General features: G+C 49.8%; 32 protein-coding genes and 1 tRNA gene (2 of these 33 cut by a window edge). 19 read left to right on the top strand and 14 right to left on the bottom strand.

Annotated features, from left to right (window positions below):
* Nucleotides 1-1,216, bottom strand: the 5' portion of a protein-coding gene (locus B7989_RS07710; protein WP_369829053.1) for a sugar porter family MFS transporter. 206 nt of this gene lie to the left of the window's left edge; 1,216 of the gene's 1,422 nt are visible here — the first part of the coding sequence; it begins with the start codon at nucleotides 1,214-1,216; the stop codon falls past the left edge of the window.
* A 148-nt stretch (nucleotides 1,217-1,364) separates the two neighbouring features.
* Here B7989_RS07710 and B7989_RS07705 point away from each other — a divergent pair, with 148 nt between their 5' ends.
* Both B7989_RS07705 and ileS read left to right on the top strand, forming a co-directional pair.
* Nucleotides 1,365-1,856: a hypothetical protein gene (locus B7989_RS07705; RefSeq protein WP_088627955.1), complete on the top strand. Its 492-nt coding sequence runs from the start codon at nucleotides 1,365-1,367 to the stop codon at nucleotides 1,854-1,856.
* A 102-nt stretch (nucleotides 1,857-1,958) separates the two neighbouring features.
* Nucleotides 1,959-5,144: an isoleucine--tRNA ligase gene (gene ileS / locus B7989_RS07700; RefSeq protein WP_088627954.1), complete on the top strand. Its 3,186-nt coding sequence runs from the start codon at nucleotides 1,959-1,961 to the stop codon at nucleotides 5,142-5,144.
* A gap of 103 nt (nucleotides 5,145-5,247) precedes the next feature.
* On the opposite strand, the gene B7989_RS07695 is transcribed toward ileS, so the two are convergent.
* Nucleotides 5,248-7,038, bottom strand: a complete 1,791-nt coding sequence (locus B7989_RS07695; protein ID WP_088627953.1) for a glycoside hydrolase family 44 protein — start codon at nucleotides 7,036-7,038, stop codon at nucleotides 5,248-5,250.
* A 94-nt stretch (nucleotides 7,039-7,132) separates the two neighbouring features.
* Here B7989_RS07695 and B7989_RS07690 point away from each other — a divergent pair, with 94 nt between their 5' ends.
* The 5 genes from B7989_RS07690 to B7989_RS07670 all read left to right on the top strand — a co-directional run bounded on the left by B7989_RS07690 (nucleotide 7,133) and on the right by B7989_RS07670 (nucleotide 18,277).
* A complete protein-coding gene (locus B7989_RS07690) occupies nucleotides 7,133-8,002 on the top strand; it encodes a hypothetical protein (RefSeq protein ID WP_144264993.1) in 870 nt (289 codons plus the stop codon).
* A gap of 227 nt (nucleotides 8,003-8,229) precedes the next feature.
* On the top strand, nucleotides 8,230-8,811 hold the full coding sequence (locus tag B7989_RS07685; RefSeq protein WP_088627951.1) for a prepilin-type N-terminal cleavage/methylation domain-containing protein: 582 nt from the start codon (nucleotides 8,230-8,232) through the stop codon (nucleotides 8,809-8,811).
* Between the two features lie 8 nt (nucleotides 8,812-8,819).
* The gene (locus B7989_RS07680; RefSeq protein WP_088627950.1) at nucleotides 8,820-9,350 is read left to right on the top strand and encodes a hypothetical protein; all 531 of its coding nucleotides are present in this window, start codon (nucleotides 8,820-8,822) and stop codon (nucleotides 9,348-9,350) included.
* Nucleotides 9,347-10,804 (top strand): type II secretion system protein, encoded by a 1,458-nt coding sequence (locus tag B7989_RS07675; RefSeq protein WP_088627949.1) that lies wholly within the window; start codon nucleotides 9,347-9,349, stop codon nucleotides 10,802-10,804. The genes B7989_RS07680 and B7989_RS07675 overlap by 4 nt, the downstream gene beginning before the upstream one ends.
* A 9-nt stretch (nucleotides 10,805-10,813) precedes the next feature.
* Nucleotides 10,814-18,277 carry a pilus assembly PilX N-terminal domain-containing protein gene (locus tag B7989_RS07670; protein WP_088627948.1) on the top strand — a complete coding sequence of 2,488 codons (7,464 nt, stop codon included), beginning with the start codon at nucleotides 10,814-10,816 and terminating at the stop codon, nucleotides 18,275-18,277.
* Nucleotides 18,278-18,450: 173 nt separating this feature from the next.
* Here the strand turns inward: B7989_RS07670 and B7989_RS07665 are convergent, their stop codons facing one another.
* From B7989_RS07665 to B7989_RS07655, 3 genes are all read right to left on the bottom strand, one after another.
* A complete protein-coding gene (locus B7989_RS07665) occupies nucleotides 18,451-19,107 on the bottom strand; it encodes a PD-(D/E)XK nuclease family transposase (RefSeq protein ID WP_088627947.1) in 657 nt (218 codons plus the stop codon).
* Nucleotides 19,108-19,410: 303 nt separating this feature from the next.
* On the bottom strand, nucleotides 19,411-20,004 hold the full coding sequence (locus tag B7989_RS07660) for a porin family protein (RefSeq protein WP_088627946.1): 594 nt from the start codon (nucleotides 20,002-20,004) through the stop codon (nucleotides 19,411-19,413).
* A gap of 20 nt (nucleotides 20,005-20,024) precedes the next feature.
* Complete coding sequence (locus tag B7989_RS07655; RefSeq protein ID WP_088627945.1) at nucleotides 20,025-21,062, bottom strand: NAD-dependent epimerase/dehydratase family protein; 1,038 nt, start codon at nucleotides 21,060-21,062, stop codon at nucleotides 20,025-20,027.
* Between the two features lie 108 nt (nucleotides 21,063-21,170).
* Here B7989_RS07655 and B7989_RS07650 point away from each other — a divergent pair, with 108 nt between their 5' ends.
* Genes B7989_RS07650 through B7989_RS07640 form a run of 3 tightly spaced genes read left to right on the top strand, consistent with a single transcriptional unit; the run spans nucleotide 21,171 to nucleotide 24,437 of the window.
* Complete coding sequence (locus B7989_RS07650; RefSeq protein WP_088627944.1) at nucleotides 21,171-21,722, top strand: pseudouridine synthase; 552 nt, start codon at nucleotides 21,171-21,173, stop codon at nucleotides 21,720-21,722.
* A 36-nt stretch (nucleotides 21,723-21,758) separates the two neighbouring features.
* Nucleotides 21,759-22,589, top strand: a complete 831-nt coding sequence (locus tag B7989_RS07645; protein WP_088627943.1) for a hypothetical protein — start codon at nucleotides 21,759-21,761, stop codon at nucleotides 22,587-22,589.
* A 33-nt stretch (nucleotides 22,590-22,622) separates the two neighbouring features.
* The gene (locus B7989_RS07640) at nucleotides 22,623-24,437 is read left to right on the top strand and encodes an extracellular solute-binding protein (RefSeq protein WP_233144308.1); all 1,815 of its coding nucleotides are present in this window, start codon (nucleotides 22,623-22,625) and stop codon (nucleotides 24,435-24,437) included.
* 136 nt (nucleotides 24,438-24,573) lie between these two features.
* Here B7989_RS07640 and B7989_RS07635 read toward each other — a convergent pair whose 3' ends face one another.
* Nucleotides 24,574-25,389 carry a hypothetical protein gene (locus tag B7989_RS07635; protein WP_088627942.1) on the bottom strand — a complete coding sequence of 272 codons (816 nt, stop codon included), beginning with the start codon at nucleotides 25,387-25,389 and terminating at the stop codon, nucleotides 24,574-24,576.
* A 118-nt stretch (nucleotides 25,390-25,507) separates the two neighbouring features.
* Nucleotides 25,508-26,281 carry a transporter gene (locus tag B7989_RS07630; RefSeq protein ID WP_088627941.1) on the bottom strand — a complete coding sequence of 258 codons (774 nt, stop codon included), beginning with the start codon at nucleotides 26,279-26,281 and terminating at the stop codon, nucleotides 25,508-25,510.
* Between the two features lie 281 nt (nucleotides 26,282-26,562).
* On the opposite strand from B7989_RS07630, the gene B7989_RS07625 reads away from it, so the two are divergent.
* From B7989_RS07625 to B7989_RS07615, 3 genes are all read left to right on the top strand, one after another.
* Nucleotides 26,563-31,506 carry an InlB B-repeat-containing protein gene (locus tag B7989_RS07625; RefSeq protein WP_088627940.1) on the top strand — a complete coding sequence of 1,648 codons (4,944 nt, stop codon included), beginning with the start codon at nucleotides 26,563-26,565 and terminating at the stop codon, nucleotides 31,504-31,506.
* A gap of 498 nt (nucleotides 31,507-32,004) precedes the next feature.
* Nucleotides 32,005-37,725, top strand: a complete 5,721-nt coding sequence (locus B7989_RS07620; protein WP_088627939.1) for a hypothetical protein — start codon at nucleotides 32,005-32,007, stop codon at nucleotides 37,723-37,725.
* A gap of 44 nt (nucleotides 37,726-37,769) precedes the next feature.
* Nucleotides 37,770-39,434 (top strand): DASS family sodium-coupled anion symporter, encoded by a 1,665-nt coding sequence (locus B7989_RS07615; protein ID WP_088627938.1) that lies wholly within the window; start codon nucleotides 37,770-37,772, stop codon nucleotides 39,432-39,434.
* A gap of 285 nt (nucleotides 39,435-39,719) precedes the next feature.
* Here the strand turns inward: B7989_RS07615 and B7989_RS07610 are convergent.
* Together B7989_RS07610 and B7989_RS07605 are read right to left on the bottom strand one after the other, a co-directional pair.
* Nucleotides 39,720-39,793 (bottom strand) — tRNA-Val (locus B7989_RS07610).
* 48 nt (nucleotides 39,794-39,841) lie between these two features.
* Entirely contained in the window at nucleotides 39,842-40,390 is a 549-nt protein-coding gene (locus B7989_RS07605) for a hypothetical protein (protein ID WP_088627937.1), read from the bottom strand.
* 38 nt (nucleotides 40,391-40,428) lie between these two features.
* On the opposite strand from B7989_RS07605, the gene B7989_RS07600 reads away from it, so the two are divergent.
* Complete coding sequence (locus B7989_RS07600; protein WP_088627936.1) at nucleotides 40,429-41,034, top strand: 4'-phosphopantetheinyl transferase superfamily protein; 606 nt, start codon at nucleotides 40,429-40,431, stop codon at nucleotides 41,032-41,034.
* A 29-nt stretch (nucleotides 41,035-41,063) separates the two neighbouring features.
* On the opposite strand, the gene B7989_RS07595 is transcribed toward B7989_RS07600, so the two are convergent.
* Together B7989_RS07595 and B7989_RS07590 are read right to left on the bottom strand one after the other, a co-directional pair.
* Entirely contained in the window at nucleotides 41,064-41,522 is a 459-nt protein-coding gene (locus B7989_RS07595) for a hypothetical protein (RefSeq protein WP_233144307.1), read from the bottom strand.
* Nucleotides 41,522-46,846: a PKD domain-containing protein gene (locus tag B7989_RS07590; protein ID WP_144264992.1), complete on the bottom strand. Its 5,325-nt coding sequence runs from the start codon at nucleotides 46,844-46,846 to the stop codon at nucleotides 41,522-41,524. The genes B7989_RS07595 and B7989_RS07590 overlap by 1 nt, the downstream gene beginning before the upstream one ends.
* A 100-nt stretch (nucleotides 46,847-46,946) precedes the next feature.
* Between B7989_RS07590 and B7989_RS07585 the strand changes: the two genes are divergently transcribed.
* Nucleotides 46,947-47,843 (top strand): A24 family peptidase, encoded by an 897-nt coding sequence (locus tag B7989_RS07585; RefSeq protein ID WP_088627934.1) that lies wholly within the window; start codon nucleotides 46,947-46,949, stop codon nucleotides 47,841-47,843.
* 64 nt (nucleotides 47,844-47,907) lie between these two features.
* Here the strand turns inward: B7989_RS07585 and B7989_RS07580 are convergent, their stop codons facing one another.
* Together B7989_RS07580 and B7989_RS07575 are read right to left on the bottom strand one after the other, a co-directional pair.
* On the bottom strand, nucleotides 47,908-49,452 hold the full coding sequence (locus tag B7989_RS07580; protein ID WP_088627933.1) for a hypothetical protein: 1,545 nt from the start codon (nucleotides 49,450-49,452) through the stop codon (nucleotides 47,908-47,910).
* A 22-nt stretch (nucleotides 49,453-49,474) separates the two neighbouring features.
* Nucleotides 49,475-50,299, bottom strand: coding sequence for a TIGR02147 family protein (locus B7989_RS07575; protein WP_088627932.1), 825 nt, complete (start codon nucleotides 50,297-50,299; stop codon nucleotides 49,475-49,477).
* Between the two features lie 236 nt (nucleotides 50,300-50,535).
* Between B7989_RS07575 and B7989_RS07570 the strand changes: the two genes are divergently transcribed.
* The gene (locus tag B7989_RS07570) at nucleotides 50,536-52,677 is read left to right on the top strand and encodes an immune inhibitor A domain-containing protein (protein WP_088627931.1); all 2,142 of its coding nucleotides are present in this window, start codon (nucleotides 50,536-50,538) and stop codon (nucleotides 52,675-52,677) included.
* Nucleotides 52,678-52,716: 39 nt separating this feature from the next.
* Here the strand turns inward: B7989_RS07570 and B7989_RS07565 are convergent, their stop codons facing one another.
* Complete coding sequence (locus B7989_RS07565) at nucleotides 52,717-53,577, bottom strand: TIGR02147 family protein (protein WP_088627930.1); 861 nt, start codon at nucleotides 53,575-53,577, stop codon at nucleotides 52,717-52,719.
* 129 nt (nucleotides 53,578-53,706) lie between these two features.
* Between B7989_RS07565 and B7989_RS07560 the strand changes: the two genes are divergently transcribed.
* From B7989_RS07560 to B7989_RS07550, 3 genes are all read left to right on the top strand, one after another.
* Nucleotides 53,707-55,335 (top strand): LamG-like jellyroll fold domain-containing protein, encoded by a 1,629-nt coding sequence (locus tag B7989_RS07560; protein WP_088627929.1) that lies wholly within the window; start codon nucleotides 53,707-53,709, stop codon nucleotides 55,333-55,335.
* 171 nt (nucleotides 55,336-55,506) lie between these two features.
* Nucleotides 55,507-56,892 (top strand): right-handed parallel beta-helix repeat-containing protein, encoded by a 1,386-nt coding sequence (locus B7989_RS07555; protein ID WP_198959548.1) that lies wholly within the window; start codon nucleotides 55,507-55,509, stop codon nucleotides 56,890-56,892.
* A 15-nt stretch (nucleotides 56,893-56,907) separates the two neighbouring features.
* A protein-coding gene (locus B7989_RS07550) for a polysaccharide lyase family 1 protein (protein WP_088627928.1) crosses the window boundary here: on the top strand, nucleotides 56,908-57,671 show its 5' portion. 748 nt of this gene lie beyond the right edge of the window; only the first 764 of its 1,512 coding nucleotides appear in the window; its start codon is at nucleotides 56,908-56,910; its stop codon lies off the right edge, out of view.

The raw sequence follows: 57,671 nt of genomic DNA, 5'->3' as shown, positions 1-57,671 counted from the left end.
TGCGGTTGTTGAACATTTCGCCAAGCATCACCCACATGACCGGACCCCACGTTGCCGCGAAGAAGGTAATGTAGAGGTTTGCAGCAATCAAGGCGATAATGGCGGCCGTTCCCGGGAGCGTGCCGTCGGCACCTGCGCTCATAAAGCATACGGTAAGTGTGCTCAAGGTAATCGCCATGCCAATGCTACCGATCAACAGGAGTGGCTTACGGCCAATCTTATCGATAAGCAAAATGGCAACCACGGTCATCACCAAGTTCACACCGCTCGAAATCACGCTCGTAAGGAAGGCGTCGCTTTCGCCGAAGCCGACACTCTGCCAGAGCATGGTACCATAATAGAAGATGACATTAATACCCACCAGTTGCTGCAAAATGGCGAGTCCGAGGCCAGCCCACAGAATCGGCGAAATGCGCTCCTTGCCGTCAATAATCTTGATCAGGTCAATAAACTTGGGCTGTTTCTTGTTCTTGAAAGAAGACTGGATGGTTTCCACTTCTTTATCGACGCCTTCAGGGTTGATTTGTGCTAGTACTTTTTGGGCTTGCTCGATAAATCCCTTGTGGATCAGGTAACGCGGCGATTCGGGGAGTTTCCAGGCGGCGTATCCGTAAAGGATTGCCGGAATGATTTCGACCCAGAACATCACCTGCCAAGCCTTGACATGGCCAATCATCGGGTTGTTGGCAGAGCCTGCGATACGCACAATCAGGTAGTTCGAAAGAAGCGCCACGAAAATGCCTATCACGATGGCGAACTGCTGCATCGAACCTAGTCGTCCACGCAAGTGGGCAGGTGCTGTTTCGGCGATGTAAATCGGGGCGATGATGCTTGCCATGCCGATGCCGAAACCGCCTATCACGCGCCACAAGATAAAGTCAGAAATACCAAAAGGAATACCGGAACCGATTGCGCTTAACAGGAACAGGTCCGAGGCGAAAAGCATGCATTTTACGCGTCCGAAGGCGTCTGCAATTCGACCTGCAAAAAATGCACCGACAGCCGCGCTAATCAGTGCAAGTGAAACAGCCCAGGCGAGTTCATAATCAGTCGCATGGAAGTGTGCTTTAAGGGCTCCGTTCGCCCCGTTAATCACGGACGAGTCGAAACCGAATAGGAATCCGCCGATCGCGGCAGATAGTGTTATGAGAACGATATGTCTCATATTTGACCTTGCATTGGACATTAAAGCCCCCTTTTTGGTTGAAGGATTTATAGACAATATAAGTGCTGAGTGCTCCAAAAAGCAAGTTTTGGCGGCTTTTTTTATGATAAATTATATTCCAAGTTGGAATATTCGTGGTAAAAATCGGTGCTCAAATTTGTATTTTTGTATTACTTTTTTCGGATAGTTGGATTACGCAATGTCGGAACAAACATTAACAAGAGAATCGTTGGTGGAGTTCTTCGGCGAAGAAGAATTCAAAAAGTTGTGTAACCATGAGGCGGGTCACGCGCTTATTGCCTTTCTGTTTAAACGTCCCCTCGAATACGTCAAAATGGACAAGTCCAAGGAGCGCCCCGGCATTACCCACATCGCCGGAAGCGAACTCGAAGGCGATGCCCACATTGCCATGGCGGGCCATTTGGCTGAATTCCTGATGCGTAAGGATTTTGCCTGCGATCTGGATACGGTCATGAAGGATCTCCCTGCGGAACTCTACAAGAGCGATCCGGACTACCAGCGTTTTCAGGCGGCCTGCTACTATTTTCAATTGTCCGAGGCGAACGTGGTCGAGCAGCTTTTCAACATTCTGATGGCTTGCCGCAAGTCGCTATGCGAAATTGCCGCCGCCCTGAACGCAAGAGCCTACCTCAGCCGCGCCGATATCGAAGAAATCCTGAAGAAAGGGTAGCCTAAAGCGGTAAGCCGCTTTGCCATAGTTCCCGCTAATTTCTATCTTTACGCCCGAAAATTTAATGCCCGTGGCGCGGTGCCGCGGGGTTTGAGGTAACCCATGTTTCGTGAAGTAAAGAAAGAAGAGACCTTCCCGCAGATCGAAGAGCGCGTGCTCGGATTGTGGGACAAGGACGAAAGCTTCAAGAAGTCGCTTGACAGCCGTCCGGAAACCGAACCGTACACTTTCTACGATGGCCCTCCGTTTGCAACGGGCCTTCCGCACTACGGTCACTTGCTTGCCGGTACCATCAAGGACATCGTTCCGCGTTACTGGACCATGAAGGGCAAGAAGGTTCCGCGCGGTTTCGGTTGGGACTGCCACGGTCTTCCGATTGAATCTCTCGTGCAGAACGAACTCGGTCTCGCTGGCGTTGCCGAAATCCAGAAGCTCGGTGTCGATAAGTTCAACGAAACTTGCCGCGGCAAGGTGCTCAAGTACACCAGCGAATGGAAGAAGACGGTGCGCCGCATGGGCCGCTGGGTCGACTTCGACAAGGGCTACAAGACCATGGACAAGAACTTCATGGAATCTGTGTGGTGGGTGTTCAAGCAGTGCTTCGACAAGGGCCTCATCTACCAGGGCTACCGCATCCAGCCGTACAGCCCGGCGCTTGCCACCCCGCTTTCGAACTTCGAAACGAACCAGGGCTATAAGGACCGTCAGGACCCGTCCCTCACGCTGATTTTCCCGATTAACTCGAACGAGCCCAAGTTCAAGGACACGAGCATCCTCGTGTGGACGACGACCCCGTGGACGCTTTACTCCAACTTCTGCATCGTTGTGGGTCCGGACATGGACTACAACCTGGTGGAACAGGACGGCAAGAAGTACTGGATTGCCGCTAGCCGTACCGCCGCCTACTTCAAGAACCCGAACATCGTTGATACTTGCAAGGGCTCTGAACTTGTGGGCAAGGACTACGAACCGCTCTCCCGTATTTCCGATGCATTCGTGACGCCGGACCAGTTGTCCCGCCACTACAAGATTTACCCCGCCGATTACGTGAGTACCGAAGACGGTACTGGCGCCGTGCATACCGCTCCTTCCTTTGGTGAAGAAGACTTTCAGAAGGGCGCAGAACTCGACCTCGGCCTTTTCGACCCGCTCGATACCGAAGGCAAGTTCACGGACAAGGTCCCGATGTGGAAGGGCATGGGCGCCAAGGAAGCCGACAAGGAAATAATCCGCTTCTTCAAGGAACAGGGCCGCGTGTTCAAGCAGGACGTGATTGTCCATAGCTACCCGCACTGCTGGCGTACCGGCGTTCCTCTGATTTACCGTGCCCTCAAGACGTGGTTCCTGAAGATCGACGCGCCTGTCACGAGCAAGGACGGCGTGACCAAGACCCTGAAGGAATGGATGGTCGAAAACAACCAGACGGTGAACTGGGTGCCGGACCACATCAAGAATGGACGCTTTGGCAAGTGGCTCGAAGGTGCCCGCGACTGGAACCTTTCCCGTAACCGCTTCTGGGGTACACCGATTCCGGTGTGGCTCTCTGACGACGGCGACATGATTGCTGTCGGTTCTATCGAAGAACTGCAGCAGCTCACCGGCGTGAAGCTCGACGACTTGCACAAGCACTTCGTGGACAAGCTCACCATCGAAAAGAACGGCAAGGTCTACCGCCGTACGCCGGAAGTTTTCGACTGCTGGTTTGAATCCGGTTCCATGCCGTATGCCAGCCGCCATTACCCGTTCGAAAACAAGGAACTCGTGGAACGCAGCTTCCCGGCTGACTTCATTGCCGAAGGCCTCGACCAGACCCGTGGTTGGTTCTACACGTTGACCGTGCTTTCTAATGCTCTGTTCCAGAAGCCGGCATTCAAGAACGTGATTGTGAACGGTATTATCTTGGCCGAAGATGGTTCCAAGATGAGTAAGTCCAAGCGCAACTACCCGGACCCGAACGACCTCATCGAACGCACGGGTGCCGACGCCATTCGCTTGTTCATGATCAACTCCGCCGCTTTGAAGGCCGAAGACCTGCGCTTCAGCGAAGAAGGCGTGAAGGGCATCGTGAAACAGGTGATGCTGCCGCTTTGGAACGCTGTGGCATTCTTTGTCTCTAACCACAACGCCGACGCCGCCAAGGGCCAGTTGAACTGGAAGCCCGGTCAGGAAGTCAAGAGCGACAACGAACTTGACCGCTGGATGCTTGCAACGCTGCAGGATTTGGCCGCCAAGGTCGAGGTGGAAATGAAGGCCTACCGCTTGTACAACGTGGTGCCCGCCGTGATTGCCGCGGTGGATGACCTCACGAACTGGTACGTGCGCCGCAGCCGCCGCCGTTTCTGGAAGAGCGAAAACGATGGCGACAAGAACGCTGCCTACGCCACCATGTACAAGGTGCTGGTGGACTTCTCCAAGATCCTCGCTCCGTTCCTCCCGCTTCTCGCCGAAGAAATCTACCAGATTCTCGTCCGCGAAGTGGATGCCAACGCCCCGGTGAGCGTGCACCTCTGCGAATTCCCGAGCGCCGACAAGTCCCTCATGGACGAAAAGCTCGTGGAACGCATCGCCATGGTGCGTGGCATGGTCGAAATGGGTCGTGTGATTCGTGCTACGAACAACGTAAAGAACCGTATGCCGATTGCCAGCATGACGGTGGTTGCTCACGGCACCGAAGAAAAGAACGTCGCTGAGACCATGAAGGACTTGATCCTCGAAGAACTCAACGTTCGCGAAATGAAGTTCCTCGAAGACGAAACCAAGCTCGTGCAGCTCTCCGCCAAGCCGAACTTCCTCGCTATCAAGGCGAAGGGCCCGGATTACGCGAAGAACATGAAGGTGATTTCTGCCAAGCTGAATTCGCTGAGTGTTGATGAAATCAAGGCTCTCCAGGCTGGCGAAACCATTAAGTTCGACTTCGGTGAAGTCGGTGCCGATTGCTTGATGCTCAACCGCATCGTGGCCGACGGCATGGCCGTGGAAGCCAACCAGCACTTCACCGTGGCTCTGGACCTCAAGATCACGGACGAACTCCGCCGCGCCTGCGTGGCCCGCGAACTCGTGAACCGCATCCAGAACCGCCGTAAGGACCAGAACTACGCTATCTCCGACAAGATCGAAGTGACGCTGTTCTCTGCAAGCGAAGTCTTCAAGCAAGCTGTCGCGGAGAATGAAGCCTATATTGCCGGTGAGACCCAAGCGGTCGCTATCAAGTGGGCTGCCGCAGCCGATGGCTTGGAAGCGAATGATGCCGACGGGGAAGCCTTCGCCTTCACGACGGTTCGCGCATAAGAGCCCGAAGCAATCTCAAAAAGACTCTAAAAACGCTCTTTCTTTGCGGAAGGGCGTTTTCTTTATTATACGGAAAATCCCGCTTTAAGGTGGAAACTATTTATTATCGCAGAATGTAGAACCCGGGGCTTGTGCGGGTGTGCGTGACATTTCGGCCCTTGGTGTCGAAGCGGCTCGTGTTTCCGTATTGGGGCGCGGGACGAATCGTGGCTTTTGGCCTGATGGCGTCAACGACGGTCGGGCTGTTAGAAGTGAGTAGCACTGCGGTAATCGATTTGGCGGGGAGCGTCATCCTGAAACTGTTAATGCTGTAGCTTGTCGCAGTGGTCGTTCCGCCCTGCGCATTTGCCTCAACTGCGTTTTCTTTCAAGGCATTGCTTGTGTGCGAAACGAATGTTTCGCCTTGGAGATTTTGCAAGGTGAGCGTTTTGACCTTTCCGTCGGAGGCGAAGTTCGCAAGATCGAGGTTGATTTCTTGTGCGTCCTTTTCGGCGCGGTTCACGAAGATGACTGTGAGCGAGTCGCCCTTGTTGCTGATGGAACTGTAGGCAGACACTAGCGAGTCGTTGCTGGAGGTGGACTGCACGCGGTTCGGGTGGCCGTAGCGGCTGAACAGGTGCACCGTTTCGTACATGCCGTCGCCCCATGTCCACGGGGTGAAAATCTCGACACCGTTGTCCTGCATGGTTCCGAGGAAAGACGCATAGATGAGCGCTGTCACCATAGGATCAGAATCGTTCAGGTCGGTTTCGGTAATGCCGAGCGTAATGCCGTGATCCTTGCCGAAATATTTTTCGAGCCAGTCGTTGATACGCTTGAAGATGTATTCCTTTTGGTTGTCGTTGTCCCAGCCGCCGTTCACCATCTTGATCCCGTTTGCTCCGGGATAGTTATAGGTGGTGTCGAATAGAACTCGATGCCAGTTCACGCGCGATTCGTAATCTTTTTCGCTCGGGTACCAGTGAATGTCGAAAACATCGAGCAGGCGAACGCCGGATTTTTTCTGCTCTTCGGCGATTTTCATGATAAAGTATTCTAGCCAGCAGTAATCGCGATCGGGGCCTTTGGGTCTATCCTGTTTGTTGTACGAGGACACGGAGCACCAGAACCATTCGTTTGCGACCACCGGGCCGGTGAGCTTGATGTCGCCCCAGGCGGCGCGGGCCTTCTTGGCGACATCGATGTAGCGTTCAACGAGAAAGTCTCCCGTGACAGGCAAATCCAGGTCGGAATGCGTGCCGCGCCAGATTTCTATCTCGTTGTCCATGCTCCAGTATTTAAAACGGCTCATGTCATACTGGAGTTCGTCTTTCCAGTGCGGAATAATCGCGACGGTCGAGTCGGCGGGCCATTCCATGTTGTAGAGCGAGGCATCGCCTGCCTTGATGAGTGTTTCGCCATCGTCGGAAACTTCGCCGCCGCCCGCGAGGTCGAATGTCTGCGACGGATAAGAGCCGTGCTCCTGTTTCCAGTTCCAGTCGGGGAAATTGTATTCGGTGCTGCTGGCTGCATAGCCCGTGAGCTGGAAGGCGTACATCGCGTCGACCCCCGGCATGTTGTCGAGAACCTTTTGCGCGGTAATCGCCCAATCGTGCGAGTAGACGTTGTTGAACCAGTCCGGGTGAACCGTCATTTTGTGGCGCCAGTTGTAGCGCGTGGCGTTGTTGCCGTTGTTCGCGCGTAAAAAGTGAATGCCCGCATCGAGCATTTGGGCGATAAAAGCCTCTTCGTCTGCGTCGCTTTCAACCTTGGTGTCACTCACCTTGTCGATGTTTCGCCCGTAAAGGTACGGCGAAATTTTCTTGATGCCCTTTTGTGCGTCGACGGAAATGTCGATGGCGGCGGTGGACAATGTTGCAGCACTTGCGATGATTGCGGCTAGAATACGTTTCATAAAACAACCCTTTTAAAAACAACCATTCTTTAAAATAATCTCTTTTTTAAAAAAAAGGTTCCTTTCTTAAAAACGAATATATATTTAATGTTGTATGAAACATTTATGCGCCCTTCTGTTAGGTTCTATCCTTCTCGTTGGCTGCGGCTATACGAGCCATTACGCCCACGTAGAAAAATTTGAAATGGAAACTCCTGCTGCTCCCGAAATCCGCGGTGCGGGTAATTATAAAGAACCCAATACCGCTAACGTTCGCTTGTCTGCAAACGTACACGCGGGTCCACAAGATAAAGAACAGCTTCACGGCCTCAGAAACTCCATGGACGGCTGTGGCGATCTTACCAGGTGCAGGGGCTATAAACCCGAAGAAGTTAAAGAAAAAGTAGACGGCACCTACAAAATAATGTACCCGTATGTAGAGGCCTCTTTAGATTACATCAGCAAAAAAGATCTCTTCCTTTGGGGCTTTACTTTTGCTCTCGATAAAGGGCTGTACAGCAGTCTTATTTTAGGTATAAACACCAAGTATTTCGAAGTGGGTGGCTCGCTAGGTATGTGGATGTATTTCCGCAAATTCAATTATTCGGGAACAACATACGATTGCGACACCTTCCTAAGCTCGGATCGTTTAGACAAATATCCGTTTGAGTCGTCCAATGGCATGGGAACGGTCATTACCTATGGCGGGTACGCCAGCACCTATTATGGCCCTTACTCGCTGAATTTCTCGGTAAACATTTATCGGCCTGACCCCTCGTATCCTGGAGACGATGACGACAATGTTTCCAGATCGAGTGGCACTATATCTGAATTTGACTTCCCGCTCGTCGTGACAGGATACCTTACTGCCGGCTACCGCATCAATGAGAATTGGGAAGTCCGTTTGGGCGCCTCCAATATCGTTGGCGAGCTCCCTGGCTGGCATTGGGGCGCAACGGGCGGCTTTAGCTACTATACCAAATAATCTTACAAAAAACTTGCAATTTTAAAGGGTGTGCGGAAAAACACCCTTTTTACTAGAAAATTTACAAAAAAGTGGCGAATTTTTGAATATTTCGCCATTTTTGTAAAAATTTTGAGCGTTTTGTAAAAAAATAAGTTATTTTAGAAAAAGGCTGCCGAAAACCCCTGGGTTTAGACGCCAACAATACTTTGTTCTATTTTTGACTTGAAGTTGTGTAAGGTAGGTATATGGTGTTTGCAAAGCGAACAGCTTGTTGTACTAAGGCGGGTTACACCCTAGTCGAAGTCCTTGTGGTTGTATCCATTATGGGCATTCTCTCGGCTATGGGAGTAGCGGGGCTGCAAGGTGCTGTTGCAAATGCCCGCATTAAGGATGCTGCCATTAATACCGCAGCCTTTGTCGAAAGGGTGGCGAATGAGTCCAATAAACTTTCGGCTGTGTTGTGTATGAAGGTTCCCTCCGGAAACCATCAAAAGATTTATGTGGTGCGTGATGACCAAAAAAAGGATTGTACCACTCCGAGTGACGGAATAATAGACTCTTTAGTTCTAGATCCACCAAGTCAGTTCGTGGGCATGGCTAAATGTGGCCCGGTTACCCAGGATTGGTTTACTGCATATGGCGTTTTTAAACCTCGCTTAGGTATTGCTGCCACTCCTCCTGAAGGTGGGGCTTGCGTACAGTATGGTGATAAGGATGTCTATGGCGCTGTTCGTAAGGATAAGAAAAAAAATTGGGTGATTCCGATGTGGAAGGTGAACCACGACGGCACTAAAGACAGTGATTGGAGCAACTGGGTTGAACTGTAGGTGGTGTTATGGTGAAGGTGAGTGGACATTTGCAGGGTAAAAAATGCCCGTGCAGCAAGCAAGGCTTCGGCATTGTCGAAGTGCTAATAGCAGCTGCTGTGCTCGGTTTTTTATACGTAGCTTTGCTCAATTTACAGGGCGGCAATCGTGAAGCGTTGCTGCGTATTCGTGGCCGTGATGGGGCTACTGAAGTTGCTCAAAATATTATAGATTCGCTTGGTGCTTTAGGAATTGCAAACCTTACCGATGAAAAGTTGAAGAATGGCGCAGGTGTGATTCAACCCATTATTATTGATCCTATTAAACGTACCTGGGAAGGACAACCCGGTGTGTTGAGCCATAAAATGACTGTTGATTATAGGGCTGAAGTTACTGTGTCGCCGGACGCGGAATATACTGCTAATACGGGGTCATTGCTTTTGTCTGCTATGAGTTCTAGCAGTTATTCTCATGTGTATGCCAAAAGGCTAGATGTTAAAGTGAGTTGGCATTTTAAAAATTCGGTTCAGTCTATTACGGTTTCAGGGGTAATTCGATGAGTTGCAAACGTCATTGCGAGCGCAGCGCGGCAATCCATAAGCAGGGCTTTACGCTTATGGAGTTGCTTGTCTACATGGCTATTGTAGGCATTATTGTCGTTGTTGCTGGAGAAGCGTTTAGTAATTCTACCAAGTTCCGCATTCGTACGGATAATATGATTAAAGCGAATCAGGTTGCTGAAAATGTGGGAATGCTCTTGAAGGATGACTTGGCTCAAATGGGGGCCAAGAGCTCATTGGAATCTGTAGGGGCCTCTTCTAGTGATTATTTTGATGTCTCTCATATTTCTGATATATACATGGATCCGAATAACGCAATCGACGTTAAGAAGGATTCCTCGTCATTTAGGATTGTGAACAATGCCACGACGGGAAATACGGATAGTCTTATTTTTAGGCGTTTACGTTATGATACCCTTGGCCATTATGAAGCTATAGAAGAGGTTGCTTGGTTTTTAACGACTGCAAATAATTCCACGACTTTAAAACGTCAGTGTGTTATTTTGGATAAGAAGAGTACTTCGGTTAATGATTATCCTTGTGCGCCCAAAGGCACAGATGGTGCTGCAATGGAAGAATACATAACAGAAATGGCTACGGAAATTAAGGATTTTATTGTCCAGCCGGGTATTCCGTTGATTCGTAGTGATGTTGGCAATTTGGATTACAGACAAGAGCAAATTTTCCCGCCAGGAGGTGGAAATGCATTTAAATTGTATCCTCGGTATGGTGAAACAAATTTGGAACCTCTTTTGGTAAGTGAGGGAGGGCAATCTGTAACGCTGAGTGGATTTTCGACAAATTACAATATGTCAGAAGGACTGCCTGTTACCGATGGTCAGTTGAAACATCAGGTTATTGTCCTTCAGAATACGGGTGAGTCTGATTCTTGGGCAGCTCTTTGTAACGAAGAAGGCAATAATTTTACATTTGCGCCAAATGAAGAATATGAAATCTCATTTAAGGTTCCGTACCCGAATTCGGGGTCGGGGACTTCGGACAATATGCAGATGTTCGTTCCTGGTCGAGATCATATGTCAGTTGGCTTTGTTCATTTGAATGGGACGAAACCGACAAAATTAAATGACTTTATGTTTTATCCACCATCTAGTAGTGATGGCTCTAATGTGGAACGTGTGATGCGTTTTACGGTGCCAGATTCTATAAAAAAAGTGTGTATGATGTTTACCTTTGCCATATACTCACCTGTAGTGGCTAAGGGGTCTTTGACGATAAAAGATCTTCGTCTTAAACGACGTACTTCGGAAAACTATACTTTTGGTAAAGACAAATTTGGCAGTGTAGTCACTACTATCAAAGAAAATGACAAACAGAATGTAAAGGCATTCAAATTAACCTTATCCATTAAGCGAGGTGCCAAAGCTGGTGGCAATGGAGAAACCGGCGAAGTCACCTTGGTAGTCCCTGCGCCTAGTAACGGCCCAAGAGACTAGGAGGGCATTATGTCAAGTGGAATCGGAATGAACAAAAAGAAATTTATGTTTGAACGCTCGATGTGCTTAAAATCGGGTGTTTCTCTAATAGTTGTTCTTCTCTTTATGTTGATTGCAACCATTGCTGCAACGGCAACATATAAATGGATTACCTCTGAATCAAGGTCGTCGGGAGCAAGAATGATTCAGCGTGAAGCTTTCCAGTCTGCAGAAGCGGGTATTGAGGCGACTCGTGCGTGGATGACTCATCATGGAAATGATGTTGGTGCTCTCATCAAGAAATATATAGATGGAGGAAATCATCCTATAAAAATTGATGGACAAATGGCTGAATTTAAGAGGGGTGGACAAAGTTACGATGTTTGGCTTACCGGTGTCAATACAGAATCATCACCATATAAATTGAAAATTTTATCTAAAGGAAAATCTCGTAATGGCGTGGCATCGTATACCGAGGCGGCCATTTTAAAAGTGGATGGCTTATATAGGGTTACTATTCCTGCTAAGAAAACGACTTCGAACTTTTTCTTTAATTACAATTATTTTGGTGGATCCATGGAAAACCATGGTAACATGAATTCAACCTCGATTCTTGTGAATGGAGATTGGTATGGAAACCCGAATACAGTTTCAACGGTGTTTGTTGTGACAGGAAACGCTGAACTTACGGGTAATAATTTGCATATTGGTGAGACGGCGTGTATTGGTGGAAATTTGAGCGCAAACAATGGCTTCACTGGCCGCGATTTGTATGTGGAAAAGGATGCAAAAAGCTTTACGGCGAGACTTCAAGGAAATGTGTATTTCAATGGTTCCGTTGAAATGGGTTCACAGGCTGATCCTGGATTCAATGTAGACAGTAATGTCTATTTGAAAGGAACGATGGTGACGAATCAGGGGGCTCTTTCTCCCGTTATTCATGGAAATTTTTGCCTAGACGAGAATGCTCTTCTGTTGTCGTCCGGAAATAATCATGACTTTGTTGTTAAGCAAAGTGTATGGATGCCGGGCCCCTTTAATGTCGCTTTCGGTGAAGTTTCCGATGGTCAATATGTTGTGAATGACAATTCTGGAATTGACTCGCGTTATGGACGCATTGTTTTTGCTGAAAGTTCTGGAACGGCGTATATTAAATATGGTAAGGAGTCGGAACATTATAGTGCTTTGCACAATAAATCATTTAAAGAAGACAAAAAAAATGCGAAAACTTGTGATAAAGTGACAGCCAATTATTATCAAGCTGTTTGTGCTCAATTGGAAGGTTTTGGATTTACATGGGCCGATCAGTGGAGCTATTGGGAAGATGACAATACTTATCATCCTTATGCGTGGGAGCGCACTGCGGCTACGGATAAGTATTACATCTATTATACTGAACCTGGGCCGGGCAAAAAAGATGTGGAATTTAAGAAATACAATCGTAAAGATTTGCGCCAGGTACGTACCGGACATGCTGCAGGTCCAGGTCCCATGGGTATGCAGCCATTTAAAGATTCCGAAATGGGAGCTTATTATGTAGGTGGGGAATATTTCTACTATCAGGATTTGGTTACCACAGGTGGTGGCTGGATGGCGCCGATTAGCTATTCATTGACTCCGCATTATAGAGGGTATCATTTTGATTGTTTGCATAATGATAAAAATAATAGTTGCGAAGATGGCTCCATTGTTGGCTCGCCTTATTGCAAGAAGATTTCTACAGAAGGATTCAGACCTTTCTGCTCCGTTCCGTCTTGGTTTAGCGTAAAGGGATCTTTCAGTGCGACGGATCCGACTGATTTAGACTGTGGCGAATCTATTAAAACTACTTGCGATTCTATTTGGCATAAAGGTGGCGGTTGTTTTGGCGCAGACTATAAAGTGGATGACATGCTAAAGAATTCCTATGATGTATTTAAGGAATACGCAACTAAGGGATGTGCCGCAAATATTAAAGAGTGGACGGATGATATTGTTGACAAATTGAATAATTGCTATGCACAACAATCAACGGACAATCTTTTCAATGGATATCTTGTTGTTAGTATTCGTAGTACGGGAATGAAAAATCCTTCAGGAACGCTTACTCACAAGTATATTATTGTCTTTGAAAACGACCCTGGGCAAAATGCGTTCCCTCCGACAGCAAAGGATGCGTATGTCTTCTTGTATTTGCGTCAAGGAGCCTCGTCATCTTTGCAACCGAAAGATCCGGGGACGTATAATTACTTCATCTTTACCGATAAAGATGTGGCTAATTTCCTGTTTAACAATGATGCTGTTTTGAGTGGTTCCATCTATGCCAAAGCGGAAAATTGTGCTCGCGTAAAGGATATGACCATCAATAAAATGGAAATGAACCAGGATTTGATAAATGACTTGGTAATGAATGGAGTGTTGTGCCCGTATGAAAATACAGATTGTGGCGAAAAGCTGACAACCCTAGGCTCTTCTAGCTCTGCAACTTCTGAAACGTCGGTTTCTACGGAGGTGTTTGGAGGTTCTGACGCTTATTACATTGCTAGTGCCCCGCAGCTGAGAATCTCGGTGGAGTCGCAATATAAGAATGCTGAGTCTGAATCTGCTTTGGCTAATGCTCAAAATTTGGGAGGCTCCTTTATTGTTCTCCCAAGAGTTGTGTATATATCCAAAGATCCTAAGGGTTCTTTAGATGACTATTATGGAGCTGTTCCGCTCAATAGTAAATCTCCGGTGACGAATAAAACTGTTACTTGTACTGGAGGTATTCCGACAACGGGAAAATTGTATACTACTGAGACGGGATATCTTTCGGAAGGTTATTTTACATGTACGGTGAAGGCGAAAGTCGATGATGTTGAAAGTCAGGTACCGTTCTATGTTGTTGTTAAGGGCACTTTGAGCGGAACGCCAGAGGCGAATTTTGAGTTAACCTCGGTTGAATTGGCGAAGAATGCGACAACAACACCTACAATTGTGCTAGATGGACAGTCTTCCGAGCAATATGTGGTTAAGGTTTCAATACCGACAAATTATGATGAAAATGCATGGGAAATTACTGAGTACGATGCTAGTACGACGTGCAGTAATGGCTTCTGTACTGTAACTATTCCGAGTGGAACGACGTCAAAAGAAATTCTTAATGTGAAGAACAAAAATGCTTCCTCAGGAGGAATAAATCTTACTATTGTTGATTGTGAAGGCTGTCGCCCAGGTTTAAAAAGATTGGAATCAATATATGTCGCAGCGTCGGCGAATGTTGAATTAAAAAGTTTGCATGATTATTGCGCGACCTATCCAGATGAATGCCCAGAAGGCAGTGTTTTGAAACGGCAGGCAAATACTGCGGAATGGCCTGATTGTCCGGAAATTGGCACATGGGTGAATGTGTCTGCTAATGGTGGCGACGGATGTAGGACGTTGACTGCTAATCATGATTGGGTCTGTGATATTGCGTCAAATATTAGTTTGACTCAAGGAACTGTGCCGAGTGGTTGCCAAGTTGTAATTCCTTCTGAATATAATTCTTATTCTGCTCAGTTGACGCCGAATGGGCTGTATTATATGTATGCAGGGTTGAAAGCGTCAACTTTGACGTTTAAAACTGGTTTTGGGGGAGATGCTGTTGGATCTCAGCAGACGGTACATGTTGATGTTGTTGATAATAACGGCAATACCCGAGAAATGGATTGTTCTTATGCAAGTTTTAGTGCTAATCATGATAATTGCGCAATTGATGTGTATAGAGGTTCAAAGGTGACCCTTTCTTTGCCGGGTAGTCCTAGTGATTTTAATCGCTGGAAGTGTGAATCTGGCTCTGATTGCGAGGGCTTGTCGAATTTGAATCAGCGGATAGTTTCGTTCTATGTAAGCGAAGATGATGTAGTTTATGCGCATTTTAATGAGAAAGACAAACACTGTTTCTTTGATGAATTTAGACAACAGGGTCTTTCTTGTACCTCACAAAATTCAACAAGTACTGATGAAAAAGTAACAAGTGAATATTGTATTACGCCTTGCACCTCAACAAATCATGTTTGCAAAAATAATGCAAAGTGGCTTTTGGTTGAGGGCTCTTTAGACGATTTGCAATTGGATACTTATGATAAAAAAATCAAATTAAAAGAATCTGTTACGCGGCATAAAAAAGAATCTCAAATGCCGAAGGTTACTATTCTTAGTAGTGTTGAAGCTGGTCTTTATGGAACATTGAAGGCTCAGTTTAAAATATCTAAAATGTCCTCCTCCAATAAGAATATAGCTAAGGCTGCTATAAAAAATACTGGCTTTATTTTACGAAGCGCTGCGGATACCTCGAGCTACTTGATGTTAAACCTTTATTTGGATGACAACAACAGTATTACGGCCCGACTTTGCTTGAATGGTAGCGATGTGTGTATGGAATCGGCTTTGTATAACGGTTTTGCAACCGCTTATGCCAATGATGGGGCTGTTGTTCTAGCTTCGGCTACTATTAAAGGTATTGATGGAAATGGCGATACTTTGGTTGTGTCGGCAATTCCGAGTACCTTTAGCACTACAACGTATTCCACTTCATTTGCGCTAAATAATACCAAGATGCCTGGAGTGGAAAATTTGAAGGTCTATGGAACGAATGAAACGGTTGGTTTCCGTTTAGGGGATCCGAATTTTGAATTATATGGTATTGGCTGGTATAGTGAAGATAATAATGCAGAGTGTTGGGACACTTATCCTACAATCAAATGCTCGTTTAAGGCGAATTATGCAGGGGGGATTGTGCCCAAAGGAACCGCCGTGTATCCGTGGGTTGGATTGTCTGCTTGGTTTGATCAAGGGTATGGACAATGTGAACAACATTATTATTATAATGGAAACAATAATGAAGATCTTGTTTGTACCGGTTCGGCGCTCGCTGATGATGGAACTTTCTTTGATTGTGGTGAACGGTATACTTTTGGAATGGAAGGTTCCCATGGATCTGATAGAAGAATCGCAAAAGCTGGGGTGTCTGATTGTGGTTTGACATATGACGATAAACCCTGGGCAAGTGTGAATGCTGAATGTGGGCCGTTCTGGGTGGGAGACTTTACTCCTTGTACAAGAACATATGAATTCAAGTATGTTGATGGTTCCAGTAGCGGAGAATATTGGAATGTCGATGGTGCTGATTTGGCTAATTTGCGTGATGCAACGCTCAAAATTAATTTGAATAATCCCTCGCTAGATACAGTGGAAATATCCATGTTTAGCCAGTATGAAAATGATGCTTATTCATATGGTTCAGATGCGAAATACAGCCAGACGTTCAGAACAAACGCCACGGGAGATATTTCGATAGATGTAAGTTCGTTATCTGATGCGGAAGGCTTTAATCCTGAAAAAGTAATGGGTGTATACATTCATAACTTGACAAGTGGAGCCCGAGCAACAATGGTTTCCAGCGTTATGACGTCTTGCCCCAATGTGTTAAGTGTTGGAAGGTGTTATGCAAGTTACAATATGGCTACTAATGAGTGGAAAATACAAGCTGTTGTAAATAATGCGGATCGAGCCGGAGAAATTCAGGTGTCCGTCAATTCTAATGAAGTATATACGGACAATATGAATCCGTCCTCGCTTTCATGTGGTGCTAGCGGCGGAGAAAGCTGTAGCTGGGGCGATGCTTCGGGAAAGGCGAAGACCGTTTTGTTTGATTGGAAGGATAATCCATATGTTAAAAATACTGGAAAGAATTATGTGTTCACGGTTTCTTTGATGGAAAATGGCTCTGCAACGTCAACTTGTATTACGGATCCGTATCCAATATCGTCTATTAGTGCTACATGTAGGCTGTTGAAGAATTCTGCTGTTGTGGGCCGAGGAATTCCTGTTGTTGAATATACTCTTGGTGGATGTCCGGATAACAGGTGTGGCTATGAAGTTTATGTGGAAGAAACCGGTGTTGTTATCGCTCAGGACGATGCTACGGGTGACTTTACCGGGTTGAATTCTTCTCCATTTGCATTGAATTCTTCTACATCGCCTCTCCCGAAGGGAACTTATACAGTGAAAATGCGACAGAAAAATGCTTCTAGACCATTCGCCGAGGTGGAATGTAATCCTGGCTCGTTTACTGTGGTAGATGAAAATCAGCAACAATCTGAAATTCAAGCGACGTGCTCTTTTGACAATACATCTCTTGGTTTTGGTCAAAGTACTACGTTCAGATCGTCTCAGTTTACGGGAACACATCAAAACGCATCTATAAAGCTTGTTGATGGTGATGGAAATGAGGTGTCTTCTAACGGAACCTTCTGGACCGGTGGCAATTATGACGTTTGGGTGAAACCGACAAAGGCCGGGGAAATGACGTATAAGTTGATTGTCAATGGTGGAGTTTCGTGCGAAGCCACATTAACTGTTGCTGAACCGGAAGCTGTGAGTTGCTCTATAACGGGTGATTTGTATCAGGGGCAACAATTGTCTGTAAATGTTCCGAATTTGAATATTGATGGATCTGATAAACTTACGTGGACAATTGGAGAAACTTCTAAAACGATAGATTGTAATTCTGGTGGATGCTGGAATAATACTATGACGGCTCCTGCGGTGGCCGGTAGCTACGCATATTCTGTCGTGTATCAGGGCTTCTCAATTTGTAGTGGAACCTTGAATATCGGGTCTGCTCTTACGTGTAGTGTAACTCCGACAGAATTGAATAAAAAGGCTTCTTATACATTCACGGCAACAAAAAATATAAATTGCTCGAATTGCTCATTTACCGACGCGTCTAATTCAATAAGTTCTGTATATTTCCCTGAAAACGAGAATGAACTACAGGTTATAGGAAAGGCCATGGCTAGTGGTGAAAAAACGTTGTCCATTGCTTGTGCTTGTGACAATAATTTCAGCGGTACTTGTTCTAAGACGATAACTGTCGCTGATGCGGAAGAGCCGTTTACTTGTCCTACAGATGCAAATCCGACTACATGGGAATGCGAAACAAATAATGGATTTGGAAGTGTGAATGGCTTTGGGAAAAATGCAAAGTGTGTGAAAATCCTTGCTTCTAAAGTCACTGTTCAATCGAGCAACGCTGAAGGCAGGTCGTTCTGTGTAAATGGTGAGGAAGCTGAATTGAATGATGCTGAAACAAACTTGTTGCAAAAGGAATATTCCGCAGGTGATGATGGTTATGTAACTCTTTGCGTATCGGCAGGAAATAATGAAAGTGCACAATTGGAATGGTTTAACTGCAAACTTCCTGCGCAGACAATTTCATTTGACTGTGATGATGATAATTCAACAAATATGACTGGAAGCAATTTTGTGATGACTGCGGGACAATGCTACAAAAGAACTTGTTCGAATAGTGCTAATTGGCATCTGACCGGTCCTATTGGGGCGAAAATGCTTTATAAGGATTGTTCCGGAAATGTGCAAAGTCATACGTTTGTCAGTGATTGGCAATGGTGGCCATCATTTGACCTTGGCAATTGTACAGCCTATTTTAAAATGGATCAAAATGGCCAAAGTGATAATTGTTGGCAGTAGCTTTTCCCCTTTTTCATAAAGTCTAAATTAAATTGCCAAGAATTATGAGCCCTGCATTTATGTGCTGGGCTCATTCATTGTTGTGAAATCGACTAAGCAAAAACACCCTGCGTAAGCAGAGTGCTCAAAGTATGTATAGTCTTTATCGTCTACTTTAAGATTTTTTTTGCGGACTATTTCCCGCGTGCTTCGAGTCTGGCCTTGAATTCGGCAATTTGTTCGGGCGACAGGTTCATGTCTTGCAATACGGCAAGGTTGTCGGCACGTTCTTCTGCGCGTCCTTCTGCGCGACCTTCCGCGAGGCCTTCTTCGCGGGCCTGTTTTTTTTCGACGTAGAGTTCGTAGTTGTGGTCGCTCATTTTCATCGCCTCACTTACAAGAAATTCTTCTGTAAAGATACACAATTTAGGGATTTCGACTAAGGTGATGGTCTGCTTGTCAAAATAAACTTCGTTGTCCTGGTTCTTGAGCCGAATGGTGTGCCTGTAGTTCGAAGACTCCGGGAATCCGTTGAACATCTGGAGGCTGATGAGGTTCAAATTTCTGAGCTTGTAATCTTCGCCTTTAACGCGGCTTGCAACGGTGTGTTTTGCCGTGTAAAGAACGAGACGGTCGCGATACGAATCGCCGCAGACATGTTGTACTTCAAGTACGATGCGATCCAGGTGCTGGTCTTCCGCTACAATGTCCGACGTGATGTTCTTGCTGAACGGGGCGACGATGGCAGGATTTACGAATGAGATGCTTTCGATGCAGGCTGAAATATTCCCTCCTTGCTTGTGAGTTTCGCTGATGTCTTTGAGCATTTCTGCGTATTGTTCTTTAGTCATATGTATCCTTTGCCATTAAGGCGATGGGTGTGTAAATAGTGGCCCTATATACAACACGCTATTTTGGGGATACCGAAACGATTTTAAAATAAATTTTTACAAAAAAATTGTTGCAAACTATTGTTTGCAACATGAATGAGAAGAGGCTGTTTGCCTTGCATTTTAGAATACATTAATCTATTTTGGTTTCTACCATGGAGAATAAAAAGATTAAAACAACCCCTAAAGAAATCCCACTCATAGAAAAAAACACCGGCCCATCGGGGTCGGTGATGTAGTCTTTAAATTTTTCAGCTTCTATTTCTAGAACCAGTAAATTCCGCCGACTTGGATTTGCATGTTCTTGAAGGCTTGGTCGTCGCTTTCGAATTTTTTGCCGTCAATGATAGAGGTCAGGCCCACGCCATAGCGAATGCCCAGGTCCAAATTGGGCGTGACCGAGCAGCCTATGCCGACGTCGATGCCGAATTCAAAAACGTTGAGTGCGTCATTTTTGCCGAAGTTGGTTGTTTCGACAACGCTGCCTAAGTCTTGTTCCATTTCGGAGGACAGGAGCAGCGCGAGTCGCGGGCCCGCTTCAAAGTACATTTGAGGTAACACGTTGTAACGGGCGAGAACGGGTAATTCAAGTGCCCACGTGTTCCATGTGAATTCGTCGTCTTTTTGGCGGCGCCAGTCCACATCGAGTTCGGGTACAACGCTGACTTTTTCGTTTACGGCGACTTTGGCGGCGGCGCCGGCTGTAAGGCCGAGACTCCAGGGGATTTCCTTTTCAGAAGCTCCGTCACCCCAGAGCGTGCTGAAGTTGACTGCGGCGTGTCCGCCCATTTGGACTTGAGCAGAGGCTAGACCGGTTGCGAACAGTGCGCCTGCAATAGCGCGGGAGATAGCTTTCATGTTGTTTCCTCCGAAAATGTTTACCTCAACGGGTTCTTGTCGCTTTTGTACCACTTCATGAATTCGGCGATGCCGTCGTGCAGGCTCCAGTGGGGCTTGTAGCCGCACTCGGTTTCGAGCTTGGTGGTGTCGGCGTTGGTCTGGTACACGTCGCCGGGTTGCATGGGCAAGAAGTTCTTCTTGGCAGGCTCGCCGTAAGCGTTTTCGATTTCGGCGATAAAGTCCATAAGCTTTACGGGGTGGCTGCAGCCGATGTTGTAAATCTTGTAGGGTACGTTGTTCGGGCACTTGGCGGCATCGGGCACATGGTCCAGCGTGTGGATGGTGCCTTCGGCGATGTCGTCGATGTAGGTAAAGTCGCGGATCATGTCGCCGTTGTTGAATACCTTGATGGGTTCGCCCTTGGAAATAGCGCGGGCAAAGAGCATGGGCGACATGTCGGGACGTCCCCACGGACCGTATACGGTGAAGAACCGTAGACCCGCGACGGGCAGGTTGTAAAGCTTGCTGTAGCTGTGGGCCATGAGTTCGTTGCTCTTTTTGCTGGCGGCGTACAGGCTTACCGGATTGTCGACCTTGTCGTCTTCGCTGTAGGGCACCTTGCTGTTGAGGCCGTACACGGAACTGGACGAGGCAAACACGAGATACTTGACTTGGTTGTGGCGGCAGGCTTCCAGAATGTTCAGGAATCCGACCAGGTTGCTTTGCAGGTAGGCATACGGGTTCGTGATGGAGTAGCGCACGCCTGCTTGGGCGGCGAGGTTCACGACCTTGTCGAATTTTTCTTCGGCAAAGAGCTTGTCTAAGGGTTCCTTGTCGTCGATGCCCATCTTTACGAATCGGCAATTCTTGTACTTGGAGCTTTGAACCATGGCGCCGTAGGCGAAGTTGTCGCCGGGCTGTTCAATGCCGCCTTCGCGGAGGCGGCCGTACTTGAGGCGTACATCGTAATAGTCGTTAATATTGTCGAGGCCTACCACTTCGTCGCCGCGTTCTGCAAGCATGAACATGAGCTTGGAACCAATAAAACCTGCTGCACCTGTAACCAAAATTTTCATGCGAGGAAATATAGTAATTAGATTTTAGAACTTAGATCTTAGAGCTTAGATGATTCTTCTAAGTTCTACCAACTAAGCTCTAGCAACTATTTTCTACCTTTATCTCTGATGTCTACGGTTATCTTGTTCAACAAGCCTTTTGGCGTTTTAAGCCAGTTCACGCCGGAGTCGGGCCATGCAGCGCTCGACACGTTCGGGTTCCCGCCGGGCGTGTATGCGGCGGGGCGCTTGGACCACGACAGCGAAGGTGCGCTCTTGTTGACGGACAACGGCAAGCTGATTAAGAAACTGCTGGATCCGAAGTTTGAACACCCGCGTACCTACTTGGCCCAGGTGGACGGCCAGATTACCGAAGAGGCGGTGCGCCAGCTTGCCAAGGGTGTCGACATCAAGGGCTACCATACCAAGCCCTGCAAGGCAGAGATTGCCGAGGAGCCGGACTGGCTTTGGCCGCGCAATCCGCCGGTACGTTTTCGCGCGAACATTCCCACGAGCTGGGTGCGTCTCACGCTCATTGAAGGCAAAAATCGCCAGGTCCGCCACATGACCGCGGCAGTAGGGTTCCCGACACTCCGCCTAATTCGCGTAAAAATCGGCAATATTCCTCTGGGTGATTTGAAACCGGGCGAGTGGTGCGTGGTTACTGATAAAGTTATTTAAATTTACAGTATCCACTGATGTGGCGGGAGAACAAAGATGATGAAGACTGCTTCAATTCTGGCGAGTGTGTTTGTACTCGGACTTGTTGCTTGCTCCGACGGTCATAAGACCGCGGGGGGCGTTTCCGCAGAAGAAAACACCATTGCCGATGGCGACGAATTACCCGGTAGTACTCAGCCTTTATCAAGTTCTTCCGTTCAGCAGGGCATAAGCTCCGCGACTGTGTCGGACGTATCCATGAGCTCCGGAACGATTGCTGTTACGCCGGTGCCGGTGGAAGTCGATGCTAAACCTGTCATTCTTTGGGATGGTGATGCCGGCGTGTATAAGGTAAACACGGAAAGCGAAGATTCCGGTTACTGGTTTACTTGGAATGACAATGATGAGGGCGGCTTGTCAAAAATCAGTTTCCCTGTGGAAATGGGGAATGAGTATTCCGAAGATCAGTACGATGCCGTCATTGATTATTGCAGCGGTTTCTGTGGAACGGTTTATTTTGATGGCCCGATTCCGAATCCTAGCGCGGGTGCCGCCTTTAGTGTGGCCGATGAAGGCCAGTATGCCGATATTTCGGAATGGCGTGGCCTTTGCGTGACTTACTCGTCTGAATTGTTGTTTGACGTTTACGTTGTGCCGGAGCTTGGCGACGATGCCGATGCTTCTGCAGTGCCGCGAGTGGAAATGCCTCGCGCTACGGATACGACTTTGTGCGTGAGCTGGCAGGCCTTTGCGGCAGAAGAGGCGGTAAAGAAGGCCCGTATCGTCGGCTTTGAATTTAAGGGTGCCGCGGGTGAAACGGGTTTCTTCAATATCAAGGCGATAACCTCTTACGATGAATCCTTGCCGCAGTTGTCGGGCTCAAATTAAACTATCTTGTACGAAAAATACGAGATAGTTAAAATGAAAATCGAAAAAAATAGAATGGGTTTTTATGGCGCAGCAATTGTCTCTGCGGCGCTGATGGCTTTTTCTCTTACCGCCTGCAACGAGTCTGGTGCCTCCAAGAGCGCGGGCTCGAAAAGTGCGGACTTGAACTGCCCGGAACTCCCGCTGGATTCTACGGCCACGGGCGAGTTCGACCCGATTGCCTCGAAGGATGCCCGCCCCTGCGGAACGATTACGCTTTGGGGCTCGGCGATGCCCAAGTCCTTTAACATGTGGGAAGACTACAACAGTTTCTCGGCCGAACTCATGGGCATGATGTTCGAACCTCTCGTAAGTTTGCATTCAACTGAAGACCGCGAAGTGGGAATCCTCGCCGACAGCTGGAATGTGTCCGAAGACGGCAAGACGTTTACCTTCCATGTGGACCCGCGCGCCAAGTGGAGCGACGGCAAGGCGATTACCGCCGAAGACGTGCAGTTCTACTACGACGTCATCATGGATGAAAAGAACCTGACGCCGATTTTCAAGGTGGGGCTTAGCCGCTTTGACCGCCCCGAAGTGGTGGATAGCCTGACGGTCAGGATGACCGCCAAGGAATCTCACTGGGGTAACTTCTGGGAAGCCGCAGGCATGCTCGCCTTCCCGAAGCACGCTTGGGCCGGCAAGGACTTTAACCAGATCCGCTACGATTTCCCGGTGGTTTCTGGCCCTTACATCATCAAGACCTTCCGCGAAGACCGCTATGTAGAACTTGCTCGCCGCGCCGACTGGTGGGGCTTCAAGAAGAACTGGAACCGCGGCAAGTACAATTTTGAAAAGATCCGCTACCGTTTTATGAACGACCAGACGAAGGCCCTCGAAGCCTTCAAGAAGCAAGACTTCAACGCCTACGCCATTTACACCAGCAGCATCTGGATGAAACAGACGGACTTCGATGCCGTCAAGAAAGGCTGGGCTGTAAAGCAGCGCATCTTCAACAAGGAACCGATCGGTTTCCAGGGTATGGCAATCAACTTGCGCAAGCCCCAGTTCCAGGATGTTCGCGTGCGCCGCGCTTTGAGCATGCTCCTGAATCGCGAAGCCATGAACGAAAAGTACATGTTCGGCCAGTACTTCTTGCTGAACAGCTACTACCCGGACTTGTGGGAAAACAACCAGAACCCGACGGCTCCACTCTATACCTTTAACCCCGACAGCGCCCGTGCCCTCTTTGCTGAGGCTGGCTACAAGGTGAATGCCCAGGGTGTTCTCGAAAAAGATGGCAAACCGTTTGCCATCAACTTTATCACGAGCCAAGAAGATTTGCGTCACCTCACGCTCTTCCAGGAAGACTTGAAGAAGGTGGGCGTTGTGGCCACTATCGAACAGATGTCGCAGAGCACGCTCCGCAAGCGCCTGGACGATGCTGACTTTGACCTTTATTGGGTGAACTGGGGCGCAGGCCGTCTCCGCGATCCGGAAGCAAGCTGGTCTTCGGCAACCGCACTGCAAAAGGGCACGAACAACCTCGCCGGCGTGCAGGACAAGGTGGTGGATAGCCTTATCAACTTGCAGAAGACGGAATTCGACCTCGCGAAGCGTAACGAAATCCTGAAGGCGCTGGACAACCGCCTCGCCGAAATCGTGCCGTATGTGCTCATGTGGCAATGCGACCATCACCGCATTCTTTACTGGAACCGTTACGGCACGCCTGAAAAGGTGCTGGACCGCTTTAACCGCGAAGACGCCATCCCGGTTTACTGGTGGCTCGATCCGGCAAAGTCCGCAGCGCTTGACAAGGCCATGAAGGCCGGCGAATCCCTCCCGATTCCGGAATACGACGTGAAATAGTTGATAGAACTTAGATCGTGCCTTCGGCACTGCAGAACTTAGAAGAGTATGAAACAAAAAAAAGGCGGGCTGAATGCTCGTCTTTTTTTCAAATACAAAGGAGATGCCGGGTCAAGCCCGGCATGACAAATCAGACTTAGAAGTAGAATTCAGCGCCAACGTACAGGCCGGTTGCGTCGCCGCCCATGTTGTCATGGTCGCCGCTACGAACAAAGAGCTTGCCGGTGACTTCCAACTGTTTCGGGATCACGTAGATACCGCATCCGAGCCAGATGATAATCTGGTGGTCGCCGTCGTCGTCGCCACCCACTTCGACGCCGTTGTCTTCCCAAGTGCTTTCGGTAAGGCGGAACTTGAGCTGGAGACCGAAGAGCGGTGTAATTTCGGTGTTCGGAACGGTATAAGCGATTTCGCCGCCCATGTGCAATTCCAAACCGCGTTCAGAGTTGTCGTGCTCAAAGCCCCAGAACAAACCGGCTTCGGTTCCGAACTTGAGACCCGGAGCCTCCTTGATCGGCATGCTGAATTGGCCGCCCAAATAGAGGGCGATTTCTTCGCTAGAAGGAGGAGTTGTGTGGCTGATGCCGTTATAATCGACATCGTCGTTGCCAACGGGCAGAACAAGGTCTACAAAACCGCTGAACATGGGGTCGAACTGATAACGGGCGCCGATGGTCAGGTCGCGAAGGCCGCTACCGCCGTTCACGCAGCCACTGCAGTCCCATTCGCCCCAGAACTGGTAGCCCCAATCCTGCAAGGAAATTTCGAGGTTGGAGATGACGCTGTAGCGAACACCGATACCGAGGCCGGCATTAGACCAATCATGGTCCCAGTTGTAATAGAGGTTGCCTTTGACGGAACCCTTGCCACCTTCGAGAACGGGGTAGTAGTCCCAAGTTGCAAAAGCGGCGCTAGAGACGAGAGCCGCTGCGAGTGCGATTTTTTTGAACATTCCAGACTCCTTGGAAAAAGTTTTGAATTACAATTTAGTAAAAGAACCTTGGTTGGGGGTGTAAAAAAAAGATACCCCGGACAAAAGTCCGGGGCAGTAAATAGCAGTTTACAACCGATTAGAAGCGGATGAGGAGAGCGCCCTTGAGGGTGTTGTTGTCGCCATAGAGGTCGCCGTTAGAGATGGCGAAGTTGGCCTTGACAGCGAACATCTGGTTGATGTCGTACTGAGCGCCGACCCAGAAGGTGAGCTGGCTTTCGTCAGTGCCGTCAACGTCATGGCCGTCAGACTTGTCCTTGGAAAGCTGCTTGTCGAATTCGAGGCCAATCCACGGAGTAAGACCGATGGAAGCGATGGTGTAGTCCAATTCAGCCTGGATAGTCATGGTGAGGCCTTCTTCGTACTTTTCGTCTTCGAATTCCCAGTCAAAACCGAGTTCAGAGCCAATCCACAAGTTCGAAACGATTTCGGTGGTGAACTGGATGGCGGCATACAGACCGAACGGGTCGTACTTACCGGTGACGTCTTCGGAGGTCAACGGAAGATGAATGTCCAAGGCACCGATCAAGATCGGCATGAACTGGTAACGGGCACCGAGGGTCATGGCGTAGATACCGTCGTTATCCGGGCAGCCGACAAGCTTGTCGTCGTCGCAACGGTCATCTTCGTTCCAAAGCTGGTAACCGATGTTCTGGAGAGAAATTTCCAAGTTCTGGATGACATTGTACTTGGCGCTCAGGTTGATGTGGTTCATGGACCAGTGATCGTGCCAAGAGTAGATGTCGCTGATTTCAACTTCACCCTTGTTGGCGTCGCCAACCGGGAAGAAGGTGTAGGTTGCAAAGGATGCGCTTGCAGCCATGGCTGCGACGAGTGCGATCTTCTTGAACATTTGAGTGTCTCCTTATATAATTGTTTGTAATCTAAATATAACATTGTTTCGCCTATTCGCAAGAGGGTAAACGGTGAAAAGTCAAATTTTTTATGGATAAATCGATATTTGTAAGTCGTTGACTGTCAATAAGTTGATTTAAATCACACTTTTTGCGGGATTTGATTGCCTAAGCCCGGTTTGTTCCATGTCACAGACACTAGGTTTTTGGGGGTACCCCCCTATCTTTTTGGGGATTTTTAAGGTATTTTTACATATAGAAGAAGATAGTTGAGGGTTTTATGAAAGCAAAAATCGGTTTGTTTTTGTTTGCCATGCTGGCGTGGACCGGCATGGGTTTTGCTGCACCCGGTGACGAAGTGGCGGCAACCTCTTATTTTAACCTGAAATCGCAGGTTAATGGTTACGGCATGAATGCTACCACCATATTGGTGCTTAGCCAAGAAGCCAAAGATTGTAAGCCTGTAGCGATGCCTGGCATGGGTATGTGGGGGACTCCCACCAATGGCTGTGTAGCCAGTGTTACCGCTACTCCCGAAAACCTAGCCAAAATGCTTGAAACAAACTGGATCAAGTCGGTTACGTACAAAGGCGTGACCCTTGAACTCGCTACCAATATCGACTTGGGTGAATATTCCGCCACGACTGAAGAGGGCAAGTGTGACGTAAACCATGTGCCGTTCCCGGCTATTGACAGCACCATGTTAAACGGAAATGGCAAGTACATTAAAAATCTTTGCTATGTAGCATCCGATGCGAAAGAACCTGTGGGCTTGTTCAAAATCGTTAACCGCTCGACTGTCAAAAACATCAAGTTCGATGGCGTACGCATTATTGTCAGTGGCGAAAGCACCAAGGGTGATGCTTACCACCCTGTGGGTGCCATCGCGGGCGTGGTGACCTATTCGCTGATCGACAGCATCGGTATTACGAATGCCGTAATCCAAGGGCCCGTTGCAGGTGGCCTTGCGGGTTATGTCCGCAATTCGACTCTTTCGAATGTCGTAGGCGATGGCGTTGCTGTCTCTAATACGGTCGCCATTACCGAAGGCTATGCCGGTTCTGCCGAATTAAAGCGTGAGACTGGTTATAACGCATTCTTGGGCGGTTTGGTTGGTTTTGTCGTTCGCGACACGAGCGAAGGCGACAATACTTTTATAAACGATTCTATTTGGGTTGACGTTCGCGACGAGGCTGTTGGCCACAAGTCCGCTTTGGGCGGTATTGCGGGCTTTGTCAAGACGATTGGCAATACCAATGAAAACTTGCAGGTCGTTAAAACGGTCGGCGCGCAAAGCGAAGTGTTGCCGTCCCGCATTTCGGGCGGCTCGTCTATGGGTGGCATTTTCGGCGTAGTGACGGTGTTCAAGTCGAACGCGTTCGGTGCAAGCGCCAATACCGGAAAATTCGTTCTCAGTAATAGCAAGTTTAGCGGTAAAATCTACGATGCTTCTTCTACTGATGTAATCGCGGTGGGCGGCCTTGTGGGCTTTGATTCTACAGAAACGAACACGTCTTTCCAGGTTGTGGATGGCTACGCCGACATTGACTTGACCGATGTATTGCAGGTGGCGGGCAAGTACCAGTACTTTGCCGGCGGCATTGTCGGTTATGGCGCCTCTTGCACGAGCGGAAGCACTGCGGATACCGACTTCTTGAGCGTCAAGAATTCCAGAACCGAAGGCTCCATTTCGCTTTCGGCTTCGGCAGCTGCGGTTGACGGTTTGCATAGTGACGCCTACTTGGGCGGTATCGTGGGGTCCGCTTGCTTGGCCCAGGCAAAGGACATGGGCATTGTGAACGATACGTCTTCTGTCAAGATTACCTCGAAGGTCAAAACAGCTGTGGATGGTGAAAAAGAAGATAATGGTGCCCCGGCTCGTGACAGCGTGTTCGTGGGAGGCGTAATCGGCTTTGCAAGTGTCGCTGTTGCCGATAAGCCCGCGACAATTTCTAGCGTGTATTACGATGGATCCATTGTGGTTGAAGACAGTTTGAACAATGTGTTCGTGGGTGGCATTCTTGGCGGCTTTACCAAGGTCGAAGGCGGCAAGACGGTGAAGTTCGAGAACGTGATTGCCCGCAACGAAAACCTGATTTCTTACAAGGCGAAAGAAGGTGCTGCAGTCACTACCACGAACAGGCAAGAAACCAACGTGGGCGGCTTGTGCGGCGTCTGTAACGAAATCACCCTCATGAACAGGGTCGGCGTTTCGGGCGAAATTACGGTGGGCGGCAAGCATTCCGGCAATGCGCTCTTGGTCGGTGGCCTTGTGGGCGCCGCCAACGCAAACGAAGTCGAAGTGGAATTGCGCAATGCCTTTAGTATTGGCGAAATCTCGGTGACCGCAACCCATAGCGATGCCGATACGGACTACCAAAAGAAGGTGGGCTACCTGTTCGGTAAGATGGTGGCGAGCAAGGGTTACAGCGTAAAGTCGGTGTACCATTACGACGAAATTGACAATACCAACATTATGGTTCCGTTTGGCCAGCTGGGTTATTCCGGAACAACGGATTGGGCTACAGATGCCGACATTCACTATGTGGTCCGCAATGGAGAAACGGATGCTCTTTCGGGCGACCATAACGGAACGAAGAAGTCTGTAAAGAATTCCCAATTTGCTGGGTTCTTGAACAGCGCCTATAGCAAAGAAGCGGATTATGCGTGGAGCTATTTGAAGGGCAGCAACAGCGACCTCCCGATCTTTGCGGTTAAGGACCTGTATGACCCCGTTAAGCCTGAATCGGAAACCGTTTATTACATGGTCACTTTTGTGACTAAGAATAAGCAGGATATTATTAAGCAATATCAGGTGAAGGCTGGCGAAGATTCCCCCGAACCGACCTTAGAAGATGTGCTAGATCACCCGGTCGAGGGTCATACCTTTAATGGCGAATGGGATAGGGATTTCCATAATATTCAGGGTGACCTGACTGTAGAAGCTCAGTATGACGTTAACGTGTACACGGTCAAGTTCTTTAGCTATGACGGTTCGCAGATTGGTAAAGATCAGAGTGTGAAGTATATGGAATCGGCTCAAGCTCCGACGGCTCCGGCCCGCGAAGGCTATGAGTTTGCTCGCTGGAGTGACTTGTCTTACACGCAGGTCAAGGACAACTTGAATATCAAGGCGGAGTACAAACCGAAAAAGTACTGGATTGTGTTTAAGGATTTCGATGGTGGGCTCGTTGCAAGCGATTCCATTGAATACGGTGCGGTTGTGTTGTCTCCGATTCCGGAAAAACCGCGCGCAGCTACGGCTGAATACGTATACACCTTTGTGGGCTGGGATCCTGAAGTGACCAGAGTCAAGGGCGATGCCGTCTACAAGGCTGTTTACGATTCGATCAAGGTGCAGTACATGGTAACCTTCTTGGATTACGATGAATCCCAGATTGGTGACGTTCAGATGGTGGAATACGGCGCTGCGGCCGTGGCGCCTGCAGAACCGACGCGCGAAGGCTATACCTTTACCGGTTGGGACCGCAAGTTCGACAAGATTGTCAAGAATCTGGATGTGATGGCGACCTACGAAAAGATTCAAGAATCTTCGAGCTCGGTTGTCGAAAGTTCCAGCAGCGAGCCGGAATCCTCGAGTTCTGTCGAAGTGTCTAGCTCGAGCGTGCCCGAAAGCTCCAGCAGCGTCGAAGAATCTTCGAGCTCTGTTGTGCCTGAATCGTCTAGCTCTGTCGAAGTTTCCAGCAGCACTCCGGTGGTCTCTAGCTCTAGCTATACGGGCGAAATCAAGATTGTGAAGCCGACGATTGAACAGTCCGGCAATGCAATCCTCTTGACCTTCGGTACCGAAAACGTCGATGAAACTGCGGTCGCCCACATCGTGGTGACGGGTGAGAACGGCGTCATTCTGGAGACGGATATTCCGAACTCTGTTGTTGGTGGCGGTGAATGGGAAATGACCCCTGCTCCGATTGGCAAGTTCAAAGTGACCTTGACGGTGGGTGACAAGGTAAGACAGGCCGAATATAGCGGACGTTTTGAAGTCGCCTCTCAGATTACGGCTGCTCCGGGTAGCTGGCAGATGGTTTCGCTGTCCGCCTTCGACAAGAAGAAGGTAAATGCCGACGACGCCTCGTTCTACTGGTGGGACGAAAGGAACCCGGTGGGCGATTACTGGCAGTACCGCGCCTTTAACGGCGAAAATACCGATGCCACTCGCGGCTTCTGGTACGGTACGACCGTTGGCAATCCGTTGGTGATCCGCGAATCTACCGGCTCCAAGGATTCTGAAATCGTGTGGGAACTCGATAGCCTGTACAGCGGTTGGAACCTGGTGGCTAACCCGTACGGCTGGAATGTGAACCTCACGAAGGGTTCTTCCGATAACGGTGCCAAGGTGACCTTCTGGCGCTGGGACCCCACGAAGGGCGGTTACGACCCGAATCCTCAGGTGGTCGGCCCGTACGAAGCCGTGTGGGCGAAGGTGACCAAGTCTACCACCTGGCGCATGCCTGCCGCTCCGGAATTCAAGCTTAGCGCGGTGCCCTCCGATGTCGAAACGAAGAAAGCGATGCATAAGGATGCCGCTGGTATCAAGGGCGCCTGGAGCTTGACGGTTTCTTTGGCCGACGATTACGGTAAGCAGGATTCCTGGAACGTGATTGGTGCCGGCGCCGAAGAATCGCTCGATGAACCGCCTGCAGGCATGGGTAACCGCGTGTCGCTTGCAATCCGCAATAGCGAAAAGGGTGCCAAGCTTGCCAAGAGCATCAAGGCTGTCGCAAGCGAATACAGCTGGATTCTGGACGTGAGCGCAAACTCTGCCCGCGATGGCAAGCTCAAGTTCGAAGGCGTCAAGGAATTGAACAGCCAGGGACTCAAGCTGTTTGTGACCGCAGATGGCGTGACGACGGAAGTTACGAGCGAAAAGGCCCTGAATGTGGCGCTCGCCAAGTCCGCCAAGCAGGTCGAAGTCCGCGTGGCTGCAAGCAATGCGGTGGTGGCATCTTCCAAGATCAGCGGCTTTGGCTCGACCCTTGCGGGTGGCACGCTGCAGCTTGGCTTTACGGCTCCCGAAGCTTTGGCCGGGGCACGCGCAAGCTACGCTGTGGTCGGAATCGATGGCAAGAAGGTGGCTGCGGGCCAGTTCAAGGCGACCGCCGGTACGAACCAGTTTAGCCTGAATGCTCCGAAGTCTGGCGTGTACTTTGTGAGAATCAAGGTCGGCAGCCAACAGCTCTCGGGCAAGGTGCTTGTGAAATAGCGCACAGAATTTTAAGCAAAAATGTGACACTTGTCAAAAGGCGGGCCTGGGGCCCGCCTTTTTTGCACTCGTTCTTACTTTTTTATTGCATAAAAAATTATTATTGACTTGTAGCGTTTGGGATAAACGTTGTTGGAGGCTATGATGGGAAAAATAGCGAAGCTTTTTTTGATTTGCACCCTGCTTTTGGTAGGGGAGTCTTTTGCAGATTTAACGCGTCCGCTTAAGTTTAGTTGTTCTAAGTCTACTGATGATGTCTATACTTGCGATATTGAACAGCTTCAATCGTCAAAGCCGACTGCAAATACCTACACGACATGGGGAAGTTTTTTACAGGCTTTTCAGACTGAGATTGAATCGAAATTGGATATTTCCAAAAATCCTTCTGCAAAGACTGATTATAGCGGGTTTGTAATTCGTTTTAATTCTAATATCGATTTTGGTGGATACCAAAAAACAGGCGATGTTATCACTTGTAGAGACGCTACTTTTGCTCCCATGAATTTTGGACCGCTTGCGTTCCAGCCGACGATTGATGGTAATGGTAAGACGATAAAGAATTTCTGCTATATTACCGAAAACATAAATGCTTCGTTCTTCGGGGATCTGCAAAATTCTAAGGTTCAAAATATTACATTCGATATGGCCTATGTCAAGGCGACGGTGACTTCAGGGACGAACTTCGATGCGGCGGTTGTGGCTTACAGGGTGGCGAATGTCAGCTTTAAGAATGTGACTGTGAGCAATTCGCTGGTGTATGGTTGGCAGACCGCGGCTTTGGCTGTATATTCTGGAGCTTCGTCTAGTGACAGAGATAACCCTGCGGTTGCGCTTTCTAAAATTAAGATTCAGAATGTGACTTTAGGCATAACTAAGGATGTTATTGCAAGTCACTCGACGGTTGGCTCTCTTGAAAATCTGCAGTCGGCAAGTGGTGGCGTTATTGCAAATATCGGTGGGTATCCTGTAATGGACAGCATCGAGGTGTCGAAACTGAACGTTCCTGATGCTATTTCAGAAGTCTATAAGAGTGTTTCAGGTTATGAATATGTTGGGAATCGTTATGTCGGTGGCGTTGCGGGACGTTTCGAACCTTCGGCAGAGGATGACGGTTTTACCTTAGGTAGAATAAGTGTGTCGGCTGATTTGAGCGGCCTTTGGGTGGGCGGCTTGTTTGGACGAGCTTATATTGACAATAATTCTCTTAGGGGCGCGTCCTATTTTAAGCTGGCGAATGCGAAGGTGACTTTGAACTCGGCGGTGCATTCGGGTGGCAACAACAAAGCGCGTTTTTTTGGCGGCCTTGTTGGGGAATTGCATTGGTTAAGGGGCCAGATTTCTTTGTCGAACGATACGGTTGATGTTTCGGCGACTTGGCATCGCGAAATGGATTATTTGAATTCCAAAGCCTGCATGGGTGGGCTTGTTGGATATGTTTCTGGTGAAGAGGATGATACTCCTGTTGATATTTATGCCGAAAATAATGTGGTGACGGCAGAAATGAAAACCTCCGCTGGCGCGGTTTATGCAGGCGGAGTTCTGGGACAGGTGTCGTTTGTTCCCGGTCCTAATACCAATGCTAGTGGAAATGTCCTTGTCAAGAAAACCAGTGTCAAGGCGAAAGAAACGAACTTGATTATGACTACGGCCGAAACGGTAAATACGGTCTGTGCTGGTTACCTGGTGGGTAATGCGGTGACTCGTGGCGGAAATATCAATATCCTGCAAAACCATGCCGAAGGCAATATCTACATCGCTAACAATGGGGTGGTTGCAGCGGGTGCCTTGGGAGCCGAAATCGGTTTGGGGTGGTTTAGTAGCATAGATGTAAGCAACAATTCCTCTATTGGTGATTTGCATGCTAAAACTATTGTTGGCAATAATTTTGCTTTCAGGATCTTTAGGGGGTATGTCGCAGGAACTCTTGTGAGTGAAAATTCCGGAACAACCGTTAGCGTGAGGGACAATTTTCACTATGGCTCAATGGATATGTCTATTCTTGATGCGGTGGACTCGTTGCAAATCGCGGGTCAGGGAAAGAAAAAATCGGATTGGAGAGACAAGTGCTCGGAAAATTTGAATATTTGCTTCAATTACCGTAATGAGTTGAAAGGCGATTCGGCGTTGTCGGTTTCTGGCGTCTTGAGTAAGGATGGCTCCGGTAAGATTATAGTGAATACAAAAGGTGGTGATTATTCGTATAACGGTGTTGTCGATGCCGATGTCATGAAGTCCCGCCTGTTCACGTATGTGCTGAATGCGACGCAGACGTCTAATGCTGCCCCTGCAACTTGGGAAAATGAACCGTCAAGTTTGCCGGTGATTTCGTCAAATAAAACTGTATATAAACTTGCGATAAGTTTGTCGGATGCAGATTATAACGCGTTGTCGGCTGGTGACAAGGCCGCTTTAAAACCTTATTTGCCGGAATACTACGTAGCAGGACAATGCTCCTTGTACCTCTACACGGAAAAAAATAGTATGCTGAAATCGGGCTTGAGATCTGACTTTGACGAATTTGATCCCCGTTTTTTGGTCGTCAATGGTGCCGGCAGTGTTTATAATTTCAGTCGAACTTTTACCAAAGACGATAAAGCGAAAGGCTTGACGGACCGTGAAATCAAGGTGACCTATTATCTACAAGATCCGGAACAGGTGGCTGCTGGCAAACCCCCTACACCCGTGTCAATGGACAACTATGTGGATGACGTGACTTTTGTATGGCCGAAGGTGGAAAAAGTCCGCCAGTTGTCCAGTATGGATATCGTTCCGATGGCTGTTTTGGATTACAACAATACCAAATACCGGTTGGTTTTATATCAAGCGTATACATGCCCGGCGAACGCAAAGTTCTTTACTGGTTGCCAAAATGTTCTTGCAAGCGGTATTTCGGAAGCTGTAAAACAAATGGATAATTTCGAGGATGTTCTTAGGGCGTTGAGAGCGTATGTAGACAATACAAATGGAGAAGAAATTCAGTTATACTATCAGCTGATTAATGTAAACAATAGCTCTAATTACTTGCCGCAGGTAGAAATCGGCTTGCTTGATAGTAACGCTAAAATCAATGTCGCAACATACGGCTATAATAAAAATCAGACACTTAAAGAGATTGATTCGTATGAACTGGGAAGTTCCAAAACTTTGCAATCTGGTGATATTGTTTCGAAGTACGGATTCAGCCTGGCAGAACGTGGTTTTACGTTGAATGGCTGGGATATTGATTTCTGGGTCGGATTGTACGAAATATCCACAGACGTGATTAAAGAATGTTATAACGAAGGAAGCCAAACGGCGAAGTGCTCCGAAGCGAATAAGTATAGAGATGACACCAAGAATTATTTCCATAGTGAATATGAGATTGAGACTCAGGTGAATGGAACGGTAACAAGTGGTACGTTTCGGTTAATGAAATGGTCCACTGTACTAGGTGCCGATAAAAAGTTGAATTTGGATTCGTTGGTACAGGCCTTGTCTATAGTCGTTCCTCAAAAGGCTCCGGATGCGTCTATGTTCTTGGGCGTGAAGCCGCTGCTGACTGTGAAACAGTATAATGTTAATTTCGATATAAATGCGGGGGATGCGAACGTATTCTTGACGGACAAGTTTGTGATTGAGAAGACGAAGACTTATTCCCGTGAAAATGATGAAACGGCAAAACTCCCCGAGGGTGTTCTTTCGACTAGCGCCTGCTTTACCGGCTGGATTGAAAATGCTGATAATCCAGTGTTGACGCCGTCGCTAAAAATGGATGGCACGCTACTTGAAGTCGCAAACCCGAAAGATGCAGGCGCGTTTGATCTGTATGGAGCCTGGGATGCAGGCTGTACGGTTGAAAAAGCCGAAGTGCTTTTGAAGGTGGTTGACAAAACGGGTGCCGAAGGCAAATATGGAACGGTTACCCTGAACCAGTCGTACTGGAAACTCGGGAAAGATAGCGTGATCCTCAAACACGAATTCAAGAACGGAAAACTTGAAATTCCGGTTTCCGCAGATTCAATGACTCTGTATGTGACGCCTGTCCGAACCAATAAAGATTACGATCTTGCCAAGCTCACGTTGAAAAAGGCTGATGGAACTGAATTGCCGATTCCGCTTAATCCTCGAGATACTTCGTTCAAGATTGCGCCTGCGGCAGGGGTGACGGATACGCTGTATGCCATGTTCGGAGGCTTCATTGATGTCGATGTTAAAGTGAACCGCGACGATGTTATTTATGGCTATAAGTCTGATAAGAAGACGCTTCACGTGGTAGAACGCGGCACCACGTATTTGCCTAAGTGGGTGTATACTCCGGCTGAGTGCGTGCTCGGGTGGTCTGTATCGCCTGATGGTGTCGATTATGACCGTGATTCGATCGCAAGCGATGACTTGACTGCCAAGGTGACGAGTGAAAAGGCTGTGTATGCGGTGTGGGGCGATGCAGATGCTTGCGTGGCGAATGCGGATTACCGTCGTCTGAAACTGGAAACGGAACATGGGACGGTGAAAATTGTCGAAATCGACACTGGCGACGGTTCCGAAAAGATGCATGCCTTTGCGGATGATTCCACGATGCTTTTGCCGCAAGATTATGCCAGTTCCTGGGTGGTTCGTGCAGCACCTCAGAAGGGGTATAGGCTAGATTCCATTGTGATTGATGGCCGCATTAAGCTTGCCGATGGAGATGAATTGGCAGATTCGATTCAGGGCTATTTGCCGATGAGGGCTTACTTCTCTCCTGTTCCGAAACAGGTGGTAAGCCCCAAGGGCACGGTGACATTGTCGGAGCGTAAGCAGCCGGTCTTGTCTGGAAACGCAATGCGCCTGAATCTTGAATGGCACGTGAAACCGGGCTATGTTGCAGAATTGAATGCGACGCTTTTTGATGCTTTGGGCATGACGGTTAAACAGTATACTAATAGTGTTGCAGACACTAGCTCCTACAACTGGGACGTGTATCCGCTGTTGCCGGGTAAATATATGGCCCACGCGGTTCTTAAGAACGGTACCGATTCTACGTTGATTAATACAGATTGGTTCTGGGTAAGTGCCGAAATTGCCGTTGCCCCGAATACTTGGCGCATGTTCTCGCTTTCGGATGTAGACCAAAGTGCGATCGTGTGGAACGACAATATGGCGTTCTATTACTGGGACGAATCTGCCGAATATGGCGTTATCTGGAAATACCAAAAGTACAATGGCGGTGTGGTGAACCCGCAGCAGGGCGTGTGGTACAATTCCTTGGAAGGCCGCCCGCTTGTGTTGCGCATGGATGCGGTGACGGGTAGCAACGTGGCCCAGGGTGCCCACGAAATTGTGTGGGAAGTGGAAAGCGGCTGGAATATGGTGGCTAACCCATATGGCTGGAGAATTGTGCTGCCTCCGAATACCCTTGAAATGTGCAAGTGGTCTGCAGATGCCGGATTCCTCCCGGTGGATACGCTTGAACCGTACGAAGCGGTGTGGCTGCGTTCCGATACCAAGACTATGATTAGCTTCCCTGTAAAACCTTCGTTTGGCGGGGCTGTGAATGCGGGTGGCTTGCAGAAGGCCGCTTTGGCGAAGGCGACTCGCAAAAGCTGGACTTTGCAGGCCGTGCTTGAAGACACCAAGGGCCATAGTGATTCCTGGAATGTGCTTGGCGTGGGCGAGGCTAACGAAAGGTTGGAACCGCCTGCAGGCATGGGCGACTTTGTGAACCTGTCGGTGGTCGAGGGCAAGAAGGCTTTGCTCAAGTCTATCAAGAGTGCCGAAGACGACCGCTATGAATGGAAATTGGCCTTGAGCGCTACGACTGACCGCGTGGGTTACCTCAAGTTCGAGGGCGTAAAGGCCCTGAACGAGAAGGGCCTGAGGGTCTATGTGACGATTGACGGAAAGACGACCGAAATGGGTGCCGGGGACAGCCTGAGGGTCCTGCTCAAGGCCGCAGGCTCTACGGCGACCGTCCAAGTGACCTCGTCCGAAGTCCGGACCGTCGCCTCGAAACTCGAAAATCTGCGCTTTGAGCGCGTTTCGGGCACCCTCCGGGTCGGATTCGACGTGTCCAGCGACTTGGCCGGTGCCGGCTACCGTGTGCAGCTGGTGGACTTTAAGGGCCGGGTTGCCGCCACCTATAGCGCCAAATCGACCGCAGGCCACAACACGCTCGCACTTACAGCCCCGAAACCGGGCCTGTACCTGCTCCGCGTGACCCTCGGCGGCCACCATGCCGTCCGCAAGGTGGCGGTGCATTAATAATCTTGCCATAGGGGCGGCATTTTTCTAAATTTGGCCGCACTATGACAAAGGCTAAATTCATCAAGTTCATCATCGCGTCGGTGCTCGCCATCGCCGCTCTCTTCTTGCCCTACGAATCCCTCGGATTCGATGCCGCAAGCCCCATGGGAATCCTGAATCCGCTCGAAATCCGCGTTATTGGCGTTTTCGTGATGGCGGCCCTGTTCTGGATCCTGCAACCGTTCCCGATCTGGTCTACCTCGGTGCTCGTCATCGTGCTCATGATCGTGACGATGTCTGACTCGTCCCTCTCTCCGTTCCGCGTGGACGGCGTGACCATGATCAGCCATAAGTCCATTATGGCTACGTTTGCAAACCCGATCATCATGCTCTTCTTGGGCGGCTTCTTCCTTGCTGCTGCCGCTACCAAGTACAAGATGGACTTGAACCTTGCCCGCGTGCTCCTGAAGCCCTTCGGCAAGAACCCGAAGTTCGTGCTTCTTGGCCTCATGCTCATCACCGCCGTGTTCTCCATGTTCATGAGCAACACTGCTACCGCTGCCATGATGCTTGCCATTCTCGCTCCGGTGCTCAAGCTCTTCGACGAAGATGACCGCGGTAAAGCTGCCTTTGCCCTCGCTATTCCGCTGGGCGCCAACATCGGTGGTATGGGTACCCCGATCGGTACGCCTCCTAACGCTATTGCCCTTGGCGCCTTGAACGACGCCGTTGCCCGTGGCGACCTCGTTGCTAACCCGGTGAGCTTCGGTCAGTGGATGGCCTTCGGTATTCCGTATGTGATTATTTTGATGGTGATTGCTTGGCTCTTGCTCCTCAAGATCTACCCGATCAAGATGAAGGAAATGGTCCTGAACATCGAAGGTGCCGGCAAGTTTGATACCAGCCCCAAGGCCATTATCGTGTACATTACCTTTGTCGTGTGCGTTGTCTTGTGGGTGACCGGTAAGGGTGTCCACGGCATTAACGATAACGCAATCGCTATGATCCCGATGGCCGTGTTTGCCTTGACCGGCGTGATTACCAAGAAAGACCTGAACGCAATGAGCTGGGACGTGCTCTGGCTCGTGGCTGGCGGTTTTGCTCTGGGTGTTGGCCTGAACGCTACTGGCCTTGCCGCTCACTTGATCAAGACGATTCCGTTTGCAAGCTGGTCTCCGATCGCCCTCATGATCGGTTGCGGTATCATCTGCTTGTTCATGGCTAACTTCATGAGCCATACCTCTACGGCTACGCTCTTGGTTCCGATTCTTTGCGCCGTGGGTATTGCTTGCCAGGACAACCTCGTTGGCCTCGGTGGCGTGACCGCCCTGCTCGTTTCTGTTGCCTTTGCAAGCTCTCTCGGCATGAGCCTCCCGATTTCGACTCCGCCTAACGCCTTGGCCCACGCTACGGGTTACACCGACACCAACGGCATGGCTAAGACCGGTATCGTGATGGGTCTCTCCGGCCTCGTCCTCTCCTGGGTGATGATGATCTTCCTTGCCAAGGTGAACTTCTTCGGTACTCCGGTTCCGAAGGCCGCTGAAGCCGCTCCGGCAGCACCTGCTGCTGTGGAAAAGGTTGAAGCCCCCGCTGCTGAAACCGCCGCTCCTGCTGTTGCTGACAGCGCTGCAGCAGTCGCTGCAGACTCTACGGTTGCCGTCGCTGTTGATAGCGCCGCCGCTGCTAAGGTCGAAGTCGTTGATACGGCTGCTGCCGCCAAGTAATTAAAGGATTTTTCTTCCTGAACAAAGACCGCCTCTCAGGCGGTTTTTGTTTTTTTATACAGGATTTTAAGGGCAGAGCCCTTAGGCGAAAGGGTAATGGAAGACCCGGTGAGAGACTGGCCGCTAAGCGAACATTAGAGGCCGAAGGCCGAATCCATGTTCGTGTGCGGAGCAGGCTCGAGCAGGGGCTGTAATTAGGGAGAGCCTTCTCCCTTTTAAATTTAAAGAGATGAATAAAAAAGTCTAGAAAACAAAGAAGCCTCGCTAGAAGCGAGGTTCTTTCAGTGGTCGATACAGAACTCGAATCTGTGACCTCTACCATGTCAAGGTAGCGCTCTAACCAACTGAGCTAATCGACCGAGGTGAGACCAATTATAGAAAATATAAATTAGGTTGTCAAGGGGTGATTAACGTTCTGAATCGGGTACCCAGTAGCGGAATCGGCCGCTCAAATGGAGCGGGGGGAGGCTGTCGCTGCAGGTTCCGGAGCGGCAATCCATGAAATACAGGTCCAAATCGGCTGTCCACAGGGAATCTTTGATGATTTCGTCGAACTTGATGGTGCTGCTATCGACGATAAGGGGGGCTTCTGTCGCGAAATTGGCGCGGAGCCATGAAACGTTCTGCATACGGCCGTTCAGGCTTGCACGGCCCACCGGAGTGAGTTCCTTGCCGGTCTGGGGGCTGTTGACCATGAGCGAAAGCTGGTCGCCCTGCTTGCTTTCTTCGATTCGCGTGCAAAAGTAAAAGTAGTGGTGGCTGTTGTTCACGTAGAACGGGGGCTCGACGTCGTTTTTGTCGAGTTCTATGGTGTAGGGACCGTCGCCGTTGAGCGTGTACTTGAGGTAGCCGCCGCCTCTGACTTCCCAGCTATTGTTGATGTCGCCGCATGCAGTGAGTGCAAGCGCGATTGTACCCAGGGTGATGCCTGCTTTTTTGTGGAAAGTCAAATTCATGCCCCTAAAGTAGAAATTATCTTTGGGTTAAACATATTATGAGTGAAAATAAAATCCATAGGCTCGATGTCGAATCTCCTCTGGGGGTGGTCCACTTGGCTGGGTTTGCCCAAAAGCCGGACCACCGTGCGGTGATTTTTGGCCTGCTGTCGGAGTATTCGGGCTGCCCCGTGAGTGCCACCGACCTATGTGAATCCAAGGAGAATCCTCGCCCCGAGTTCCCGAAACTCGACTTTGACGTGAACTGGACGCATTCCGAAGGTTACTGCGTGTGCGCCTATGGCGAGCGCGGTTCTCGTGGCCGCCTAAAGATCGGGGTGGACTTGGAAAAGTTTTCGCCGAAACGTTTGCACCTGGCAGAGAGATTCTTTAGCAAAGAGGAATCTACGTGGCTTGCGGGCCTCGATGAAGCGTGCGCCATGCAGGAATTCTTTAAACTCTGGAGCCGCAAAGAGGCCTTCTACAAGTGCGTGGGCGGCGAATTCTTTGAGGGCACTCTTAGGCGCGATATGCAAAAAAATCCGGTGCTTGTGGAGCAACCGGATTCTGTTGAACCTGTTACGGTTCATTTTGTGGACTTGGACGCGGCTGCAATCGGAGCCCCGATGCGTGCCGCATTCTGTGTCGCTGTCTCTCGTCTGTAGCCGCTTAGCGGCGTCCTTTCGTCTCTCGTCTAATTCGGCAAGTCCTGTTCGCCCTGGGCAATCGGGGCGTCGGGAGCCGGGCCGCCCTGCTGCGGTGCTTCGAGCGCATACAGCGGCAGGCTAACCAGTTCTTCGCCATCGACCAGCAAGCGGATGATGTACTTGTCCGGGCGCTTGATCTGGAAACGCTGCAAGTTCAGGACCATGTTCACCGCGGCGGTGTCAAAGCCCTGGGCCACAGGTTCCAGCGGAATCTTGGACTGCATGGGCGGCACGATCGGCTTGCCGCAAACGTCTTCGAATACGAGCGTCAGGTCGTGCATGCCCGCTTCGCTACGCATGTAACGGATTCTGAAAGCCGTGGAACACTGCGGAATCACCAGCGGAAAGTTCGCAAAAATACGGTCGAAAGCTCCAAGGATATTCAAGCGTCCGCCAGCGCCGTTGGCGGTTGCAGCATCACAAATAGAGGCAATTTCAATATTCATTATTTAATCTCCCAGTTGTCGGCCACATACTTCATGACGAGCGGGCCGTTGTTTTTGGCTGTGTGTGATTCACCATACGCGGTTTCGCGGGCGAGCATCGAAACGTAAACCTTTCCGTTGCTGTTTGTTGCAATCGTCGGGCAGGAACCGCGCAGATAGTACTTGTTCTTGTTGTAGAATACAAAGCTGAAGTAGGGCAGCTGGTTTTCACCATGCAGATGCCAACTTCCGCCTTCGAGCCTGTACACGTGAACCTGCGACAGGTTGGGACGTCCGGCATCGTCCATGGCTGCATACAGCGTGTTCCCGGAGACGGCGAGACTGATGTTGTAAGCAATCAAGCCTTCGTGAATGGACTTGCTGTATACTCCGGACTTGTCGATAGTAAGGTTGTTGTTGGTAATCGTTCCCTTGTACAGGTACGGACCATATTTTCCGTTTTCCACATCGCGGTTTGCAAAGCCAAGGTACAGGGTGTTCGACTTTTCAGCGAGTGCAATCTTGCTCATGTGCTTGTCCATTTTTGCGGCATGAGTGTTTTGGTAACTGCTGCTGTAGATGAACTTGTATCCTGTGTAGTCGGAGGTGTTGTCGACTGCGATAATGACGAGGCTTCCGTTGCTTGCGAACAGAGCATTGAATTCACGGTAGTTCACTGTAGTCGTGGTATTGCCGCTGGTAAATCGGTTCTTGAGGCTGCTGAATGTGGAATTGTTTTTCCATGTGCCGCCGTTCAGTTCTGCCAGATAAACGGCGTTACTCTTGAGGTACATGACCACTGCGTTTGTGGCGCCGCTCTTCACCAGAATCTTTGCCTGCGTCACGCCTTCAATAGTGTTGCCCATTTGGGTGAACGACTTGTACACGCTGTAATTGCCTGCGCTATCAAGTACGCCGACATAGATTGTAGAGCCATCTGCCACCAACTGGATCGAAGCTACCGGTTGGGTAAAGGTGATGGTACCGACATTGCTCCAATTGTCGTTCTGGAGTTGAGTGACGACAATCTTCTTGGCAGCGTCATCATGGTAGGCGACGGTAGGTGCGTCGTTTACAAGCGTCATGACCGACGGCGTATTCGAGGTGCTCTTTGCAATCACGGTGTCTTTACCTTGATTACGCCATGCCTTGCGGAAGTACACCTTGCGGCTGACTTCTTCGGCGCGGTGCCTGTTGAAGAAGGAATGCGTCGGAGCTGTAGACGTGCTGTCGCGGTAGTCCAGAGAAATGGTCATGGAGCCTTCGGTCGTTTTACGGATGAAGGCCGTGTTGAATTCGGCGATGCTTGTGTCAAGGCCGCCGTCTTTCTTGCCCTGATAGAAGTTGCCGTCGACGTTGCTGAATTTCCACCAGTAATCCTGCATGTTTTCGTTACCGAGGTCGCCCATGATGGAGTTTTTGGCGTTCCATTCCGGCGTGTAGAAGTAGATGGCTTCGTCATCGACCGCTTCGTCGCCACTCCACAGGTAAACGGTATCTGCTGCGGTAATGACGCCTACCGGATGATGTTTCATCAAGAGGACTACGGTTGTGTCGCTGAAGGTGGCCTTGGTGCTGGTTTCCTGAGCAGACACGATACAATTCATGTCTTTACCCTTTTCGGAGTAAGTCGAATCCTTGCTGATACGGAACGATTTTCCGTTGGCGGCATAGTCGTATTTGCTGACCTTGGATTCCAAAGTCTTGCCGGTGGCCTTGTCCTTACATTCCCAGGTGAACCAGTCAATGCCTTGCCATACGTCGTTTACGGTGGCGTCGAGAGTGAATCCGTCGCCTTCGTTAATATAGATGAGTTCTTCCTTGACGCGAATCAGCGGAATGTCCGTGGAGAAGGTAATCTTCATGGTGTCGGAAACCATGTTGCCGTCGTTATCGGTGGCGCGGGCAACGCAGTAGAACTGCGTTTCGGCGGCAGGCGCTTTCCAGACGGTGTCAAAGTCGCTGACGGTTTTCCACTTGCTGGCAATCTGTTCGGGCGTGCCGCAGCTCCATTCGCGCTTGGCGATGCTTCCCGGGTCTGAAGGCAGGTTGTTGTCGTCGTAGGCGTCGGCGTTCAATGTGATGTTGTAGCCTTCGCGAACGGTCAGGCTCTTCTTGGTGACTTCGATGCTCGGCGGTGCAAGGACGATGTCAATCTTGACCGTATCCTTGGCGATGTTGCCGTCATCGTCGGTGACGCGGGCAATGCACTTGTAGCCGTTTTGTGCGGTGGAAGGCATGGTCATGGTCGTACGCGGCGACGTGGCGGAACTGTACGTAAAGCCGATGTTTTCGGCCGAGGCGGAACCACAACCCCATTCGTATTTGACAAGGGAGCCCAAAGAGTCCTGAGCGTGTGCGTTGAGCTCGACGACATCGTTGATGGTGACCTTGTTGTAGTTGACGTATGCGGTGACAGACGGCATGCCGACAACGACTTTGTAAGTGGCCGTGTCGCGAGCGGTGTTGCCGTCATCATCGGTAACCTGGACCACGCAGTAGTATGCGTTCATTGCAGTCTGCGGCATGACGACTACCGTTTGGGCAGAGCCCATGTCGTCCCACACCGGGTTCTTGAGTGCGGACAGGTTGTCGTTACAAGCCACTTCGTATTTAGCGATGTAACCGAGCTTGTCGCTAGCACTTGCCTTGATTGTCTGTTGACTGTTGATCTTGACAGTGTCTTTCTTGGTGTTCAGGCGAACGGTGGGCGGGTCGAGCAAAGTCTTGAAGGTAAGCGTGTCAAAACCGCGTTCGCCGTCATCGTCGGTTGCCCTAAAGATGCAACGGTGGTTGTCGACTTCGGTGCCCGGAAGTGTTAACTGGAGGGCGATGTCGCTGACCGATGCAGTGGGCGGGTCAATGTCTTTCTTGTAGTCATAGCTGACCATTCCGTTGCTGCAGCCCCATTCAATCTTGTTGATGGTGCCGAACTTGTCGCTTGCCGATGCCTTCACGGTGACGACGCTGTTAATCTTGTATTCGTTCGTCTTGCTTTCGGTGGTAACATCAATCGTCGGCGGATCGCTAATCACGATAATCTTGGTGGAGTCGGTGCCGGATTTGCCGTCTTGGTCTGTAACGGTTGCGGTGATCGTGTAGGTGCCTACGGCATTGTAGGCGAGGTTTGCTTCTAAGACATCGTCTGCGGGGCAGGTGTAACCGGCAGCCAGTTTATCGCTGTTGGAGCAGTTCCACTTGACAACCATGCTTGTGCTGGCCTTGCCCGGGTAGGTTTTTACCTTGAATGCGATGGGGTCGTTAAGGCTTACGGTGTCGTCGAAAGCGGGCTCCGTAAAGATAATGGTGGGGTCGTCTCCGCGGATACCGAACTTGACCTGGGCTTTTACGTCAGCTCCGTTCTCGGTGTAAGATACGGTCATCAGGTATTCGCTACCTGCGACAGCTAAATCCTTGAGCTGGTCGTAAGTGTATGTGATCGTGGCCTTGCCGTCTTCGTCGACGTCGCTTGTTTTCTTGGTGTCATCTATGTCCCAAGTCCATTCGACTTTCTTGGGCGCGGGCATAGCATCGCTGATTTCCGCCGTAAATGTGAGGGCCTCGTCTTCGCCAATACGGGCGTTCTTGTCTCCGTTAACATTCAGAGAAATCTTGGTTGCCATGATGGTGATGGTCTGTTCCAGTTTCTCGATGTTGCCGGCTTTATCCTTGGCGCTGTAAATGAACTTATGGTTACCGTCGACCAGATTGTTCAGGCTCAAGGCGCAGTTGTAAATGGCCCCTTCTTCGCCGATGCTGCATGTTAAACGCTCTACCTTGCCATCGATGCTTGCGCTGACTGAATCGATGCCGGCACCTAGGTCGCGGGCGTAAAGCGTCTGATTGAAGGCGCGAGTTGTCAGGGTGTCGATGTTTTTCACGAGAAGCATGGGCGGTACGGTATCTTTCAATTCGATTTCGTCCATGCGGAACAGGCTGCCCGATTCAATAAAGAGGTCCTTGATGGTTGCACCCTGGTATTCCTTGAGCGAATCAGAAGTGACGGTGGCAGTGTAGGTGCCTGCATCAGCTTTAACGGTGTAGTTACCCTTGCTGTCGGTGTAAGCGTCGAAGGTCTTGTTCCCGTTGTTGAATTCGATATGAATGCCGGAATGGACCGTACGGCCCTGGTACTTGATGACGCCGGTGAAAGATCCCTGAGTCGAGCTCAAGTCGCCGATATAGAAGTTCCACGGACGGCTTGTCTTTTCGCCGGTAGAAATACGGGTGAGTCTCACGACGTCATAGCCGTCGGTGGCGTACATGTCCCAGTATATGCGGCCCGTCATGGCCTTGCCAGGATCACTGATGAGAGTGATATTGTTCTTGCCGTTGGCATCAATCGGTTCAAAGATGTTCGAGGTGAAAGCCTTTGCAATCAAGTCCTCGTCGGTGAACGCCTTTTGCGGCGGCTGACCGTTCTTGGAAATCTGGGCGTAAATAAAGTACTGCAAATCTTGCGGGTTGTCGTCGTCTTCGCCTTCGTAGTAGAAGTAGAATCGGTCGTTAATGTTGTGGCGGGCGCCGTCTTGCGGATAAATGACCTTGAGCCTTGGAATGCGGTTGAAGTGCAAGTTCACGCTGTCCTTGGTTTCGTTGCCATCGTCGTCTTTTACGATCACGTAAATCTTCTGGTTGCCAAGCGAATCCATCTTGGCGTTTTCGTTCTTGATTGTCAGGTAGAGCGAATCGTTGTCTTCGTACCTCTTGTACTTGACGGTCTTGGCGGATTCTTTCTTGCCGCTTGCGTCCAGGTTGATCATGACATCTACAATCGTTCCGAAGGAATCGCTTGCTAAAATCGGAAAGGTGATGTCGCCATCGTGCTTGGTCCAGAGGGTGTCCTTGGGGACAACCAAGGTCGGCTTGGTGTCGATGACGCGGATCCATGACTTGCGGGTAGCGGTACCGGCGGTATCGGTTGCGTTGTTGCCGTCAAAGGCGACGAACTTGGGCTCGTAGAGACCCGGTTTTGCGTAGGCCCATGCCTGCGGCTTGGCGTTGTCGCCGATAATGGTGGTGTCCTTGCCGTTCTTTTTGGTGAGTGTCCATTGGAACCTGTATATCTTGTCCACGTTGTAGGGCAAAAGACCGATCAGGTACACGGTGTCGTTCACGGTAACCGTCAGGGTGTCCGGAATGGTGTCCGCTTCGCTTGTGGCGACATTTGCCATGGAGTCGGCGAATGCCTGGGCATCTTCGATTGGCTCGTTAAAGGCGAATACACGGGAGTGGTTATTCTTCAAATTCACGTTTTCCTTGACGGATGACTCCCTGGAACATCCGAAAAGGGCTAGCGTAGCGCTAAGGCCGAGGGTAAACAACAAAAAATGGGGTACACGCATAGCACATCCTCAATTAAATACTAAACAATTTTTACACTTTAAATCTATCTTTTTTATTTGAAAAGCGTGTGTGAAAATTTACACCGATGGAGCTAGTTTTATGGAAGAAATCCCTCTTTGGTACAGTCTGGCCGTATTTTTTGTGCTGGGAGCCTGTGTTGGCAGTTTTTATAACGTAATTGTGTACCGCATGCCCCGCGGGATTTCTCTGATTAACCCGCCTTCGCATTGCCCGCTTTGCAAAAAGCACATTCCGCTTTATTATAACTTGCCTATTGTGGGCTGGCTCATTTTGCGCGGCAAGAGCGCCTGCTGCAAGCAGCCCATTAGCATTATTTACCCGATTGGCGAATCTCTGTGCGGTTTGCTGGGGGCGCTTGCCCTGTATGCGGCGACCGGATTCACTACGGATTTTACGGCTCCGGTGCAAAGCCTCGAAGTGTGGGCCGATGCCCTCGCCCTGTTCTGGTTGTTGCTTGGCATTTACCCGGTAAGCGCTGTCGATTTTAAGTACAAATTAATTCCTGATTCCATTTCGGTGGGCGGCATTGTCGCTGGCCTTGTCATTTCTTTTATTCCGGGTGGCATGACTCCGGTGCAAAGTATTGTGGGCGCCGTTGTTGCCGGTGGCGGTCTTTACCTGCTTGGCTGGGTGGCGACCAAGGTGCTGAACAAGGCTGCCATGGGCTTTGGCGATGTCAAATTGCTGGCCGGTTTCGGTGCACTCATGGGCGTGACCCGCGCTGTCGAAGTCTTGGTGGTGGCATCGATTCTCGGCATCCTAGTCATGGTGCCGTATGCAAAGATTGCTGAAAAACGCGCCGCGAAAAAGGCTGCTCAAAGTAAGGCTTCGCAAAATAAGAACGCCCCCGCCGAAGAAGACGAAGGCGCTGGCCAGATTCCTTTTGGCCCGTTCCTTGCTGTGGCCGCCCCGTTCATGTACCTGTGGGGCGACGCCCTGAAGGAACTTTATTTAAAGCTCGTTGTGGGCGAGTAAAAGCTAATGCTAGTTTGATTGAAAAATGCTCGCGGACTTGCGAGCATTTCGTTTAAATATCCTTTTAGAAAATATCTTTCTGCATTTCGTAGAAGGCGTAGAGCCAGGCTTTTAGGCGCGTCCAGCTTCTGTCGCCCGGGTAGCGAATGAAGTCTCCGAAGGAATAGAGCAGAATCTCGTGCGCAAGACCGGGGGTAGCGCGGATTCCTTCGACGTTGTAGAATTCTTCGGACAGTTTCAAATCGGTATCGCGGATGGTCTCGCCGTCTACCGCAATCGTCAAGTGCTTCTTGTGAATGGCGAGCGAGTAGTGGTGGCGCTTGCCGTCAAGAATGCTTGCCTTGCCGTATTCGATAGAATCGGTAGAGGCGGTGTCGATGCCATTATAGATTCTAGTGCAGATGGCGGAAGAATCCTTCTGGCAACGGCGGATTTCGAAGCCCAGGCTATCGCAGTTGCCCAGCAGGACGGTGCTGTCGGCAAGGCTGTCCAGTTCAAGCCAGAAACTGATGGCGAAGCTGGAATCTTCGAACACTTCAATCCAACGCCAAAGAGTGTCCTTTTCTACTTCGGGCCAGTAGGCTCTGAGACGATTGTATGTATAGGAGTCCTTTAATTCTCCGCTTGCTAACGTCAACTTCGCGGTCGGATCCATCTTGGGTACGACAATCCAGTATAGAGTCGTATCGTTGAGCAAGTCTTTTTTCTTCGAAGAAGTGGAGATGACGTTGCCGAGTTGGTCTAGGAAGAAATCTGCTTTCCAATTGTAATGGTAGAAATCGTCATCGGCAATCTTGACCGGGACGATCAGCGAATCGATCACGGCACCGCCTATCGTGTCGTACATGTCCGATTCCGGGAGCTCGAAATCGAAATCGAGCCATCTCTTTTCTGCAATCACGGATTCGCTTGCGTACAGGGTGTCGCCGGCGCTGAAATTCCATTCGACGCCCAGCGTGCGGAGTTCCTTGCCGCTTTGAATTTCAATTTGCTTGACGTATTCTTCGTTGTCAAAAAGCGGAATGTTCTTGACGATGGCGTAACCGCGTTTGATGTCGTCCTTGGAAATCTTCTTGCAAGTGAGGGTTCCCGTAATGCAAAGGGTTGAGCCTTCAGAGAAAATTTCTTGCGTTTCTTCGCCGTGGCTGCTCTTGACGGTTTCGGTGTAAGAGGTCGAAATCTTCAGGGTGGCAGGTTCCTGCACGCGGACGTAGACCGTGTCCACATCGTTCCGCTTCAAGACATCGACGCCGTAGAGCGTGTCTTTTTCGCCGTTCAGTCCTGTTGCGGTCGCAACGACGCTGTAAGCGCCCGTTATGTCTTCGAATACGGCGTAGTCCCCGTATTTGACGGTGGCGGAATCCAACAATTTTGTCTTGCCGTCTACGATTTTGGTCAGTGCGAAATTGACCTTGGCCGACTGTTTGGGGTTGTATTCGTCGACGTAGGAGTGGAGGGTAAAAGCCACGGTGTGCCCCGATTCGGTTTCGGTGAGCACGCCGGCGTGGTTCGATTCGTGGGCGTCATTGGGCGGGCTGCATGCCACAACCTGAGACAACATTGCCGCAACGACAAGGGACAAATACGATTTAATTTGTTCTTTTTTCATTTTACATCCCTAACGTTAATGGCTAGTCCAAATTTGAGAACAGGTGGATGTTCATTTGGTACACGCCATCGGCTTGTTCCTTGTCTTGCGAAATAATCTGCCTTGCCTTGTTTTTGAATTCCTGCAGCTCCGCTTCGAGTTTCTTGTAAGCCTCGCTCGAAATGCTGAAGGTGAGGGTGCTCATGACGGTAGGTTTCTTGGGGGGTGTCATGAGCGCCTGTTTCGAAAGTTCAAAGCACTGTAACTGGTATTGCTTGATCAGGTCGGCGTTGTTGTACGGACCGCTGCTGATGCTTTCTTTAGTGGGTTTCCAGAATCCATTTTCGTTCTTACGGGCGAGTCCCAGCCTTTCGAGCAGGGCGAGCGAATCTTTCAGCTTGCCGAGCGGAACCTTGGGGAATATCCGCTTTTGAACCGGAGCCAAGTCGTCGTCCACGTCCATGGCGTCTAATATGGCGAAAAGGGCGCTGTTGTACCAGTGACTGTAGTACTCGTAGGCGTCCTCGTTCATAATGTGCTGCGGATTCGGGTGCTGCTTCAGCAGTTCCTGCATCGCGGCGTTACGGATAGATTCGTTTTTGGCCTGGTCCAGTTCGACCAGGGTTTCAAAATACTTGGCTTCTTTTTTGTCGAGTTCCAGGATTTCGATGAACTTCTGTACCATGCGGGGGCTGACCTTTTTGCCCCTGACGACGTCTGCAAAGTAGCTGCGGCTTTTTTCGAGGCCGAGCAGGTTGCAAATTTCGGTACGGGTAAAACCGGGTTCCTCTTTGGCGCGGGCGACCTGGTATTCTTCCAAGAACTTGCGGAAGTGAGTAAACTGGTATATATCTAAATAGCGATTCACGGTCTTAATATAGATTTTTTACGGGAAAATTGTATTAAAATTTTTAAAATTTTTGAGAACATGTTGCGCAGCTCACAAAATGGCGGAAAAACGCCCGAAAACGGGAATTTTTACACCGAATTTGCAAAATTGAACTGTTTTTTAGCTTTTATTACACGTTGCTAACACATTTTTACTACACCAAGTTGGAATATTTCGGGAAAAAAGGGTTATTTTATAGAAGAGGATTTTGGGATATGAAAAAGGTGTTTTCTATATGCATGATGGCGGCGGTATGTACCCTTGTTTCGCAGGTGGGTGCACGTCCGGCCGCTCCGGGTTTTCAGACTATTTCCAACAAGGACGGTAGCTCCGTTTCGATTCGTCATTTCGGTGACGAACATTACTTCTTTACAGAAACCTCTGACGGGTTCCTTGTAACGGGTGATGGCAACGGCAGTTACGTGTATGTGGGCGAAGACGGTACTCCGAGCAAGTTTATCGCGAAGAATCCGGCAGACCGTACCGCCGAAGAAAAATCTTTCTTGAACGAGTTGAATCAGGAGGCGGTTCGTCAAAAGCACCAAGAACTGAATGGGGGCCGATTTCCCGATGAAGAAGGACTGAACAGCGAACCGGCTTTTACTCATACGCCCGTAATGGCCTACAACCAAGATGGCGTATCTGCCATGATGCTCCGCCGCCCGGTTTCTGAAAAGTGGACGACTGGGGAGCGCTGGTTCCCGGTACTTCTGATTGGCACGTCCGATAAAAATCATGGCGATTCGGCTGCGTTCTATGATTTCTTGAACAAGCCGGGCTACAACGTCAACAACAATATCGGAAGCCTGCGCGACTACTTCTTGTATGTGTCCGACAGCCTGTTCTCACCGCATTTCGACGTGTACCCGATCAAGCTCAACAAGGCGTTGACGGACTATGGCACCGGCGACAATTTTAAGGAAGGCCAATTTACTGCCGAGGGCCTTACGGAGTTGGCAAAACGTGCCGATTTCCAGGCTAATGCGGCCAAGTATTGCTTCAGCGGTACCAGTGTCGATGGCTTTATCTTCTTGTTCCCGGGCATGGAAGAAGATGCCCTTAAGCAGAGCGGTCTGTTCTGGGGACACCAGTTCTGGATGCAGTCGAACGGATCTTCTTCGGGTTGGTTCCCTTCGCCGTATAAAACGGGCGGCTACACTTTTGACAAGTATTTGTTTATCGCCCAGTATGCAGACGGTTCCAGAAACTCCAAAATCAACAAGTTGGGAACGTTTGCCCATGAATTCAGCCATGTGATGGGCTTGAATGACCATTATGGCAAGGATGCGAACGGCAATCAGGTTGATGGCCCGAGTGTCTATGACATTATGTCGCTGGGAATGTACAATGGCTCTACGTTTAACGAGGGCAACGCGCCCATGGGCTATTCCGCCTACGAAAAAGAAATTATGGGCTGGCTGAAGCTGAAAGAACTTGAAGCCGACAAAACGTATTCGCTCAAGAAATTGAGTCAGTTGCAGGCGTACTCCGTTACGAACCCGAACCAAAACGATGAATACTATATTGTGGAGTATCGCCCTGCGGAATCGTATGATTCGTATATCAAGAATTCCTTGGGTTGGGGCGCTCGCTCCAGTGCCAACGGCGTGTACGTGTGGTATATTGATTTTGACCAGAAAACTTGCGTGACGAACAATAACGCAAATGGAGACATTAATCACCAACGAGTGGCGATTGTGGCGGTGCAAGGTGCCAAAGGTTATTACGCGGATTTCTCGTACGTGAACAAGAATGGCAAGGCCTCTGTACCGGGTATTTACAATATTGTACTCGACGGTAATGATAGGGCTTGCTTTACTACGTCGCAGGGGATGTCGCTTTCGGCTTGCCCCGAAGAATCGAGTTCCTCTGTCGCCAGTTCCAGCAGCATTGCTAGTTCTAGCAGTATCGCCAAAAGCTCCAGCAGTGTGGCGAGCTCCAGTAGCATTGCGAGAAGTTCCAGCAGTTCGGCCAGAAGTTCTAGCAGCGTACGTAGCTCCAGCAGTGAGCAGAATTCGTCGAGCAGCGTCGTTTCTAGCTCCAGCCAGGCGGTCGCGGGATCTTCTTCAAGTGTTGCGCCGGAATCCAGTTCGTCTGCGTTTATGAGTATCGTCGATGCCGGCGCCACTGTGCCGCAGGTGCATTACTCGCTGGAAGGCCGCATGCTCCATGTGCTTGCTGATGTGCCGGGTGCAAAGACGCTTCGCCTGTTCGATATGCAGGGTCACTTGTTGCACGCAGAATCGTTTGCGGGAAATGCGACGACGCTTGACCTTGGCAACGTGAGCCGTGGCGCATTCGTGGTACGCCTGACGGTAGGCAGCAAGGTAATTGCTGTCAAGAAAATCAATCTTTAAATGCTTGATTACGAGCGCCGCCAAGTGTCGCGCGGCGGTCTATTTCTCGCTGCCTTTTCCGCCGACGGGGAACAGCGCGAATTCTAGCTGGAAAACTTTATCGCTCCCTTCGTCTTCTTCGGCGAGGAGCGCGATTTCTTTACGGAAGGCGTTGATTCGCTCTACAATGCGTTCGTAGCCTTCTTGGCTGATTCCAAGCGTAAGGCCCGAAACATGGCGTGTGCCCGGAGCGTCGCGGTCGATGGAATCAGCTGCGAGCTTTAGGCAATTCTGGTGATAGCCGCGGAGTGCGAGTTTCGAGGTGCGATCGCCGGTGGTAATGGCGCTTTCGGTCAGCACGTACTTGCCCGATTCATCTTTCTTGATGAGTTGACATTCTTCGAGTAGCTTTACGGACTGTTTTGCCTGTTCGACAGTAATGGGCGGGTGAACCCGCTTGGCGAGCGCCTCGTAGTCGCCGTCGAAACCGAACATGCCGATAAGGCTGCGGATCGTGAGATGCCGCCAGTCGGAATATACCATGTACTGAGCATGCCCGAGCAGGTGCTGCTTTTCGGCGAATCGTACGACTTTGAGTACGGCCTGCATTTGCTCGAAGGCGGCGTTGCGTTCGTCGGTGGTTTCGGCCTGGTTGAACTTGACAAGCGCTACGAAAAATTCGGTTTCGTGCTTGCCGAGGCGGAGTCCCGAAGCCACTTTGGGAATGCTTTGGCTCGAAAGGTTTTTGTCGCCGTTCATGACGCGGCTAATAAAGTCCTTGGCCTTGAAACCGATCTTGTCCGAAAACACGCGGAGCGAAAAGGCGGGGTTCGCCTCTTTCTTTGCGTTGTAGTAATCTTTCAAAAATTCCCGGTAATCCAGGTATTCGAAGATTCTTTTTGTCGGTTTCTTTTCGCCCATACCCTAAATGTAAGAAAAATGTCTGAGTAGAGGGGGGGGGGCGGTATTTTCCCGTTGTCTAGAAACAACGCGTTATAATAGGGAATATTTGTTTTCCTTTTTGACGAAACTATATTTATATTAGTGGTGATGGATACTTTGAAATACTTTTTAGCGGGTTTCGTTGCCCTTTTTGTGGGTTGTTCTTCGGACAGCCGTGTGGCGGGCAATAGTGCCGAAACGGGTTCCCCGGAACTCGCGGGTATCTTGGTGCTTGACAATGGTAAGCCTGCCGCCCGTACGAAAGTTCAGTGTGTGCCGGGCGACTACAACATCGTTGCTGCAAGCGAGGCTGACCAAGTCCTGCCTTCTGCGTTCGAAACCGAAACGGATGAAAACGGAAACTATGAATTTGACACCATTCCGTCGGGCAGTTTCTCCTTGGAGGCTTTCCACCAGGAATCCGGCCAGATGCTTCTAGTGCAGGACCTGAGTGCCGAAGAGGACGAGCCCCTTGCTGTAAATGACACCTTGCGTAATTCCGGAACGGTCAAGTTTCTCGTATCGGGCGCGTTCCGCGAAAACCAGGGTGGCGAAGCCATCGTTATCGGGACGACCATTCGCAGAAGGGTTTCTGTACAGAACGGGAAAATCGTGGTCGATAGCCTCCCGGCAGACACGTTTGAACTTATTGTTTACATGGATGGCATGAGCCCGTTTGGATTTAAGGATGTTTCCGTAAAGCCTGAAGAGACTACAGTCTGGGGCGATTCGGTGACGTACACATTGAAAGCTCCGCTCGCGCTCCCCGAAGGAATCGATTCGCTCGGCACCGTCGTGAGCGATTTCCCGCTGGCCATACGCTTGACGGATAAGGAAATTACCTTCGATTCCGCGGAGGTGGTGAACGGCCGTTGGGAGGCCGTGCGCATTTCGCAGGACGGAAAACGCAGCAAGAAACTCCCCATTACGCAGACTTACTTTGACGCTTCTGCCAAGGAGGCCGTGTTCTGGGTGAGTGTCGATTCGCTGAATGTTTCAGATTCCCTGGAACTCCATTTTGACAACACCATGAACCCCGCGTACGCAAAGGATGTGTTCCCCACGAACCGCAGCTATTCTCTGGTGTGGCATTTCGATAGCGGCCTTGCACCTGTGGACGATGGAGCGGAAAAGGGCTACTTCGAAGGTCTGCCGACAGGGGCCGTGGCTGCCGACGGTGTTGTGGGCAAGGGCGCAAAACTTGATGACGGCGACGCTATTGTTGCCGAGAATTCGAGTGCGGCTGATTCATCGCGCAAGGTGAACTTGAATTATGACGGCAGCGGATATTTCTGCTTCTCGGTGTGGGTAAAACTTGACAATCTCGAAGAAAAACAGACCATCTTTGAAAAGTCCAAGGAATATGCGTTGCGCTATGATCCGGAGAAGGGCTTTGTGGTTGACCTCTGGATTCCCGATACGAGTTCCGATTCAATAAAATACGCCTGGGTGTCTGGAACGTCTGATATTAAGGCGGGCGAGTGGGTCTATGTTGCCTTCAGCCGCCACACGACTTCGCAGTCCAATTTCTACGTGAACGACCGCAAGATTGAAACGGAGCCAGAACAAATCGCTTGGACGGGCGTCCGTGAACTGGCCGACTTCAAAGTGGGTAGCTTTACCGGTACGATTGACGAACTCATGCTGGGAGGCTGCTTCCGCGACGACGCCTGGACGCGGCTCACTTACCTGAACCAGCGTCCCGAAAATTACTGGCCAGCCCTTTCGGCCCGCTAGGCGTAATCCATAAATAATTATTTTTTTGTAAAAATGAGAACATTTTTGCAAAAAAATCGCTGTATCTATTGACTTTGCGAAAAGAATAACTTATATTCTGTTTTGATATTTTGAGAACATTTTTGAGAACAGGAATGAATGTTTGTCGGAATATCAAAGGATGTACTTGGGATGAATTATTTGAAGAATATCCGCTTGGTGGAAATTTTGACGGCAGCTTTTGCCGTTTTGGCGCTTGCCGGGAATACCCATGTAAAGCCTGGCGACGATTTTATTTCGGCCATGACTAAGGCCTCCGCCGGAGATACCGTCTTTTTTGAAGCGGGAACATACCAGGTGCCCTATACAGAGGGTCAGGCGAATACGATTACACTTTCTAAGTCAGGAATGGCGGACAAGCCCATTGTGTTCTATGCGGCGGGCCATGCGACTGCCGTGATAGACTTCCAGTTCCCGGAACTCACCTATGTCGACAAGGGCGTGGGGCTGAGCATGACCGGCAGTTATTACGAACTGCACGGTCTCGCCATTACCCGTGCGGGATACCAGGGAGCCTATGTGACAGGGTCGTACAACAAGTTCTACAACATGTCGTTTTTCGAAAACCGCAATTCCGGTTTGGAAATTAACAAGGGCGGGAATCATACGCTGGTGGTCAACGTAGATGCGTACCGTAATTATGACCCCAAGAAAAAGGGCGGCATGGCTGACGGCTTTGCGAGCAAGCAGACTCAGGGAGCAGGAAATGTGTTCATCAACTGCCGTGCTTGGGAAAATTCCGACGACGGTTTTGACTTTTTTGATTCACCCGACAGTGTCATTGTCTATGATTCCTGGGCGTTCCGGAATGGGGTCAATGTTTTTGGCTATGCGGCCGAGCTCTTTGATGGAAACGGCAATGGCTTTAAGATGGGCGGCAATAAAGCCCAGGCGAATCACCGTTGCACGCGTTGTATTGCGTTTGACAATCCGGTAAAGGGCTTTGACCAGAACAACAATACGGGTGGCATTACGGTGGAACAGAGCCTTGCTTACCGCAACGGAAGCAGTGGTGCCGCCAATTATGGAATGGGTGGGGCGCTGAATGCGGGGCAAAAGCATCACCTGCGGAACAATATCTCTTATAAGGGCAAAAATGCCGACTCTTTTGGTTCGTCTAGCGAACAGAAAACGAATTCCTGGAGCATTTCGGTGACTGTGAGTGACGATGACTTTGAGTCGTTGGACACGAGCCTTGCGACGATTGCCCGAAATGCGGATGGACTGCTCCCGTACACAAAGTTGTTCCGCCTGAAAAAAGGGAGCGTCTTGATTGACAAGGGGACGGAAATTGGCTTTGATTATGTTGGCTCGGCACCGGATCTTGGACCTTACGAATATGGCGAAATTGCAGCAGAATCCAGTTCTTCGGAAGTGTCTTCTAGCAGTGCTACAACGACTGTTATTCGCCGCAGGGTGGCCCCTGCTGACAGGCGTAAAGATGCTCCGAGGTTCAATGCATTGGGGCGTTCGGTAAAATCCGCGGAACCTTTCCGTTGGAGCGTCAGTTGGTTTTAATAAAGAGGTGGAAAAATGAAAGCAAAATATTTGGCAATTCTCTTGATGAATGTGGGGCTCTTTGCGGCTACCCCTAACTTCGATATGGTGGGGTATGCCACTTTGGAAGGGGGCACTACCGGCGGTAACGGGGGCAAGGTTGTGGAAGTCTCCAACTTTGCAGAATTTAAGCAGTACGCCGAAGATTTGGAAACTCCTTACGTCATTATCGTGAAGGGTGAAATCAATACCGGTATCAAGACGTTTATCGATGAAAATGGCCATGTGGCCTCTTCGGGTACGGCAACGACTTATGGCGAATTGGTCTTGGTCGGCAATAACAAGACGATCATCGGTAAAGGCGAATCGGCGTTCCTTAATCGAGTGGGCCTGATGATTCAGAATAAACATAACATCATTATTCGTAACATCAAGTTCACCATGAGCGATGTTCCCATTAGCAAGACCGACGAAAACAAGGTGATCGCTTTCCGCAATGGGGCAGAAGTTGTCCTCAATGACCCGGACTGCATCGCGATTTCTGCGGACTCTGCTGCCACTAACTGGGCTGACAAGAATAAGCAGGGAAGCCATAACATTTGGATCGATCACTGCGAATTCTATAATGCCTACACCAGCAACAAGGACCGCTACGATGGTCTGCTGGATGCCAAGAACAACATTTACAATGCGACTTTTAGCTGGAATTATTTCCACAACCATCATAAGGGAAGCCTCATTGGCAATAGCAACGGAGATAGTCTTCGTCATGAAATAACTATCCACCATAACTTTTATAA

The sequence above is a fragment of the Fibrobacter sp. UWB5 genome, from assembly GCF_002210295.1.
GTDB lineage: Bacteria > Fibrobacterota > Fibrobacteria > Fibrobacterales > Fibrobacteraceae > Fibrobacter.
Note: the sequence above shows the minus strand (reverse complement) of the source record. Positions and strands in the feature narration are given on the sequence as shown.

What these genes read in the sequence shown, in the direction of transcription:
- B7989_RS07690 (WP_144264993.1), top strand. Translation starts at nt 7,133, where the DNA reads ATGAAACATTTATGCGCCCTTCTGTTAGGTTCTATCCTTCTCGTTGGC.
- B7989_RS07660 (WP_088627946.1), bottom strand. Translation starts at nt 20,004, where the DNA reads ATGAAAGCTATCTCCCGCGCTATTGCAGGCGCACTGTTCGCAACCGGT.
- B7989_RS07625 (WP_088627940.1), top strand. Translation starts at nt 26,563, where the DNA reads ATGAAAGCAAAAATCGGTTTGTTTTTGTTTGCCATGCTGGCGTGGACC.
- ileS (WP_088627954.1), top strand. Translation starts at nt 1,959, where the DNA reads ATGTTTCGTGAAGTAAAGAAAGAAGAGACCTTCCCGCAGATCGAAGAG.
- B7989_RS07680 (WP_088627950.1), top strand. Translation starts at nt 8,820, where the DNA reads ATGGTGAAGGTGAGTGGACATTTGCAGGGTAAAAAATGCCCGTGCAGC.
- B7989_RS07585 (WP_088627934.1), top strand. Translation starts at nt 46,947, where the DNA reads ATGGAAGAAATCCCTCTTTGGTACAGTCTGGCCGTATTTTTTGTGCTG.
- B7989_RS07560 (WP_088627929.1), top strand. Translation starts at nt 53,707, where the DNA reads ATGGATACTTTGAAATACTTTTTAGCGGGTTTCGTTGCCCTTTTTGTG.
- B7989_RS07685 (WP_088627951.1), top strand. Translation starts at nt 8,230, where the DNA reads ATGGTGTTTGCAAAGCGAACAGCTTGTTGTACTAAGGCGGGTTACACC.
- B7989_RS07570 (WP_088627931.1), top strand. Translation starts at nt 50,536, where the DNA reads ATGAAAAAGGTGTTTTCTATATGCATGATGGCGGCGGTATGTACCCTT.
- B7989_RS07665 (WP_088627947.1), bottom strand. Translation starts at nt 19,107, where the DNA reads ATGACTAAAGAACAATACGCAGAAATGCTCAAAGACATCAGCGAAACT.
- B7989_RS07590 (WP_144264992.1), bottom strand. Translation starts at nt 46,846, where the DNA reads ATGCGTGTACCCCATTTTTTGTTGTTTACCCTCGGCCTTAGCGCTACG.
- B7989_RS07600 (WP_088627936.1), top strand. Translation starts at nt 40,429, where the DNA reads ATGAGTGAAAATAAAATCCATAGGCTCGATGTCGAATCTCCTCTGGGG.
- B7989_RS07555 (WP_198959548.1), top strand. Translation starts at nt 55,507, where the DNA reads ATGAATTATTTGAAGAATATCCGCTTGGTGGAAATTTTGACGGCAGCT.
- B7989_RS07620 (WP_088627939.1), top strand. Translation starts at nt 32,005, where the DNA reads ATGAATTTTGGACCGCTTGCGTTCCAGCCGACGATTGATGGTAATGGT.
- B7989_RS07650 (WP_088627944.1), top strand. Translation starts at nt 21,171, where the DNA reads ATGTCTACGGTTATCTTGTTCAACAAGCCTTTTGGCGTTTTAAGCCAG.
- B7989_RS07630 (WP_088627941.1), bottom strand. Translation starts at nt 26,281, where the DNA reads ATGTTCAAGAAGATCGCACTCGTCGCAGCCATGGCTGCAAGCGCATCC.
- B7989_RS07705 (WP_088627955.1), top strand. Translation starts at nt 1,365, where the DNA reads ATGTCGGAACAAACATTAACAAGAGAATCGTTGGTGGAGTTCTTCGGC.
- B7989_RS07605 (WP_088627937.1), bottom strand. Translation starts at nt 40,390, where the DNA reads ATGAATTTGACTTTCCACAAAAAAGCAGGCATCACCCTGGGTACAATC.
- B7989_RS07595 (WP_233144307.1), bottom strand. Translation starts at nt 41,522, where the DNA reads ATGAATATTGAAATTGCCTCTATTTGTGATGCTGCAACCGCCAACGGC.
- B7989_RS07655 (WP_088627945.1), bottom strand. Translation starts at nt 21,062, where the DNA reads ATGAAAATTTTGGTTACAGGTGCAGCAGGTTTTATTGGTTCCAAGCTC.
- B7989_RS07675 (WP_088627949.1), top strand. Translation starts at nt 9,347, where the DNA reads ATGAGTTGCAAACGTCATTGCGAGCGCAGCGCGGCAATCCATAAGCAG.
- B7989_RS07670 (WP_088627948.1), top strand. Translation starts at nt 10,814, where the DNA reads ATGTCAAGTGGAATCGGAATGAACAAAAAGAAATTTATGTTTGAACGC.
- B7989_RS07635 (WP_088627942.1), bottom strand. Translation starts at nt 25,389, where the DNA reads ATGTTCAAAAAAATCGCACTCGCAGCGGCTCTCGTCTCTAGCGCCGCT.
- B7989_RS07565 (WP_088627930.1), bottom strand. Translation starts at nt 53,577, where the DNA reads ATGGGCGAAAAGAAACCGACAAAAAGAATCTTCGAATACCTGGATTAC.
- B7989_RS07615 (WP_088627938.1), top strand. Translation starts at nt 37,770, where the DNA reads ATGACAAAGGCTAAATTCATCAAGTTCATCATCGCGTCGGTGCTCGCC.
- B7989_RS07695 (WP_088627953.1), bottom strand. Translation starts at nt 7,038, where the DNA reads ATGAAACGTATTCTAGCCGCAATCATCGCAAGTGCTGCAACATTGTCC.
- B7989_RS07645 (WP_088627943.1), top strand. Translation starts at nt 21,759, where the DNA reads ATGATGAAGACTGCTTCAATTCTGGCGAGTGTGTTTGTACTCGGACTT.
- B7989_RS07580 (WP_088627933.1), bottom strand. Translation starts at nt 49,452, where the DNA reads ATGAAAAAAGAACAAATTAAATCGTATTTGTCCCTTGTCGTTGCGGCA.
- B7989_RS07640 (WP_233144308.1), top strand. Translation starts at nt 22,623, where the DNA reads ATGAAAATCGAAAAAAATAGAATGGGTTTTTATGGCGCAGCAATTGTC.